At 73.7% G+C, this 40,969-nt stretch carries 37 protein-coding genes (1 of these 37 only partly in view); 15 read left to right on the top strand and 22 right to left on the bottom strand.

Features of this window, described 5'->3' with window-relative positions:
* From ACGF1Z_RS16565 to ACGF1Z_RS16545, 5 genes are all read right to left on the bottom strand, one after another.
* The coding region (locus ACGF1Z_RS16565; RefSeq protein ID WP_393004478.1) for a FlgD immunoglobulin-like domain containing protein at window positions 1–2,453 on the bottom strand (2,453 nt) is incomplete at its 3' end.
* A 138-nt stretch (window positions 2,454–2,591) separates the two neighbouring features.
* Window positions 2,592–3,755, bottom strand: a complete 1,164-nt coding sequence (locus ACGF1Z_RS16560; RefSeq protein WP_393005623.1) for a mannosyltransferase family protein — start codon at window positions 3,753–3,755, stop codon at window positions 2,592–2,594.
* A 287-nt stretch (window positions 3,756–4,042) separates the two neighbouring features.
* A complete protein-coding gene (locus ACGF1Z_RS16555) occupies window positions 4,043–5,695 on the bottom strand; it encodes a phospho-sugar mutase (RefSeq protein ID WP_393004476.1) in 1,653 nt (550 codons plus the stop codon).
* A 446-nt stretch (window positions 5,696–6,141) separates the two neighbouring features.
* The gene (locus ACGF1Z_RS16550) at window positions 6,142–6,945 is read right to left on the bottom strand and encodes a purine-nucleoside phosphorylase (RefSeq protein WP_393004474.1); all 804 of its coding nucleotides are present in this window, start codon (window positions 6,943–6,945) and stop codon (window positions 6,142–6,144) included.
* A gap of 173 nt (window positions 6,946–7,118) precedes the next feature.
* On the bottom strand, window positions 7,119–7,556 hold the full coding sequence (locus ACGF1Z_RS16545) for a gamma-glutamylcyclotransferase (RefSeq protein WP_365337899.1): 438 nt from the start codon (window positions 7,554–7,556) through the stop codon (window positions 7,119–7,121).
* 239 nt (window positions 7,557–7,795) lie between these two features.
* Here ACGF1Z_RS16545 and ACGF1Z_RS16540 point away from each other — a divergent pair, with 239 nt between their 5' ends.
* Together ACGF1Z_RS16540 and ACGF1Z_RS16535 are read left to right on the top strand one after the other, a co-directional pair.
* Entirely contained in the window at window positions 7,796–9,235 is a 1,440-nt protein-coding gene (locus ACGF1Z_RS16540; protein WP_393004472.1) for an NAD(P)H-quinone dehydrogenase, read from the top strand.
* A 236-nt stretch (window positions 9,236–9,471) separates the two neighbouring features.
* Entirely contained in the window at window positions 9,472–10,401 is a 930-nt protein-coding gene (locus ACGF1Z_RS16535; protein WP_393005622.1) for a DeoR/GlpR family DNA-binding transcription regulator, read from the top strand.
* Window positions 10,402–10,474: 73 nt separating this feature from the next.
* Here ACGF1Z_RS16535 and ACGF1Z_RS16530 read toward each other — a convergent pair whose 3' ends face one another.
* Both ACGF1Z_RS16530 and ACGF1Z_RS16525 read right to left on the bottom strand, forming a co-directional pair.
* Entirely contained in the window at window positions 10,475–11,020 is a 546-nt protein-coding gene (locus ACGF1Z_RS16530) for a TetR/AcrR family transcriptional regulator (RefSeq protein WP_393004470.1), read from the bottom strand.
* 100 nt (window positions 11,021–11,120) lie between these two features.
* Window positions 11,121–12,893 carry an acetyl/propionyl/methylcrotonyl-CoA carboxylase subunit alpha gene (locus tag ACGF1Z_RS16525; RefSeq protein WP_393004468.1) on the bottom strand — a complete coding sequence of 591 codons (1,773 nt, stop codon included), beginning with the start codon at window positions 12,891–12,893 and terminating at the stop codon, window positions 11,121–11,123.
* A 384-nt stretch (window positions 12,894–13,277) separates the two neighbouring features.
* Here ACGF1Z_RS16525 and ACGF1Z_RS16520 point away from each other — a divergent pair, with 384 nt between their 5' ends.
* Window positions 13,278–13,703: a hypothetical protein gene (locus ACGF1Z_RS16520; RefSeq protein WP_393004466.1), complete on the top strand. Its 426-nt coding sequence runs from the start codon at window positions 13,278–13,280 to the stop codon at window positions 13,701–13,703.
* 43 nt (window positions 13,704–13,746) lie between these two features.
* Here the strand turns inward: ACGF1Z_RS16520 and ACGF1Z_RS16515 are convergent, their stop codons facing one another.
* From ACGF1Z_RS16515 to ACGF1Z_RS16485, 7 genes are all read right to left on the bottom strand, one after another.
* Window positions 13,747–14,352, bottom strand: coding sequence for a nucleoside triphosphate pyrophosphatase (locus ACGF1Z_RS16515; protein WP_393004464.1), 606 nt, complete (start codon window positions 14,350–14,352; stop codon window positions 13,747–13,749).
* A gap of 39 nt (window positions 14,353–14,391) precedes the next feature.
* A complete protein-coding gene (gene mmpB / locus ACGF1Z_RS16510; RefSeq protein ID WP_376637983.1) occupies window positions 14,392–14,520 on the bottom strand; it encodes a morphogenic membrane protein MmpB in 129 nt (42 codons plus the stop codon).
* 71 nt (window positions 14,521–14,591) lie between these two features.
* Window positions 14,592–14,921, bottom strand: coding sequence for a TetR-like C-terminal domain-containing protein (locus ACGF1Z_RS16505; RefSeq protein WP_393004462.1), 330 nt, complete (start codon window positions 14,919–14,921; stop codon window positions 14,592–14,594).
* Complete coding sequence (locus ACGF1Z_RS16500; RefSeq protein ID WP_393004460.1) at window positions 14,876–19,423, bottom strand: caspase family protein; 4,548 nt, start codon at window positions 19,421–19,423, stop codon at window positions 14,876–14,878. The genes ACGF1Z_RS16505 and ACGF1Z_RS16500 overlap by 46 nt, the downstream gene beginning before the upstream one ends.
* A 3-nt stretch (window positions 19,424–19,426) precedes the next feature.
* A complete protein-coding gene (locus tag ACGF1Z_RS16495; RefSeq protein ID WP_393004458.1) occupies window positions 19,427–19,918 on the bottom strand; it encodes a hypothetical protein in 492 nt (163 codons plus the stop codon).
* A 231-nt stretch (window positions 19,919–20,149) separates the two neighbouring features.
* Window positions 20,150–20,362, bottom strand: a complete 213-nt coding sequence (locus tag ACGF1Z_RS16490; protein ID WP_393004456.1) for an acyl-CoA carboxylase subunit epsilon — start codon at window positions 20,360–20,362, stop codon at window positions 20,150–20,152.
* 20 nt (window positions 20,363–20,382) lie between these two features.
* Complete coding sequence (locus ACGF1Z_RS16485; protein WP_393004454.1) at window positions 20,383–21,987, bottom strand: acyl-CoA carboxylase subunit beta; 1,605 nt, start codon at window positions 21,985–21,987, stop codon at window positions 20,383–20,385.
* A 134-nt stretch (window positions 21,988–22,121) separates the two neighbouring features.
* Here ACGF1Z_RS16485 and ACGF1Z_RS16480 point away from each other — a divergent pair, with 134 nt between their 5' ends.
* The 6 genes from ACGF1Z_RS16480 to hutH all read left to right on the top strand — a co-directional run bounded on the left by ACGF1Z_RS16480 (window position 22,122) and on the right by hutH (window position 29,298).
* Complete coding sequence (locus ACGF1Z_RS16480) at window positions 22,122–22,973, top strand: biotin--[acetyl-CoA-carboxylase] ligase (RefSeq protein ID WP_393004451.1); 852 nt, start codon at window positions 22,122–22,124, stop codon at window positions 22,971–22,973.
* Between the two features lie 172 nt (window positions 22,974–23,145).
* Entirely contained in the window at window positions 23,146–24,297 is a 1,152-nt protein-coding gene (locus tag ACGF1Z_RS16475; protein ID WP_393004449.1) for an adenylate/guanylate cyclase domain-containing protein, read from the top strand.
* Window positions 24,298–24,543: 246 nt separating this feature from the next.
* A complete protein-coding gene (locus tag ACGF1Z_RS16470) occupies window positions 24,544–25,338 on the top strand; it encodes an enoyl-CoA hydratase/isomerase family protein (RefSeq protein WP_393004447.1) in 795 nt (264 codons plus the stop codon).
* A gap of 97 nt (window positions 25,339–25,435) precedes the next feature.
* Window positions 25,436–26,551, top strand: coding sequence for a diguanylate cyclase domain-containing protein (locus tag ACGF1Z_RS16465; protein WP_393004445.1), 1,116 nt, complete (start codon window positions 25,436–25,438; stop codon window positions 26,549–26,551).
* 267 nt (window positions 26,552–26,818) lie between these two features.
* Complete coding sequence (locus ACGF1Z_RS16460; protein ID WP_393004443.1) at window positions 26,819–27,715, top strand: NmrA family NAD(P)-binding protein; 897 nt, start codon at window positions 26,819–26,821, stop codon at window positions 27,713–27,715.
* 41 nt (window positions 27,716–27,756) lie between these two features.
* Window positions 27,757–29,298: a histidine ammonia-lyase gene (hutH, locus tag ACGF1Z_RS16455; protein ID WP_393005620.1), complete on the top strand. Its 1,542-nt coding sequence runs from the start codon at window positions 27,757–27,759 to the stop codon at window positions 29,296–29,298.
* A 64-nt stretch (window positions 29,299–29,362) separates the two neighbouring features.
* On the opposite strand, the gene ACGF1Z_RS16450 is transcribed toward hutH, so the two are convergent.
* Complete coding sequence (locus ACGF1Z_RS16450; protein ID WP_393004441.1) at window positions 29,363–29,632, bottom strand: hypothetical protein; 270 nt, start codon at window positions 29,630–29,632, stop codon at window positions 29,363–29,365.
* 263 nt (window positions 29,633–29,895) lie between these two features.
* On the opposite strand from ACGF1Z_RS16450, the gene ACGF1Z_RS16445 reads away from it, so the two are divergent.
* Window positions 29,896–30,240 (top strand): hypothetical protein, encoded by a 345-nt coding sequence (locus ACGF1Z_RS16445; protein WP_393004439.1) that lies wholly within the window; start codon window positions 29,896–29,898, stop codon window positions 30,238–30,240.
* Between the two features lie 196 nt (window positions 30,241–30,436).
* Window positions 30,437–31,699 carry an Ig-like domain-containing protein gene (locus ACGF1Z_RS16440; protein ID WP_393004437.1) on the top strand — a complete coding sequence of 421 codons (1,263 nt, stop codon included), beginning with the start codon at window positions 30,437–30,439 and terminating at the stop codon, window positions 31,697–31,699.
* A gap of 204 nt (window positions 31,700–31,903) precedes the next feature.
* On the opposite strand, the gene ACGF1Z_RS16435 is transcribed toward ACGF1Z_RS16440, so the two are convergent.
* Window positions 31,904–32,770: a helix-turn-helix transcriptional regulator gene (locus ACGF1Z_RS16435; RefSeq protein ID WP_393004435.1), complete on the bottom strand. Its 867-nt coding sequence runs from the start codon at window positions 32,768–32,770 to the stop codon at window positions 31,904–31,906.
* A gap of 129 nt (window positions 32,771–32,899) precedes the next feature.
* Here ACGF1Z_RS16435 and ACGF1Z_RS16430 point away from each other — a divergent pair, with 129 nt between their 5' ends.
* Complete coding sequence (locus tag ACGF1Z_RS16430; protein WP_393004433.1) at window positions 32,900–33,943, top strand: NAD(P)-dependent alcohol dehydrogenase; 1,044 nt, start codon at window positions 32,900–32,902, stop codon at window positions 33,941–33,943.
* Window positions 33,944–34,043: 100 nt separating this feature from the next.
* Entirely contained in the window at window positions 34,044–34,391 is a 348-nt protein-coding gene (locus ACGF1Z_RS16425) for a DUF1330 domain-containing protein (protein WP_393004431.1), read from the top strand.
* 78 nt (window positions 34,392–34,469) lie between these two features.
* Here ACGF1Z_RS16425 and ACGF1Z_RS16420 read toward each other — a convergent pair whose 3' ends face one another.
* From ACGF1Z_RS16420 to ACGF1Z_RS16410, 3 genes are all read right to left on the bottom strand, one after another.
* Complete coding sequence (locus ACGF1Z_RS16420) at window positions 34,470–35,411, bottom strand: RNA polymerase sigma-70 factor (RefSeq protein WP_393004429.1); 942 nt, start codon at window positions 35,409–35,411, stop codon at window positions 34,470–34,472.
* Between the two features lie 243 nt (window positions 35,412–35,654).
* Window positions 35,655–36,314 carry a peptide-methionine (S)-S-oxide reductase MsrA gene (gene msrA / locus ACGF1Z_RS16415; RefSeq protein WP_393004427.1) on the bottom strand — a complete coding sequence of 220 codons (660 nt, stop codon included), beginning with the start codon at window positions 36,312–36,314 and terminating at the stop codon, window positions 35,655–35,657.
* 61 nt (window positions 36,315–36,375) lie between these two features.
* Window positions 36,376–37,482 carry a hypothetical protein gene (locus tag ACGF1Z_RS16410; RefSeq protein ID WP_393004425.1) on the bottom strand — a complete coding sequence of 369 codons (1,107 nt, stop codon included), beginning with the start codon at window positions 37,480–37,482 and terminating at the stop codon, window positions 36,376–36,378.
* 83 nt (window positions 37,483–37,565) lie between these two features.
* On the opposite strand from ACGF1Z_RS16410, the gene ACGF1Z_RS16405 reads away from it, so the two are divergent.
* On the top strand, window positions 37,566–38,720 hold the full coding sequence (locus ACGF1Z_RS16405; protein WP_393004423.1) for a cystathionine gamma-synthase: 1,155 nt from the start codon (window positions 37,566–37,568) through the stop codon (window positions 38,718–38,720).
* Window positions 38,721–38,802: 82 nt separating this feature from the next.
* Here ACGF1Z_RS16405 and ACGF1Z_RS16400 read toward each other — a convergent pair whose 3' ends face one another.
* From ACGF1Z_RS16400 to ACGF1Z_RS16390, 3 genes are read right to left on the bottom strand one after another with little or no spacing between them, the layout of a single operon-like run.
* Window positions 38,803–39,054: a hypothetical protein gene (locus tag ACGF1Z_RS16400; RefSeq protein WP_393004421.1), complete on the bottom strand. Its 252-nt coding sequence runs from the start codon at window positions 39,052–39,054 to the stop codon at window positions 38,803–38,805.
* Window positions 39,051–39,497, bottom strand: coding sequence for a sigma factor-like helix-turn-helix DNA-binding protein (locus tag ACGF1Z_RS16395; RefSeq protein WP_393004419.1), 447 nt, complete (start codon window positions 39,495–39,497; stop codon window positions 39,051–39,053). The genes ACGF1Z_RS16400 and ACGF1Z_RS16395 overlap by 4 nt, the downstream gene beginning before the upstream one ends.
* 57 nt (window positions 39,498–39,554) lie before the next feature.
* Window positions 39,555–40,067, bottom strand: a complete 513-nt coding sequence (locus ACGF1Z_RS16390) for a MarR family winged helix-turn-helix transcriptional regulator (RefSeq protein ID WP_393004417.1) — start codon at window positions 40,065–40,067, stop codon at window positions 39,555–39,557.
* 180 nt (window positions 40,068–40,247) lie between these two features.
* Here ACGF1Z_RS16390 and ilvA point away from each other — a divergent pair, with 180 nt between their 5' ends.
* Window positions 40,248–40,969, top strand: partial view of a threonine ammonia-lyase gene (ilvA, locus tag ACGF1Z_RS16385; protein WP_393004415.1) — the 5' portion only. Its footprint extends 514 nt past the window's final position; only the first 722 of its 1,236 coding nucleotides appear in the window; it begins with the start codon at window positions 40,248–40,250; its stop codon lies beyond the right edge, outside the window.

Raw genomic sequence — 40,969 nt, 5'->3', positions numbered from 1 at the left:
GCGGTGACGTTGAGGACGACCGCGGTCACGCCCTCGGCGGGGACGCCGCCCCTGCCCGCCACCGTCAGGGAGACGGTCCGGTCGGCGCCGATCTTCGCCTTGGGGACGCCGGTGCCGGAGCGGGTGTCCATCAGGCGGGTCGGGGTGAGGGGCTCGTACCGCCCGGTGGCGAGCGTGGACTGCCCGCGCACGAGGGCCACGTCGCCGGTCCGGGTGAGCGCCGGGCCCACCCCGTCCGCCGGGGCGGCCGTCAGGGTCCAGTCGTACAGCCCGTCCGGCAGCGCGTTCCCCGCCGCGTCCTTCCCGTCCCAGTCCGGCTGCACGAGCCCGCGGGCCTCGCCGCCGTCGAGGGAGCGCACCACCGTGCCCGCGCTGTCCCGCACGTCGATCCGCCAGGAGGCGGCGGGCTTGCTCAGCCACCACTTCGCGGCCCACACCGGCTTCGCCGCCCTGCGGTCCACGGTGGTGGTCTCCTCGGCGTCCAGGAGACGCAGCGGCGAGGCGGCGACTCCGGTCGGCACGACGTGGATGTTCTGGTCCGCGTCCACCAGGGCCACGTGGCCGCCGAAGCGGTCGACGGTCCAGCCGTAGTCCGGCCGGGAGTCGGCCACCGTGCCGACCGCGCGGGTCGCGCCGCCGCCGCGCAGCGGGGTGACGGAGACCGTCCCGCCCTTCTCGTGGGCGACGTAGCCGTCGCCGAGCAGTGCGGCGGTGTGCGCGGGCAGGGAGATGTCCGCGAGGGTGCCGAGGTCCTTCACGCCGGAGCCGGCCGCGCACTTCCAGTACGCGAAGGAGCCCACGACCTGGAGGCCGGTGAGGTCGCAGCCGGCCAGCTTCACCGTGCGCGTCGCCGTGCCGGTGCGCACGTCGATCGCGTCCACGGTGCCGGTGGCGGTCGACTCGGCCCAGAGGGTGGCGCCGTCCAGTGCGGTCTGCCGGCTGCCGAGGTCGCGGCGGAACACGACCTTGTCCGTGTCGAGGTCGTAGACCTCGTTCGCGGCGGGCGTACTCGTGTTCGGGGCGGTCCGGTACGCCGTCCAGCGGCCCGAGACCGGGTAGCCGCTGGACCAGGCGGGCTCGGCCCGGGTCCAGTGGTTGCTGTCCATGTCCTGGCCGTCGGCGATCCAGTGCAGGTTGCCGGGATACGCGGAGAAGACCAGCCGCCCGTCGCCGCTGGGGGTCACGGGAGAGCAGACCGTGCGGCAGTGGCCCGGGGTCGGGCTCTCGTGCTCGTATCCGCGGTCGGTCGTGGGGCCTGCGGCGAGCTCGCCGCTCAGGGTGAGCCTGCGGCTGGTCACCCGGCCGTAGAGGTCGTCGAGGCCGGAGTGTTCGACCGCGTGCAGCTCGCCCTGGGCGACGGCGAGCCGCCGGGTCTGGGCGACTCTGTCGGGGGCGTCGTACACCTCGGTGAGGACCGGCGCCGCACCGTCCTCGGGGAGGCGGACGGTGTGGACCGCGGGCCTGCCGTCCGCGCCCGTGATCGTGGCGAGGGCGCCGCCGTCCGGGGTGGGGACGACCTCGGCCGCGTCGAAGGCCGGCCGGGGAGCGCCGCCCGCGAGCGGGTACAGCGTGTACGGGGCGTCGCCGTCCTGGCTCTTCGACCGCGTCAGGAAGTCCTGGCCCACCAGGGCCGCGCCGTCCACGGGGGCCTCGGGCAGCGGGATCTGCGCCACGGGTGCGGAGAGCTCGCCGGCCAGGTCCCAGACGCTCAGCCGCTTGCTCCCGGCGTCCCAGGTGAAGGCCCGCGTCCCGTTGGCGAAGGGGGCGTAGCCGGTGATGTCGTGCGGGATCGCGGTGGGCCGGAGCGCCGCGTCGGCCAGGCGGACCCAGCCGAGGCGGGTCGTGCCGTTCAGCGAGTAGGCGACGAAGAAGCCCTGCCCGTTGCCCTGCCGACCGCGATGCTCCGAGACCGTCGAGATCCAGGCCGTGCCCGCCGGGGCGAGCACCTTGACGTCCTTCTGCACGCCGTTCTCGACCGACAGGATGTGGACGGCCCTGTCCTCGCCGTTGGTCACGACCCTGCCGCCCTGGACGCTCGCGAAGTACTGCCGCTGCGGGATCGTCACGGTCCGCTCGGGGCCGGTGGGCCCGTCCTGGAGGACGACCCGGTCGGCGTACTCGCGCGCGATGACGTCACCACCGCCGCCGTGCAGCGCGTACGCGCCCTCGGGGCCGAAACGGGTGGCCGGGCCGCCCGCGTACGGCACCCAGGCGAAGCCGCGGGAGTCCTCGTGCAGGAAGCCCGTGGCGCCGGCGAAGCGCAGCCTGCCGGGGCTCGGCGAATGCTCCGGCGCGATCGTCAGCGGCGCCTGCGCCGTGGGTGCCTCCGCCGCGACCGCCGTCCCCCCGGACAGCGGTGCGAGCGTGGCGACGGCCGTGGCCACGGCGAGCGCGGTCGCCGTCAGCCGCCTGCCGCCGATTCTCCGGACCCCTGCTGATCGTGTGTCACGCACGTGTCCCCCTCGACGTCACTCTTGGTTCACGCGTCAACCTCCCGAGGTTAGAACCCGCCGCTCCCGCCGGACATCCGGCCGATCGTCACAACCTCGTCCCTGTTCGGCACGGTTCTGTGACAGGGCCCCCGGAGGGCCTCACGGCGGCCCCGGCCACACCAGCAGCATGTAGCCGCCCAGCCATGCCGAGGACAGCGCCGCGCCGGCCAGCACCACGGCCGCGGCCGGGACCCGCGCGCGGGCCACGGCCAGGGCCACGGGGAGCAGCAGCGGGAAGCCCGGTACGAGGAATCGGGCACGCGGGAAGTACACGCCGCCGCTGCCCAGGACGACCAGCAGCAGCACCCCGGTGAAGACCAGGAGCGGCAGCGGCTGACGGTCCGCCACGGACAGCACGTACAGCACCGCGAAGAGGACCAGCACGGCCGAGACCGCCACCAGGAACAGCTGCGGACGGCGGGAGTAGACCAGGAGGTCGCGCAGGACGCGCAGGGTGGCCGCGCCGCCGTCCCATTCGTTCTCCCAGGTCCGCTGGACGGCGAAGTAGCCGTCCCAGCGGCCGAGCCGCAGCCCCACCCAGCCCACGAAGCCGAGCCAGCCCACCGGGGCCGCGACGGCCGCGGCGAGGGCGCCGCGCTCGCCGCGGCGGGCCGCGAGCAGCGCCGCCGCCGACACGGCCGCGGCGACCGCGATCCCCGTCGGCCGGGTCAGCCCGGCGGCCACGGCGAGGCCCGCCGCCCACGCCCAGCGGCCGCTCAGGACCGCGTACAGTGCTCCGGCGGCGAGCGCCGTGAACAGCGACTCCGTGTAGCCCATCCACTGCACGACCGCCGCCGGCGACGCGCCCCACAGCACCGCGAGGACCGTGCCCGTGCGCCGCCCGTGCAGCCGGTCGCCCACGGCGAAGACCCCCAGGGCGGCGACCAGCGAACAGAGCCCGGCCAGGACCAGGGCGACCGAGGCGCGGGAGCCCGGGGTGACGGCCGCGACGGCCTTGATCATGGCCGGGTACAGCGGGAAGAACGCCAGGTTGTTGTGGTTGGTACGGGTGCCGAGCTCGTGGTCGTAACCGTGGTCGGCGATCCCCAGGTACCAGCCCGAGTCCCACGAGGTGGCGATCGTCGGCCACACCCCGTGGCCCTTGAGGTGCGCCCAGCGGGCCAGCACGAGCAGCCCGAGCAGCCGGACGAGCAGATAGCCGAGGAGGGCGGGTGCGGCCCGCCGGAGCAGCCCGGGATCCGGCCGGGGAGCGGACCTGCGCGCGGCGGGGACGGAGGGACGCGGGATGAGCACCGGCGACACGGGGGACACGGGGGACACCGTGGCCCGGCGCGCCCGGGGCCGGAGGGCGCGTTACGGCGCCTGCCGTAGCGAATTCACCCGGACGGGAAGGCCGGAGGGCCCGTACGGAAACGATGCCGTACGGGCCCTCCGGCCGCTTCGCCGGCCCGGGGCGGGGCCCGCTGGGCCGGGCGATGCGGGTGCTGCGGTGCTGCGGTGCTCCAGCGCTGTGGTGCTGAGGCGCTCCGGTGGTCCGATGGCGGTGCGCCGGTGCGCCCGCGGTCCGGCGCCCGGAGCTCCGCTGCGGGTCAGAGACCGGCGGCCGCCGCCAGGTCCTTCTTGATCGCGTCGAGGACCCGGGCGCCCGTCGCGCGGGCCGTCGCCAGCTCGCTCGCGTCGGCGACCGGGACCACGACCTCCAGGTAGCACTTGAGCTTCGGCTCGGTGCCGCTCGGACGGACGATCACGCGGGCCTTGTAGTCGCCCTCCAGGTGGTAGCGCAGCCCGTCGGTCGGGGGCAGCGACTCCGTGCCCTTCGTCAGGTCCTCCGCCGAGACGACCGTCAGCCCGGCGAGCCGGACCGGCGGGCGCTCGCGCAGGGCCGCCATCGCGTTCGCAATGACGCCCAGGTCCTCCACCCGCACCGACAGCTGGTCCGTGGCGTGCAGGCCGTGGGCCACCGCGAGGTCGTCCAGCAGGTCGCTCAGGGTGCGGTCCTGCTCCTTGAGCACCGAGGCCAGCTCGGCGACGAGCAGCGCCGCCGTGATGCCGTCCTTGTCGCGGACGCCCTCGGGGTCGACGCAGTAGCCGAGCGCCTCCTCGTAGCCGTAGCGCAGGCCCTCGACGCGGGCGATCCACTTGAAGCCGGTGAGGGTCTCCTCGTGGCCGACCCCGGCCGCCTCGGCGATGCGGCCGAGCAGCGAGGACGACACGATCGACTCGGCGAACACGCCCCGGGCACCCTTGTGCACCAGGTGCGCGGCGAGCAGCGCGCCCACCTCGTCGCCGCGGAGCATCCGCCAGCCGCCGTCGGCGGAGGCGTCCGGGACGGCGACGGCGCAGCGGTCGGCGTCCGGGTCGTTGGCGATCACGATGTCGGGGTCCACGGCACGGGCCGCCTCGAAGGCGAGGTCCATGGCGCCGGGCTCCTCCGGATTGGGGAACGCGACGGTCGGGAACGCCGGGTCGGGGTCCGCCTGCTCGGCGACGAGCGCCGGGGGCGGGAAGCCGTGCCGGGCGAAGGCGGCCGTCAGGACCTCCTTGCCGACGCCGTGCATGGCCGTGTAGACGGTCCGGACGGTGCGGGGGGAGCCGGGGGACAGGACGGCGTCGGTACGGGCCAGATAGGCCTCCAGGACCTCGTCGCCCAGCACCTCCCAGCCGCTCTCCGGGCGCGGCACGTCCGTCAGGGCGCGCACGGCGTCGATCTCGGCGGCGATCTCCGCGTCGGCGGGCGGGACGATCTGCGAGCCGTCGCCCAGGTAGACCTTGTAGCCGTTGTCGCGCGGCGGGTTGTGGCTCGCGGTCACCTCGACGCCGGCGACGGCGCCCAGATGCCTTATGGCGTACGCCAGGACGGGCGTCGGCAGCGGGCGGGGCAGCAGCGCGGCGCGCAGACCGGCGCCGACCATCACGGCGGCCGTGTCGCGGGCGAAGTCCGTGGACTTGTAGCGGGCGTCGTAGCCGATGACGACGAGGCCGTCCGACCGCCCCTTCGCCTTCAGGTACGCGGCGAGGCCGGCGGCGGCGCGGATGACCACGGAGCGGTTCATGCGCATGGGGCCTGCCCCCAGCTCGCCGCGGAGCCCGGCGGTGCCGAACTGCAGCGTGCCGGCGAAACGGGCGGCGAGCTCGTCGGTGGCCCCGCGGTCGAGGAGCGCGCCGAGCTCCTCACGGGTCTCCGGGTCGGGGTCCTCGGCGAGCCACGCCTGGGCCCGGGCGAGGAGGTCGTCCTGCGTCACGGTGGTGTGCCTTTCGGAGTGTGTGCGGGCGGAGCGTCAGCGTGCGGGCGTTTCGGGCGGGGCTGTTCTTCTCCCCGGCCCGCCCCGTCCCGTAACCGGGGGCTCCGCTCCCGGACCCCGGTCGCCGGGGACGTCCCGGCCGCCGCTCCCGGCGGGGGCCCGTCCCTTCGCGGGCCGCGGGCCGCGGGCCGCGCGTCGCGGGCCCCGGGTCGCGCTCCGCCGGCCGCGCCCGCCCCCGGGCCGCGCCGGGGAGCCGCGGCCCGTCCGGGACGGCGCCGTGGCCGCGTGGACCTGTCCGCCCGTGGTCTGCGGGGCCGGGCCCCCGAAGGGTCCCGGCCCGCCCGTCACCGGGCGCCGCCGGGGGCGTGCGTCTCCGTTCGCGGGCGGACGGAGACGCCCAGGGGCGGGGCGGGAGGAGGTGCCGCGCCGCGGTCGGCCCGGGAGGGTCAGATGCAGTCGAGGACGCGGGTCAGGAGTTCGCCCATGCGCGCCGCCGAGTCACGGCCCGCCTGGAGGACCTCCTCGTGGTTCAGCGGCTCGCCCGACAGGCCCGCCGCCAGGTTCGTCACCAGGGAGATGCCCAGGACCTCCGCGCCGGCCTCGCGGGCCGCGATGGCCTCCAGGACGGTGGACATGCCGACCAGGTCGCCGCCCATGACCCGGACCATGTTGATCTCGGCCGGGGTCTCGTAGTGCGGGCCGGGGAACTGGACGTACACGCCCTCCTCCAGCGTCTCGTCGACCTCCTTGCACAGCGCGCGCAGCCGCGGCGAGTACAGGTCGGTGAGGTCCACGAAGTTCGCGCCGACGATCGGCGAGGCGCCCGTCAGGTTGAGGTGGTCGCTGATGAGGACCGGCTGGCCGGGGCGCATGCCCTCGCGGAGGCCGCCGCAGCCGTTGGTCAGGACGATCGTCTTGCAGCCCGCGGCGACGGCGGTGCGGACGCCGTGCGCGACGGCGGCGACGCCACGGCCCTCGTAGTAGTGGGTGCGGCCGAGGAAGACCAGGGCGCGCTTCTCGCCGATCTTGTACGAGCGGATCTTGCCGCCGTGGCCCTCGACGGCCGGCGGCGGGAAGCCGGGCAGGTCGGTGACGGGGAACTCGGCCTCGGGCGCGCCGAGCGCGTCCACGGCGGGGGCCCAGCCGGAGCCCATGACCAGGGCGACGTCGTGGTTGTCGACTCCGGTCAGCTCGCGAAGGCGCGCGGCGGCGGCCTCGGCGGCCTCGTACGGGGTGGCAGTAGCGTTCACTGACTCTCTCGCCTCGGGGAGGGGGGTCCGAGGGGAGCCCCGGACGGATTTGATACGCGAAGCAGCCTAGCCCGAGAATCCCTACGCGCGTAGATGACGTCGCGCACGGACCTGCGATCGTTGTCTTGTCGTTTCCGACGAAGGGACCGGCGGACCGTTCCCCGTCGGCTCCGTCAGCAGGGGCGTTTGCGCAGTTCCATCACGTAGTCGTGCGGCGCGCCCGCCGACTCGGCGGCGTCGGCGACCTCACCCAGATAGCGGGCGGACGGCAGACCGCCCTCGTACGCGTTGAGCACGTACACCCAGGCCGGCTCCTCGCCGTCGAGCGTGTGCACCCGGACCCGCATCCGGCGGTAGATGTCGAGGCCGACACCCTCCCAGCGGTCCATGGAGTCCTCGTCCATGGGCGCGATGTCGTACAGCGCGACGAAGACCTGGGAACGCGGCGCCTCCACGATGGTGGCCAGCGCTCCCTCCCACCCCATCTGCTCCCCGCCGAAGGTCAGCCGCCAGCCGTTCAGCCAGCCGGTGCCGCGCAACGGGGAGTGCGGTGCGCGGCGCGTCATGAGCCGCGCGTCGAGGTTGCCGGCGTACGCGGCGTAGAGCGACATGGGGTCGAGGGTACGGGAGGGGGCGGGGTGGTCGGCGAAGTGCGTGGTGGGCGGCCTCCGGGCCGGATTCCGGCGGTGCCCGCGGGGCGCACCGACCCGCCGGTGAGGCCCCGGCGCGTGGCCCGGCCGCGCGTACGGGAGAATGGAGCACGCACTTGAAGCGTGCGGGACAATGGCGTACGCACTGCAGCCCAGCGGGGGACCCCCCGGCAGAACGAGAGCGCGAGGCGTAGATCCCAGTGACCCGGATCGTGATCATCGGCGGCGGACCCGGCGGATACGAGGCGGCCCTGGTGGGCGCCCAACTCGGCGCGGAGGTGACCGTCGTCGACTGCGACGGTCTCGGCGGCGCGTCCGTCCTGACCGACTGCGTCCCCTCCAAGACCCTGATCGCCACCGCCGAGGTGATGACCACCTTCGACTCCTCCTACGAGGAGCTGGGCATCATCGTCGCGGACGACACCCCGCACCTCGAGCAGGCGGCCCGCGTCGTCGGGGTGGACCTGGGCAAGGTCAACCGCCGTGTGAAGCGGCTCGCCCTCGCCCAGTCGCACGACATCACCGCCTCCGTCACCCGGGCGGGCGCCCGCGTCCTGCGCGGCCGCGGCCGGCTCGACGGGCGCCAGGCGATGGACGGCTCCCGTCAGGTGATCGTCACCGCCGCCGACGGCAGCGAGGAGACGCTGACCGCCGACGCCGTGCTGATCGCGACCGGCGGCCACCCGCGCGAGCTGCCCGACGCCAAGCCGGACGGCGAGCGGATCCTCAACTGGACCCAGGTCTACGACCTCAAGGAGCTCCCCGAGGAGCTCATCGTGGTCGGTTCCGGTGTCACCGGCGCCGAGTTCGCCGGCGCCTACCAGGCGCTCGGCTCCCGGGTCACCCTCGTGTCCAGCCGCGACCGTGTGCTGCCCGGCGAGGACCCGGACGCCGCCGCCGTGCTCGAGGACGTCTTCCGGCGGCGCGGCATGAACGTCATGGCCCGCTCCCGCGCCGAGTCCGCCAAACGGGTCGGCGACCGCGTCGAGGTCGCCCTCTCCGACGGCCGCGTCATCTCCGGCACCCACTGCCTCATGGCCGTCGGCGCGATCCCGAACACGGCCGGGATGGGCCTGGAGGAGGCCGGCGTCCGCCTGAAGGACTCCGGTCACATCTGGACCGACAAGGTCTCCCGCACCTCCGCCCCCGGCGTGTACGCCGCCGGAGACGTCACCGGCGTCTTCGCGCTCGCGTCCGTCGCCGCGATGCAGGGCAGGATCGCGATGTACCACTTCCTGGGCGACGCCGTGGCGCCGCTCAACCTGAAGACCGTGTCGTCGAACGTCTTCACCGACCCCGAGATCGCCACGGTCGGCTACACCCAGGCCGACGTCGACGCCGGCAAGATCGACGCCCGTGTCGTCAAGCTGCCGCTGCTGCGCAACCCCCGCGCCAAGATGCAGGGCATCCGGGACGGTTTCGTCAAGATCTTCTGCCGCCCGGGCACCGGGATCGTCGTCGGCGGCTGTGTCGTCGCCCCGCGCGCGAGCGAGCTGATCCACCCGATCTCGATCGCGGTCGACAACAATCTGACGGTCGAACAGATCGCAAATGCTTTCACCGTGTACCCCTCCCTGTCGGGCTCGATCGCGGAAGTGGCACGGCAGTTGCACACCCGAAAGGCCGCCGGCGAGGCCTGAGCCCTCCGGTCGTCACCGACCGGCCACCGCCCCCGCCTGCGGGAACGGTTCATCGACTCGGACAACCCCCGGCAAGCCGGGGCATAGAGCGATCAACGGCGGGGTTCCCTATACCACTTGGGAGCCCCGCCTGTGCGCATCTTCTGCAATTCGGCGCATACTGCTGAAAAGTATCGGCCGGTCACGTTACTGTCAGTTTCGTGTTCGCTGCAGAACGTCGCCAGTTGATCCTCGAAATGGTGCGCGCCAATGGAGCCGTGTCGCTCCGCGAGCTCGCCCGCGTCGTCCAGACCTCAGAAGTGACCGTACGGAGGGACGTACGGGCCCTGGAGGCAGAAGGACTCCTCGACCGCCGGCACGGCGGTGCGGTACTGCCGGGCGGGTTCACCCGGGAATCCGGCTTCCCGCAGAAATCCCATCTCGCGACCGCCGAGAAGACGGCCATCGCCGACGTCGCCGCGAGCCTCGTCGAAGAGGGCGAGGCCATCGTCGTCGGCGCGGGTACCACCACGCAGGAGCTGGCCCGCCGGCTCGCCCGGGTGCCCGGGCTCACGGTCGTCACCAACTCGCTGCTCGTCGCCCAGGCCCTCGCCCACGCCAACCGGGTCGAGGTCGTCATGACCGGCGGCACCCTGCGCGGCTCCAACTACGCTCTGGTGGGCAGCGGGGCCGAGCAGTCCCTCCAGGGCCTGCGGGTCTCCCGCGCCTTCCTCTCCGGCAGTGGTCTGACCGCGGAGCGCGGCCTGTCCACGTCCAACATGCTCTCCGCGAGCGTGGACCGGGCGCTGGTGCAGGCGGCGGCGGAGGTCGTGGTCCTCGCCGACCACACCAAGCTCGGCACCGACACCATGTTCCAGACGGTGCCCACGGACGTCATCACCCGCCTGGTGACGGACGAGCCGCCCGCTCACGACGAGCGCGCCGCCACGGAGCTCCAGGCCCTGGCCGACCAGGGTGTGCAGATCGCGGTGGCCGGCACGGGCGCCGGTGGACACGGGGGCGAGCAGCACCCCCCGGGCGGCCGCCCGCGCCGTGACCTTCCGCTGCCGGGACAGCGCGGCCGGATGCCGGGCGGGCAGTTCCGCGGCGGCCCGGGCAGCGCCCTCACGAGCGAGGTCCTCGCCCCCGAACGCGCGGCCCGCGTCGCGGACCTGCGGCGCCGCTGAGCCGGAGCCGAGAGCGGCGGCGTCGCGTCCGGAGCCGGAGGGGAGCCGGCATCGGACCCGCAGGGAACGGTCCTCAGGCGCGCAGGCCCCGCACCGTCAGGTCCAGCAGCCGGTCGGCCAACTCCGGCTCCTCCGGGGAGCGTTCGGCGGCCAGGGCGATGGCGTTGGTGAGCTTCATCAGGTCGGTGATCGACACGTCGGCGCGGACCCGCCCGGCCTCCTGGGCGCGGCCGAGGAGACGCAGGCCGGCCGCCCGCAGCGGCTCGCTGCACTCGGCGAGCGCCGAACTCCGCCCGTACGAGACGGACATGAGCGCCACGGACAGCCCCCGGTACTCGCCGGCGTGGGCGATCAGCGTGCGCAGCCACGCGACGAGCGCGGCGCACGGGTCGGAGGCCCCGGAGAGTTCCGTCGAGCGGTCGAGGAGGGCGGCGAGCGCTTCCTGGAAGACGGCGCCGAGCAGGGCCTCACGGCTGGGGAAGTGCCGGTAGAGGGTGCCGATGCCGACCCCGGCGCGGCGCGCGATGTCCTCCAGGGAGGCGTCCGTGCCGTGCGCGGCGAAGACGGCGCGGGCCTCGGCGAGCAGTCGCTCGTGGTTGCGGCGCGCGTCGGCGCGCATACGGCGTCCTCCCTCGTGCGGTGTCCCCTGCGGCGAAGGGCCCGCAGGCGGTGACGCCGACGGGCCCTTCGTACCGTACCCCGGTGCTCCGGGGCCGGGTTCAGTCCTTGATCTCGCAGATCGCGGCGCCGGAGGTGAGGGAGGCGCCGACCTCGGCGGTGAGGCCCTTGACGGTGCCGGAGCGGTGGGCGTTGAGGGGCTGCTCCATCTTCATGGCTTCCAGGACGACGATGAGGTCGCCCTCCTTGACCTCCTGGCCCTCCTCGACGGCGACCTTGACGATGGTGCCCTGCATCGGGGAGGCGAGGGTGTCGCCGGAGGCGGTCGGGCCCGACTTCTTGGCGGCGCGGCGCTTCGGCTTGGCGCCGGCGGCGAGGCCGGTGCGGGCCAGGGTCATGCCCAGGGACGAGGGCAGGGAGACTTCCAGACGCTTGCCGCCGACCTCGACCACGATGGTCTCGCGGCCGGTCTCGTCCTCGTCGGCCTCGGCGCCGGCGGGGGCGAAGGGCTTGATCTCGTTGACGAACTCGGTCTCGATCCAGCGGGTGTGGACCGTGAACGGGTCGGTGCTGCCGGTCAGCTCGGGGGCGAACGCCGGGTCCTTGACCACCACGCGGTGGAAGGGGATGGCGGTGGCCATGCCCTCGACCTGGAACTCCTCCAGGGCGCGGGCGGCGCGCTGGAGGGCCTGCTCGCGGGTGGCGCCGGTGACGATCAGCTTGGCGAGCAGGGAGTCCCAGGCGGGACCGATGACGCTGCCGGCCTCGACGCCGGCGTCCAGGCGCACGCCCGGGCCGGAGGGGGCCTGGAACGTGGTGACGGTGCCGGGGGCCGGGAGGAAGTTGCGGCCGGGGTCCTCGCCGTTGATGCGGAACTCGAAGGAGTGACCGCGCAGTTCGGGGTCGCCGTAGCCGAGTTCCTCGCCGTCGGCGATGCGGAACATCTCGCGCACCAGGTCGATGCCGGCGACCTCCTCGGTGACCGGGTGCTCCACCTGGAGGCGGGTGTTGACCTCCAGGAAGGAGATGGTGCCGTCCTGGCCGACGAGGAACTCGCAGGTGCCGGCGCCCTCGTAGGCGGCTTCCTTGAGGATGGCCTTGGAGGCCCGGTACAGCTCCGCGACCTGCTCCTCGGAGAGGAAGGGGGCCGGGGCCTCCTCGACCAGCTTCTGGTGGCGGCGCTGCAGGGAGCAGTCACGGGTGGAGACGACGACCACGTTGCCGTGCTTGTCGGCCAGGCACTGGGTCTCGACGTGCCGGGGGCGGTCGAGGTAGCGCTCGACGAAGCACTCGCCGCGGCCGAAGGCGGCGACGGCCTCGCGGACGGCGGAGTCGTAGAGCTCGGGGACCTCTTCGAGGGTGCGGGCGACCTTCAGGCCGCGGCCGCCGCCGCCGAAGGCGGCCTTGATGGCGATCGGCAGGCCGTGCTGCTCGGCGAAGGCGACGACCTCGTCGGCGCCGGAGACCGGGTCGGGGGTGCCGGCCACGAGCGGCGCGCCGGCACGCTGGGCGATGTGCCGGGCGGCGACCTTGTCACCCAGGTCCCGGATGGCCTGCGGCGGCGGGCCGATCCAGGTCAGACCGGCGTCCAGCACCGCCTGCGCGAACTCGGCGTTCTCGGAAAGGAAGCCGTAGCCCGGGTGGATGGCGTCGGCCCCGGAGTCCTTGGCGGCCTGGAGCACCTTGGCCATGTCCAGATAGCTGGTGGCCGGGGTGTCACCGCCCAGGGCGAACGCCTCGTCGGCCGCGCGGACGTGCAGAGCGTCCCGGTCCGGATCGGCGTAGACGGCTACGCTGGCGATCCCGGCGTCCCGGCAGGCCCGGGCGACGCGGACAGCGATTTCGCCACGGTTGGCGATGAGCACCTTGCGCACGATGGCTCCCTCCTTGAAACAAGCTGAGTTTAGGGACTACCGACACGGCCTTTCGACCCGTCCCCAGTGGTGAGCTTGCCCACACGGAGCGTGATTCGAGGCTTGCTCGGGCCGTGAAATCCCTTGTCGCACCACGGTACGCAGGGATTCTTTACGGCACAGTAGCTCCGAGGTGTGGCGCAGGTCTCTGTTCGCGCGGCCAGTCGCCAAACGGGTTTCTTTGTGGAGTCCCTACGAATGGCTCAATGATTCTTTGCCCGCACGCCGCCGACCTGTGCCGCTTCTCCTTCCCGTCCCGAACCCTTGTCCAGGGATTTACCGGCCAGTAGCCTTCGGATTGTCGTACGTACCGGTGGTAACAGCCGTACCCAGGGGGTGGCCGAGGTGGCCCGAAGACCGATAGCACTCGCGACGGCCGTGGTGCTCTTCCTCGAAGCGCCCGGCATCGTCGCGATCAACGCGGTCATGGCCCGGTTCGTGAAGGCGCAGTCGATGTCCCTCGACGGGCTCGATCCCGACGCCATGTACACCGGCACCTGGGCCCTCGGGCTCGCCTCCGGCGCCCTGCTGCTCCTGTGCGGCCTGGTCCCGCTCGTCGCGGCGATCCGCGACCGCCGCCCGGGCCGCGCCGGACGGGCGCTGCTGATCGGCTGCGCGGTGGTCCACGGCATCCTCGGCGCGGTGACGGTCGGCCTGCTCGGCTGGGGCGCCTTCGCGTTCATGATGGTGGTCCTCGGGCTGATCGTGCTCACCCTCGTGGCGTACGGGGAGACCCGGGCCGACGCCCCGGAGGCGCCGGCCGCGGCCTGAGGCCGGGACGCCGGGGGTGCCGGCCGCGGCCTCGACCCGGAGCTCAGGCCCAGAGGTCGGTGATCGAGACCCCGAGCTTGCCGAGCAGGGTGCGCAGCAGGGGCAGCGACAGTCCGATGACGTTGCCCGGGTCGCCGTCGATGCCCTCGATGAAGGGGGCCGAGCGTCCGTCCAGGGTGAACGCGCCCGCCACGTGGAGCGGTTCGCCGCTGGCGACGTAGGCGGCGATCTCGGCGTCGGTCGGCTCGCCGAAGCGCACCACGGTCGACGCGGTGGCCGACTCGTAGCGCTTGGCCGCCGTGTCGTAGACGCAGTGGCCCGTCTGGAGGACCCCGACGCGGCCGCGCATCGCCTTCCAGCGGGCCGTGGCCTCCTCGGCGTCCGCGGGCTTGCCGAGGGCCTGCTTGTCCAGCTCCAGGACCGAGTCGCAGCCGATGACCAGCGCGCCGAAGGCCTCCGGCCGGGCGGCGACGTGGGCGGCCTTGGCCTCGGCGAGGGCGAGGGCCAGCTCGGCGGGGGTCGGGGCGTGCATCTTGTCCTCGTCGACGCCGCTCACGATGACCTCCGGGGCGAGGCCGGCCTGTCGGAGCAGTCCGAGCCGGGCGGGGGAGGCGGAGGCGAGCACGACACGGCGGCGATCAGCAGTCATGGGGGCAGCGTATCGACCCCGGCCCCGGTCCTCAGCCCGTCAGCGTGCGCCGACGACGAACATCAGGACCACCATGGCCACCGCGAGCACGACGCCCGCGCGCCGCACCATCGCCTGCATGTCGCGCAGTTCCTCGGGCGGCTCGTTCTCGGGGTCGGACCACAGCATGGTTCCGATGCTGGACGGCGGACCGGGGTGAGCGCCTGAGTACGGGTACTCAGGCACCCCGTGCGGAGGGACTATTCCGTGCCCGGGCTCCCCGTGAAGGCACCCGCCCGCGCCGCCGCCAGGGCAGCCGTGACGGCGCGCTCCGCGTCCGCCTCCGTCAGCTCCTCCCGGCTGATCGCGAAGCGGTAGTAGAGCGGCGCCGAGACCGCCCGCAGGAGTTCGAGCGGGTCGGTGCCGGCCGGCACCTCGCCGCGGGCCGCCGCCCGGGTGACCGCGGGGGCCCATTCGGTCAGCCGGGTGCGGTAGTCGTCCTCGCCGCGTCCCTCGCCTCGGCGCTGTTCCTGCGGAGGGGACCTCAGCAGGACGGGCGGTAGCCGAGCTGCGGGAACAGGGCCTTCCACTGGTCGTGCTCGACGCCGAGCGGATGGGTCGCGCACATCCGTTCGTACACCTTGTCGGTGTCGCGGTCGAGGAGGTAGGTGACCTGCGGTCCGTCGTGGAGGCTCCCCTCCGGCACCGCGAGCACGTACGGCACCCCCTTGGGCAGCAGGACGACGGTCCTGACGTCGTCCAGGGTGGCGACCGCGGGCATGCGCCAGCCGCCGTCCGGGGCGACGTCCCAGATGCGGTACGGGGAGCCGGTCAGCACCCGGCCGCCGTCCGGGTCCCGTTCGACCTCGGTGATCTCGCGGTCGAAGCGCATCGTGCGCACGGGGGTCCCCGGGTGACGGACGTCGAAGAGCCGCACGGTGCCGTCCTCGAGCATCGTGGCGATCAGGTTCCCGCCGACCGGGTGGTAGCCGCCCGGGGCCGCCGGGAGCCTGCCGGCGGCCTTCGGGTGCCGGATGTCCGCCATGTCCCACAGCCTGGCGTTCCGATCGGGGCCGTCGACGAGCAGCATCCGCAGGGAGGGCACGTAGAGCGCCCGGCTGAGGGCCGCGTCCCGCATCGGTTCGGGGACCCGGAAGGGCCGTGCCGGGTCTCCGAGGTCCCACAGGCGCAGGTTCAGGCCCCGGCTCCTGCCGTCGCCCTCCACGGTGGCGAGGCCGCGCGGGCCCATGAAGAACATGCTCTCGTCCTCGATCGACGGCGTCACCGCGATCACGGCACGGCGCACCGGCCGGCGGGGGTCGCGGATGTCCCAGACGGCCGCCGTGGGCTCCCGGGACGAGCCGATCACGAGGAGCTCGCCGTCCGGGGACACGGCGGTCCGTACGTCGGCCGCCCGCACGTGCATCTCGGCGCCGGGCACGGGCGGTCCGACCCCGCCGAGGTCCCATATCCGGAACACGTGTTCCCCGGTGGCCTCCGTCCAGCGGTGTGCGAGCAGCATCGGGCGGTCGCGGCCGGGGAGGAAGAACCGGGCCTCCCACCCGCGGGGCAGGGTGAACCGCACCCGGGGCGGTCGCCCCTTCTCCGTGTCCGCCGTGCTCAGGTCCCAGACGCGGACCACGCCGCCCAGGAACGACACGGCGCTCTCGTCGGTGAGGACGAGCCGGCCGTCGCCGCTGTGCGGCAGCGTCCCCGGCGTTCCGCGGGTCGGGGTGCCCTGCAGGGCCGGGGCGAGGGCGCGGTCGGGCCACAGCCGTACGTTGCCGCCCACGTCGCCCGTCGCGAGGTACCCGCCGTCGGGGCTGTAGGCCACCGTCTGGGCGGCTTCTCCGCTCGGCACGCTGCCGCGTTCGGCGAGGGAGGACAGCAGCTCGTCCGGGCCGTCGCCCTCGTCGACCGCCCGCACCAGGGCCCCGCCCGGGCTGCCGGCCTTCGCGGCGGCGAGCATCCCGCCGTCGGGGCGGAAGCTCAGGGACGGCAGGTTGCTGCCGTAGCCCCACGAGGCCTGGTAGGAGTCCTTCGCCGGGACCCGGGCGAGTCGCCGCCCCTGCCCGGCGACCGTCCACCACGCCATCGCGCCCTCCCCGCCGGTCGCCACCAGCAGGTCGCGCCCCGGATGGAACGCCACCGCCATCACGGACGTGGTGGTGGCGGTGGTCAGCAGGGTGGTGCGGGCCGGATCGCGGACGTCCCAGAGGCGCACCTCGGCGGGCCGGGCCCGCCCGCCGTCCCGGCTCACGCCGTTGCCCGTGGCCAGGAAGCGCCCGTCGTGGTTGAACGTCACCGCCATGAGGTCGGTGGGGGCGACGGTCCGGTCGAGGAGCGGGCGCGGCAGGGACGGCGCGGACACGTCCCACAGCCGCAGTCGCCCGTCCTCGCCGCCCGCCGCGAGCGTCCGTCCGTCCGGGCTGAAGGCCAGGCTGTACGACTGCGCGGCGGCGAGCCGCTGCTCCCCGGCCTTCCTCGGGTGCGCGGCGTCGGTCACGTCGTACAGCGTCAGGGCGTCCCTGCTCAGCGCGGCGAGCAGCGGGGCGTTCGGGTGGAAGGCGATCGGTGCCGTTCCGTGCAGGCGGAGCTCGGCGCGCCGGACGGGCACGTTCGGCAGGGAGAGGTCCCACAGCCGGATCCGGCCCGTGCGCCGGCTGACGGCCAGGATCTTCCCGCCCGGGCCGTAGGCCAGGTTGACGACGGGCTGGCGCACGTCACCCGGAAGGTCCACCTGGGCCCGGGACAGGTACGAGGCGTAGAGGCTGGAGCGGGTCTCGCTGGTCTCGGCGGTACGGTACGCGGCGAGGCTGAGCCGCAGCGCGGTCTGCGGATCGCGCTCGCGCATGGTGTCGGCCTGCGCGGCCAGCTGGTTGGCCACGGCGACGGTCTCGCGGGCCTCGGCGTCCCGCTGGGCGCCGCGGGCGACGACGGCGAGGGTGCCGGCCAGGACCGCGAGGACGGCCACGACGGCCACGGCGGCGGTGCGGACCCGGCGCGAGAGGAGCTCGGCCCGCGCGCTCGCCCGGAGGAAGTCCCGTTCCACGGGCCGCAAGGGCGCCGGGGGCGCGGCGAGCTCGCCGGACGACGGCTCCTGCAGGACGGACCGGGCGGCCGCCAGCTGGTCCCCGCGGTAGAGCCCGCTGTTCGGGCGCCCGGCCTCGTGCCAGCTGTCCGCCGCGTCGCCGACCCGGCGCCGTACGAGCAGGCGGACCCGGTCGTCGCGGATCCAGTCCCGCAGCCGTGGCCATCCGGACAGCAGCGAGTCGTGGCACAGCTGCGCCTCGCCCCGGTCGAGGACGACGAGCCGGGCGTCGGCGAGCCGGTCGAGCAGTTCCCGGTCCGCGTCCCCCGCGGCCTCCGGGACGGGGACGCGGCGGCGCACCGCACGCCCCTCCGCGTCCACCAGGGTGACCATGCGCAGCAGCAGGACCCGCAGCCGCTCGCGCCCGGCAGGGTCGAGGGCGTCGTGGATCTCGTCGGCGACGCGGGCCACGGAGCGCCGGATCCCGCCCGAGGACGCGTATCCGGTGAAGGTGAGCAGGGTGCCGCGGCGCCTGGTCCACGTCTGCTGCAGGGCGTGGGCCAGAAAGGGCAGCGCGACGGCCTCGCCGTCCCCGGCGGTCTCCCGGCGCAGCTCGTGCAGCAGGTGGGCGGCCAGGCCGTCCTCCAGGCGCAGTCCGGCGTGCTCGGCCGGCCGTTCGATCGCGGCGCGCAGCTCCTCGTCGGACATCGCCGGCACGGTGAACTGGCCCGCCTGCACGATCCGGGCGAGGCGCGGGTCGCGCAGGCACAGGGCGTAGAAGTCGGCCCGCAGTCCGAGCACCATGCGCGGGGCCGTCGCCGGATCCGCGCCGGCCACGGCGCGGACGAACAGCTCGCGCTCCTCGGGGTCGTCGCAGTCGGCGAAGAGCTCCTCCAGCTGGTCGACGACGAGGACGGCGGGCCCTCCGCCGCCGAACCGGCCTGCCCCCAGCTCCCGTTCGACCTCCGCGAACGGCCGGCCCACCGCCCGCGCCCAGTGCTCGACGAGGGTCCGGAACGGCCGGGAGCCCGGCCCCGGCACCAGCAGCACCGAGCCCGCCCCGCGCTCCTCCAGGCCCGCCACCAGACCGGCCCGCAGCAGGGACGACTTGCCGGCGCCGGACGCGCCCACGAGCACCACGGGCCCCTGCCCGTGCTCGACCCGCTCCATGAGCGCACCGGCCAACTCCTCGCGGCCGAAGAAGAGATGGCGCTGCTCGGGCAGGAACGGCCGCATGCCCGGGTACGGGCACGGGCCGCCGGACGGGGCCTCCCGCGTGATGCCGTCGTCCGGGCCGGCCGGGTCGGCGGCGGGATAGCCGGCGTTGCGGGCGACGACCAGATCGCCTGCGCGGCCGACGCCGTCCGCGTACGGGCGGGCCGGGCCGCCCTGGAAGCGGCGGTCGAGGATCCGGTAGAGGTCGATGAGGGTGAGCCACTGCGGGCCGCTCGCATCGCCCTCGTCGAGGAGCCGGATCAGCTCGCCGGCGAAGAGGGTGTGGTCCTGGCCGACCGGGGCGAACGAGGCGGCGTAGTGGGTGGCCGAGGCGAGCAGGAAGCTGCCGGCGGGGCGGGCGGAGGCGTACGGGTCGCGGTGGGCGTCGCTGGGCGCGGCCTCCGCCCGGCCGGAGAAGCAGCAGTCCAGCACGACGACGGTGCGGGCGGGCGCTTCGGCGAGCAGGTTGCGGATCTCGGCGTACGGCACGGCGGTGACGGTGTCGTCGGGCGTGGCGGTGCTCGTCGTGGCCAGATAGAGCTGCCGGCGCGGACCGAGCAGCCCGTGCCCGACGAAGCAGAACAGCACCGCGCCGCCCTGTGAGCGGTCGACCGCGGCCCGCAGCGCGGCGAGCACCTCCGTCGGGCTCTCCGGGTCGATGACCTCGGTGACCCGCCCGGCCATCCCGGCCCGCTCGCGCAACAGCCGGGCCAGCTCCCGCGCGGATCGCGCGGCCCCCGGCAGACCGGCCAGCCCCGCCCCGTCCCCGGCCGTGTCCTGTCGCCCGGTCCCGACCACGACGGCATGACAGTCCGCGCCGCCGAGGTCCCCCCACTCCCGTGGCACGGCTCAGCCTTCCCGGCCGCCGGGCGTCGGGCCGGTGGCGGCGTCCGGGCCCCGGCCAGGCTCGGCGGGTCCGGATCCGGCGGGTCCGGAGGGGCCCGGCTCGCCGACCGGTCCGGGGTCCGGGTCCGGCGGACCCGGCTCGTCGAGCGCCCGGGCCACCCGCAGGGCCAGGTCGCCGGTGGTCTCCGGGGTGAGGCCCCGGACTCCCTCGGAGGTGACGACGACCTGGGTGCCGTCGGCCTTGGTGATGGTCACGGACTGGGTGCCGCGCCGGGTCTGGAGCCAGGCGACGATCGAGGCGGCGAGGGTGACGGTCAGGCCGCCCGGTTCGAGCAGGAGGGGGACGAGCTCGCCGAGGGACCCCATCGTCCCGGGTTCCGGTTCGGGCGAGGGGCCGCGACCGACCCGCTCGCGCAGACCCGGCTCGTCGCGCAGCCACTCCCGGAGGTCGAGAGCGGCGTCGCCGGAGCCGGTGACCTGAAGGGTGATTCTCACGTGACCTCCGTCGCCGCAGAGCTCCCCGAGGTTAGATCCCCGACTCCCTTGGTGCCAGGTGCCTTTCGGCCGCGTCGAGCGGGGCGGCCGGGGCGGGAAGGGCGCGGCGGGGACGGCGCGGCGGGGACGGGAGGGGGCCGGGCCGGACACGGGAGGGGCCGGGGACGAGCGAAGGCCGGGTCCCCCGCACAAGGGATCCGGCCTTCGCCGTGCGGACGTGTCCGGGCGTGCCTAGACGGGCCAGTAGGAACGCGCCCACGAGCGCGGGCCCGGGCGGTGCCGGACGCTGCGGGCGATGCGTGCCGGGTCCGACCAGCCCTCGGGCGCCGTCGGGCCGCCGCTCTCGGCGGCTGCCGCCGCCGTCGCCGCGGCCCGGGCCTGGACCACCGCCAGTGCGGCGGCCAGCTCCTCCGGTGTCGGGTTCCCTCGTACGACCTTGATCATGGTGCAGTCCCTCCCGAGGGCTAGAGCGGGATGTTGCCGTGCTTCTTCGGAGGCAGGGATTCCCGCTTCGTCCGCAGCTGACGCAGACCCTTCACGATCTGCGGGCGCGTGTCGGACGGCAGGATCACCCCGTCGATGTAACCGCGCTCGGCGGCGATGTACGGGTTGAGCAGCGTGTCCTCGTACTCCTGGATCAGCCGTGCGCGCACCGCCTCCAGGTCCTCGCCGTTCGCCTCCGCCTCGGCGATCGTCCGGCGGTGCAGGATGTTGACCGCGCCCTGCGCGCCCATGACCGCGATCTGCGCCGTCGGCCAGGCCAGGTTGAGGTCGGCGCCCAGGTGCTTGGAGCCCATGACGTCGTAGGCGCCGCCGAAGGCCTTGCGGGTGATGACCGTGATCAGCGGGACGGTCGCCTCGGCGTACGCGTAGATGAGCTTCGCGCCGCGCCGGATGATGCCCTCGTGCTCCTGGCCGACGCCCGGGAGGAAGCCGGGGACGTCGACGAAGGTCAGCACCGGGATGTTGAACGCGTCGCAGGTGCGCACGAACCGCGCCGCCTTCTCCGAGGCGTCGATGTCGAGGCAACCGGCGAACTGCATGGGCTGGTTGGCGACCACGCCGACCGGGAAGCCCTCGACGCGGCCGAAGCCGGTGAGGATGTTCGGCGCGAACAGGGCCTGGGTCTCCAGGAATTCACCGTCGTCGAGGACGTGCTCGATCACGGTGTGCATGTCGTACGGCTGGTTCGCGGAGTCCGGGATCACCGTGTCCAGCGCGCGGTCCTCGTCGGACGCCTCGGTCTCGGCGACCTCCGGGAAGGCCGGCGGCTCGGAGAGGTTGTTCGAAGGGAGGTAGGACAGAAGGGACTTGACGTACTCGATCGCGTCCTTCTCGTCGCCCGCCATGTGGTGGGCCACACCCGAGGTCGCGTTGTGGGTGCGGGCGCCGCCGAGCTCCTCGAAGCCGACGTCCTCGCCGGTCACCGTCTTGATGACGTCAGGACCGGTGATGAACATGTGCGAGGTCTGGTCGACCATCACCGTGAAGTCGGTGATCGCGGGCGAGTACACCGCGCCGCCCGCGCACGGGCCGACGACCAGCGAGATCTGCGGGATCACCCCGGACGCGTGGGTGTTGCGGCGGAAGATCTCGCCGTACATGCCGAGGGCGCTCACGCCCTCCTGGATGCGGGCGCCGCCGGAGTCGTTGATGCCGATGACGGGGCAGCCGGTCTTCAGGGCGAAGTCCATCACCTTGATGATCTTCTGACCGTAGACCTCGCCGAGGGCGCCGCCGAAGACGGTGAAGTCCTGCGAGAAGACCGCGACCGGACGCCCGTCGACCGTGCCGTAGCCGGTCACGACGCCGTCCCCGTACGGGCGGTTCTTCTCCAGGCCGAAGTTGGTGGACCGGTGCCGTGCCAGCTCGTCCAGTTCCACGAACGAACCTTCGTCGAGCAGCAGTGCGATCCGTTCGCGCGCGGTCAGCTTGCCCTTGGCATGCTGCTTCTCGACCGCCCGTGCGGAACCCGCGTGCGTGGCCTCGCCGATCCGGCGCTGCAGGTCCGCGATCTTGCCCGCGGTCGTGTGAATGTCGATCTCGTTGTGCTCTGCCGGCTCGGACATCGGGATGCGGCTCCCTGCCTGGTCACGGGGGGTTCGTTGACTACGAATGGGCTAGCCCTTGGCTACTGACCCGTAGCGTATCGGCGTCGATACGGTTCGGCAGTGCGGCGTTTGCCACACCTACGCTGGCTTGCATGACGTCCTCCCAAGGCTCTGCGGGACGCTGGTCGGACCTCGACCGGCCACCTCTCAACACTCCCGCGCTGCGCCACGCGCTCGTGCTCCCCGACGGACTGTGGACCTCCCTCGACGTGGTCGAGTCCACCGGCTCCACCAACTCCGACCTCGCCGCCCGCGCCGACGAACTCGCCGAAGGGGCGGTCCTCGTCGCCGAGGAGCAGCGCTCCGGACGCGGCCGCCTCGACCGCACCTGGACCGCCCCGGCCCGCTCCGGCATCTTCGTCTCCGTCCTCCTCAAGCCCGCCGTGCCCGTGCACCGCTGGGGCTGGCTGCCACTGCTCACCGGTGTCGCCGCCGCCGGCGGCCTCTCCAAGGCCGCCGGCGCCGACCTCTCCCTCAAATGGCCGAACGACCTGCTCGTGCGTGTCGCCGGCGAGGAACGCAAGACCGGCGGCATCCTCGCCGAGCGCGCCGGCGCGGACGGCGTCGTGGTCGGCCTCGGCATCAACGTCACCCTCCGCGAGGAGGAGCTCCCCGTCCCCGCGGCCGGGTCCCTGCTGCTCGCCGACGCCGTCTCCACCGACCGCGACACGCTCCTGCGGGCCGTCCTGCGCTCCCTGGAGCAGTGGTACGGCGACTGGGTGCGCGCCGACGGCGATCCGGTCGCCTCCGGCCTCCAGGAGGCCTACGCGGCCGGCTGCGCCACGCTCGGCCGCCGCGTTCGCGCGGACCTGCCGGGCGAGCGCATGCTCGAAGGGGAAGCCGTCGGGATCGACGGTGACGGACGACTCGTCGTCGAGACCGAGGGCGGTGGCACCGAGGCCGTCGCGGCCGGCGACATCGTCCACCTGCGGGCGGCGGACTGATCCGGCCGGAAGCGTCCGAACCGGTCGCCCGCCGCGTGCGCGACCGGTTCGGGCGTGAGCCAGCACACACCTGTCGTATCGTGGAGCGCGATTCGTGGAGCGCGACGCGTGAAGGCTCATCCACGCGACAGATCGGCAGGACAGTGGGCAGGGAACGGGCAGGAGGCGGCCGGTGACCGTCGACGACGCGAACAGCGGCGCCGGGGCCGAGGAACCAGCCGCGAACCCCACCTATCCCACGCCCCACCATGTCGTCGACCACACGGCCGAGCCGACCGACGACCCCCTGGCGATCCGCCTCGAACAGCTCATCCTGGGCGCCGACCGCCGCTACACCCCCTTCCAGGCCGCCCGCACCGCCGGCGTCTCCATGGAGCTCGCCTCGCGCTTCTGGCGCGCCATGGGCTTCGCCGACATCGGCCAGGCCAAGGCCCTCACCGAGGCCGACGTGCTCGCCCTGCGCCGCCTCGCCGGCCTCGTCGAGGCCGGTCTGCTCAGCGAGCCGATGGCGGTCCAGGTCGCCCGTTCCACCGGGCAGACCACCGCCCGGCTGGCCGAATGGCAGATCGACTCCTTCCTGGAGGGCCTCACCGAGCCGCCCGAGCCCGGCATGACCCGCACCGAGGTCACCTACCCCCTGGTCGAGCTGCTGCTGCCCGAGCTGGAGGAGTTCCTGATCTACGTGTGGCGCCGCCAGCTCGCCGCCGCCACCGGCCGGGTCGTGCAGGCGGCCGACGACGAGGAGATGGTCGACCGGCGCCTCGCCGTGGGCTTCGCCGACCTCGTCGGCTTCACCCGCCTCACCCGGCGCCTGGAGGAGGAGGAGCTCGGCGAACTCGTCGAGGCCTTCGAGACCACCTGCGCCGACCTCGTCGCCGCGCACGGCGGGCGTCTCATCAAGACCCTCGGCGACGAGGTCCTCTACTGCGCCGACGACGCCGGCACCGCCGCCGAGATCGGTCTGCGCCTCATCGAGACCCTCAGCCACGACGAGACCATGCCGGCCCTGCGCGTCGGCCTCTCCTTCGGCACCGTCACGACCCGGATGGGCGATGTCTTCGGCACCACCGTCAACCTGGCCAGCCGGCTCACGTCGATAGCGCCCAAGGACGCGGTCCTGGTCGACAGCGCGCTCGCCGAGGAGCTCACCAGGACCGGCGAGGCGCCCGTCTCCGAGACGAAGGCGGCCGAGGAGGCCGCCCGCGCCGAGAAGGAGGGCGGACAGCCGCCCACGTACCGCTTCGCGCTCCAGCCGATGTGGCAGCGCCCGGTCCGTGGACTCGGGGTCGTGGAGCCCTGGCTGCTGAGCCGCCGCCCCACCTAGGGAGCCCTTCGGATCAGGCCGTCTCGCGGTGTCCGGCCCGCGCCTCTGCCGCGTCGCCGTCCGGCGCGGGGAATCCGCGGCTCCCTCCTCCGCCGTGCGGCTGCCCCGCACCGGACGCCGCTCCCCGGCCCGGCCTGATCCGAAAGACCGGCCCAGGGCCGGTCCGCCGGGCGGGGCAAGCCCTAGGATCTCCGGTGAACAGCCGTTAACACCCGTTAACAGGCGTCGACCGGGAGGGCCCTCAGCATGTCCGAGCAGCGTTTTGGTGAGTTCGTGGTGGTCCGCAAGGAGGGGGCGGGGCATGTCGCCGAGCTGGTCCTCGACCGGCCCAAGGCGATGAACGCGGTCTCCTCGGAGATGGCCCGTTCCCTCGGCGCCGCCTGCGACGCGCTCGCCGCCGACCCCTCCGTGCGGGTCACGGTGCTGACCTCCTCCCACGACCGCGCCTTCTGCGTCGGCGCGGACCTCAAGGAGCGCAACTCCTTCACCGACGCCGAGCTGGTCCGGCAGCGCCCGGTCGCCCGCGCCGCGTACACCGGCGTCCTGGAGCTGCCCATGCCGACCGTCGCCGCGGTGCACGGCTTCGCTCTCGGCGGCGGCTTCGAGCTGGCCCTGGCCTGCGACGTCATCGTGGCCGACGCGACCGCCGTGGTCGGGCTGCCGGAGGTCTCCGTGGGCGTGATCCCCGGCGGCGGCGGTACGCAGCTGCTGCCGCGCCGCGTGGGCGCCGCGCGGGCCGCCGAGCTGGTCTTCACGGCCCGCCGGGTGGAGGCCGCCGAGGCCCGCGAGCTCGGCCTGGTCGACCTCCTGGCGGACGACGCCCGGACGGGCGCCCTGGAGCTGGCCGGCCGGATCGCCGTCAACTCGCCGGTCGGCCTGCGCGCCGCCAAGAAGGCCATGCGGCTCGGCCAGGGCCTGGACCTGAGGGCGGGTCTGGAGGTGGAGGACGCGGCCTGGCGTTCGGTGGCCTTCTCGGGCGACCGCGCGGAGGGTGTGGCGGCGTTCAACGAGAAGCGGAAGCCGGAGTGGCCGGGGGAGTGACGGAACGCCGCGCCCGAATGATCCGGATTCTCACTATATGTAACTTTCCGTGACGTCCCGAAAGGGAAAACTGATCAAACCTCCCTAAGCTGGAGGAATGGGTGAGGACGTGCGGTTGCGGGCCGTGGTGGCGCTGGCGCAGGGGATGGCGGCGGCGCACACCCCGCGCGAGTTCTGGCGGGCCGCGGCGCTGGGGGCCTGTGAGGCGCTCGGCGGCAGCTTCGCGGCACTCTCCGTCTGGCAGCGGGACCACGGCCGGCTCAAGGTCCTGGTGAACGCCGGGCAGCGGGCGGCGGGGGAGGAGGAGTTCCCGGACTCGGAGACCTACCCGGTCCATCAGTTCCCCGAGATCACCGAGTTCCTGCACGAGCAGTGGGCGGGCGGGGGCGAGCCCGACGCATGGGTGGAGACCGCCGACGACCGGGTCCCGACCGGGCGTGTCACCGGTCTGCGGCGGCGCGGCCGCGGCTGCTGCGTGGTCGCGCCGATCGTGCTGCACGGGCGGGCCTGGGGCGAGCTCTACGTCGCCAGGCCCGCCGGGGCGGCACCGTTCGGCCGGGCCGACTCCGACTTCGCCACCGTGCTCGCGGCGGTCGTCGCGGCGGGCATCGCCCAGGCCGAGCGCCTGGAGGAGGTCCGCAAGCTCGCCTTCACCGACCCGCTCACCGGCCTCGCCAACCGCCGCGCCGTCGACACCCGGCTCGACCAGGCGATCGAGCGCTACCGGGTCGACGGCTCCGTGGTGAGCCTGATGGTGTGCGACCTGAACGGCCTGAAGCGGGTCAACGACACCCACGGCCACGCGGTCGGTGACCGTTTGCTGGAACGGTTCGGCTCCGTACTGTCACGATGCGGCGCGATGCTGCCGGGCGCCCTCGCGGCCCGGCTCGGCGGTGACGAGTTCTGTCTGCTCTCGGTCGGCCCCACCTCCGACGAGGTGGTGGCGGTCGCCGAGGAGCTGTGCGTACGGGCCGCGGAGCTGGAGCTCGGCGAGGGCGTCGCCTGCGGGGTCGCCTCGACCGGCGACCCGATCGGCCCGCTGAAGTCCGCCCGCCGCCTCTTCCGGCTCGCCGACGCCGCTCAGTACCAGGCCAAGGCCGCCCGCTCGGCCAAACCCGTGGTGGCGGGCCGGGACGGCGCGGTCATCCGCCTCGCCGACGCCCCTCCCGGCGCCCGCGACCGCCGTCGCTTCCGGGACGCGCCGCCGGTGTGAGGTCCCACGGGGGGATGCCCGTGATCCCGGGGCGGCGGCGCGGGGCGGGTCCGGCGACGGGGTGCGGGTGCGGCGGTCGGCGCCGTGCGGGTCCGGCGGCGGGGCCCCGCGGCTGAGCGGGGCCGGATGAACGGGCGGGCGCGCGCCGCCCGCCCCGTTCGCGCCCTCCCGAACATTTCTCTGCGTGGCGCAGAAGAATGCGCTATTGTCTGCGTGGCGCAAAGATTGCGTCACGCAGGCATCATCTCGCCCCTCTCAGGAGTTTCCATGCTCACCGTCGCCGTCACCGGAGCCACCGGCGCCCAGGGTGGAGCCACCGCCCGCGCGCTGCTCGCCGCCGGTCACCACGTCCGCGCCCTCACCCGCGACCCCGGCGCGCCCGCCGGCCGGGCGCTGGCCGCACTCGGCGCCGACGTGCGCCGGGCCGACTTCGACGACCGCGGCTCGCTCGACGCCGCCCTCGCCGGAGCCGACGCGCTCTTCGCCGTGACCACCCCCTTCGGCACCGACACCGCCACCGAGGTCCGCCAGGGCAGGGCCCTCGTCGACGCCGCCGTGGCCGCCCGCACCGGGCACGTCGTGCTCACCTCGGCCGCCCACGCCGACCGCGGCACCGGGGTGCCGCACTACGACAGCAAGTGGGCCGTCGAGCGGCACCTGTACGCGTCCGGGCTCGACTGGACCGTCATCGGCCCCGCCGCCTTCATGGACAACTACGCCGCCGGCTGGACCCTCGACGGCCTGCGCGAGGGCTCCTTCGCCTGGCCCATGGCGGGCGACGCGCCGCTCACCCTCGTCCCCGCCGCCGACATCGGCGCCTTCGCCGCACTCGCCCTGCGGCGACGCGCGGACTTCGCCGGCCTCCGGGTCGACATCGCCTCCGACGAGCGCACGCCCGCCGAGACGGCCGCCGTCCTCGCGGCCGCAGCCGGGCGCCCCGTCGTCCACGTCGAGGTGCCGCTCGACCAGGTGCGCCGGCGCTCCGCCGACCTCGCCGCGATGTTCGCGTACTTCGCCGACCGCGGTCTCGGCGTCGACGTCGCCGGCCTGCGCCGCGCGTATCCCGAGGTCGGCTGGCACTCCCTCGCCGACTGGGCCGCCGCCCAGGACTGGGCCGGGCTGCTCGCGCAGACTGAGAAGGAGAGCCTCACTCCGGCCACCTAGTGACATGACGCTCTTCAATCCGTAGGGTGCTGAATATGGATATGCAGACTGTCGTCCTTGGGACGTCCGGCACCACCCCGCAGGACGTCATCGACGTCGCCCGCCACGGCGCGCGCGTCGAGCTGTCATCCGAGGCCGTCCAGGCGCTGGCGGCCGCCCGCGCCACCGTGGACGCGCTCGCCGCCAAGCCGGAGCCCGTCTACGGCGTCTCCACCGGCTTCGGTGCGCTCGCCACCCGGCACATCGGCCACGAGCTGCGCACCCAGCTCCAGCGCAACATCGTGCGCTCGCACGCCGCCGGCATGGGCCCGAGCGTCGAGCGCGAGGTCGTGCGCGCGCTGATGTTCCTGCGGCTCAAGACCGTGTGCTCCGGCCGTACCGGCGTCCGCCCCGAGGTCGCCCAGACCATGGCCGACCTGCTCAACGCCGGGATCACCCCCGTCGTCCACGAGTACGGCTCGCTCGGCTGCTCCGGCGACCTCGCTCCGCTCTCCCACTGCGCCCTGGCGCTCATGGGCGAGGGCGACGCCGAGGGCCCCGACGGCCAGGTCCGGCCGGCCGGCGAACTGCTCGCCGCCGCCGGCATCGAGCCCGTCGAGCTCCGCGAGAAGGAGGGCCTCGCCCTCCTCAACGGCACCGACGGCATGCTCGGCATGCTGATCATGGCGCTCGCCGACCTCGACAACCTCTACAAGTCGGCCGACGTCACCGCCGCGCTCTCCCTCGAAGCCCTCCTCGGCACCGAGAAGGTCCTGGAGCCCGAGCTGCACGCCATCCGCCCGCACCCGGGCCAGGCCGCGTCCGCCGCCAACATGCTGGCCGTCCTCAAGGGTTCCGAGCTCACCGGCCACTTCCAGAGCGGCGAGGCACCCCGCGTCCAGGACGCCTACTCGGTGCGCTGCGCCCCGCAGGTCGCCGGCGCGGGCCGCGACACCATGGCCCACGCCCGGACCGTCGCCGAGCGCGAGCTCGCCGCCGCCGTCGACAACCCGGTCGTCCTCGCCGACGGCACGGTCCGCTCCAACGGCAACTTCCACGGCGCCCCGGTCGCGTACGTCCTCGACTTCCTCGCGATCGCCGCCGCCGACCTCGGCTCCATCGCCGAGCGCCGCACCGACCGGCTCCTCGACAAGAACCGTTCGCACGGCCTCCCGCCGTTCCTCGCCGACGACGCCGGCGTCGACTCCGGCCTGATGATCGCCCAGTACACGCAGGCCGCCCTGGTCAGCGAGATGAAGCGGCTGGCCGTCCCGGCCTCCGCCGACTCCATCCCGTCCTCGGCCATGCAGGAGGACCACGTCTCCATGGGCTGGTCCGCGGCCCGCAAGCTGCGCACCGCCATCGACAACCTCAACCGGATCCTCGCCGTCGAGCTCTACGCCGCCACCCGCGGCATCGAACTCCGCCACGGCCTGAGCCCGGCGCCCGCCTCCGCCGCCGCCATCGCGGCGCTGCGCGCCGCCGGCGTCGAGGGTCCCGGGCCGGATCGTTTCCTCGCCCCCGACCTGGCCGCCGCCGACGCCTTCGTGCGCGCGGGCAAGCTGGTCGCGGCCGTCGAGCCGGTCACCGGCCCGCTGGCGTAACCCCGGCACCGCGAAGGGCCGCTCCCGGACTCCGGGGGCGGCCCTTCGCGTACGTCCGCGGCCGTCAGGAGGCCCGGCCCCCGCGGCGCATCGCCAGGGTCACGAAACCCGCGCCGACCCCGAGGAACAGCGTCCCGCCGAGCAGGTACGGCGTGGTGTCGACACCGCCGGTCTCCGCGAGCCGTCCGTCGTCCTGGGGCTCCGTCAGAATCGACGGCGATCGATCCGCTCTGCCCTGCTCGCCGGTGGCGTTCGCGGACGGCACGAACCACAGCGCGAGAAGCAGGGTCCCCGCGGTGGTGGCGGTGAGCAGCGGGCGTCGGGCGACGGACACGTGTTTCTGATCCCCCTTGCGGAAACCGCGAATTGGTAGGTGGGCAGATGCTATTGGCTTCTTCGCCGTCGTGCGAACGAGGGGGGCGCACGATGCGCGCCGGGAGGTCCTCCGCCGCGCCGTCGCCGCCCGCCCGGAGGTCTTCGCAGGTCCCGCGCGGGACCTTGCCCCGGCGCGGGACGGCAGGGGCGTCCGCGGGACGCGTCCGGGAAAGCCGAGGGTCGTGGGAAAGCCGGGGCCTCCGGGCGCTCTACGCTCCGCCCATGAGCACATCCGAGACATCACGCTATGTACGCCTTCGGGTCGATCTGGTCCTGGAGGTCGACGGGCCCGCCCCGCTCGCCGAGGCCGCCGTCGGCCGGATCGACGCCGACGAGTTCATGCCGGAGGAGGAGCGGGTGCACGCCCGCGCCGCCGTCGCCGAGGACAGCGCGGAGGCCCTGGCGTACCTCGTCGAGCCCTTCGACCTGGTCACCACCGTCCCCGGCGTCGAGATGGTGCAGGCCTCCTGGAGCACCGAGGAGATCGAGTACGACCCCGATGCGGGGGAGTGGGACCTCGAGGACGAAGATGGTGTGCGGGAAGACGACGAGGTAGAGCGCGCCTGAGCCCCACGAGCCCTCACGGGGAGGGCCCCGGGACCGTGTCGTCCCGGGGCCCTCTCCCGTTTGAGGGGAAGGACCCGGGAACCGGAAGTTCCGCCGGTGCGTGTCGATCAGTGGTGTTCCCCACATACCCCCCGGTTACGGAACCGGACGGGTTCTGATGAGTGTTTCAGTGGGAAGTGGCAGGTAATCGGCGACGATGGAGAAGCGTGTGATGACGTACGGCAAGCGTCGTAAGGGCCTGGCGGCGGCGGCCGCGGTGCTCGGCGGCGTGCTGGTGCTCTCGGCCTGCAACGACAGCGACAAGGGCGGCTCCGCCGACGCTTCGCAGCAGTCGCAGGACCAGGTCGACGAGGCAGCCGCGCAGAAGACCTCCAAGGCGCAGATCACGATCTCGCCGAAGAACGGCTCCCAGAACGCGTCGATCAACGACGGCGCGAAGGTCACCGTCACCGAGGGCAAGCTCACCGAGGTCAGCATGACCTCCGCCGAGGGTGAGGCCGTCAAGGGCGAGATATCGGCGGACGGCCTGAGCTGGAAGCCGGGCGGCCCGCTCCAGCGCGGCACGGTCTACAAGATCGCCGCGACCGCCAAGGACGCCGCGGGCCTGGAGGCGCACGAGAACTCCTCCTTCACCACCGTCTCGAAGGCCAACAGCTTCATCGGCAACTTCACGCCGGAGGACGGCTCCACGGTCGGCGTCGGCATGCCCGTCTCGGTCACCTTCAACAAGTCGATCACCGACAAGAAGGCCGTCCAGAGCGGCATCTCGGTCACCTCCAGCTCCGGCCAGGAGGTCGTGGGCCACTGGTTCAACACCCAGCGGCTCGACTTCCGTCCCGAGAAGTACTGGACCGAGGGCTCGACGGTCACCCTGAAGCTGAACCTCGACGGGGTCGAGGGCGCCAACGGCGTCTTCGGCGTCCAGAAGAAGACGGTCACCTTCAAGATCGGCCGCAACCAGGTCTCCGTCGTCGACGCGTCCACCAAGATCATGACGGTCAAGCAGGACGGCCGCACGATCAAGACCATCCCGATCTCGGCGGGCTCCCCGGACAACACCACCTACAACGGTGAGATGGTGATCTCCGAGAAGTTCAAGGAGACCCGGATGAACGGCGCCACCGTCGGCTTCACCGACTCCGACGGCAAGGGCGAGTACGACATCAAGGACGTGCCGCACGCGATGCGCCTGTCCACGTCGGGCACCTTCATCCACGGCAACTACTGGGGCTCGCGCTCCATCTTCGGCAACGTCAACACCAGCCACGGCTGTGTGGGCCTCGCCGACGTCAAGGGCGCCGGCGACCCGAACCAGCAGGCCGCGTGGTTCTACGACCACTCGATCATCGGTGACGTCGTCATCGTCAAGAACTCCAAGGACAAGACGATCGCTCCGGACAACGGCCTCAACGGCTGGAACATGAGCTGGTCGGAGTGGAAGGCCGGCTCCGCCGTCTGACCGGTCCGCACGCGGACGAACGGCCCCCACGCCCCGAGGCGTGGGGGCGGTTCGCGTCGGGGCCGCGCCGGCTGCCGGGCCGCTCCCGTGGGCGCCCCGGGACCGCCGCGAAGGGCCCGTACGCCGGCGGGGCTCTGCCCGTACCCCGGCGGGGCTACTTCCGCGCCCGTACGCCCGCGGGGCTCTGCCCGTGCGCCCGCGGGGCTACTTCCGCGCGTCCGCGGGCTCGTCCACGCCCCACTGCGCGAGCAGCCGCAGGGCGTCCGCCGCCGGCGAGTCCGGCTCCGCGTGGTAGGTCACGAGCATCAGGTCCGGGTCGTCGCCGGGCACCTTGAAGGACTCGTACGCCAGCGTCATCTCACCCACCAGCGGGTGCCGCATCCGCTTCGTGCCGTGGCCCTTGTCGGTCACCGTGTGCGCCGCCCACAGCGAGCGGAACTCCTCGCTCCTGACCGACAGTTCGCCCACCAGGGACAGCAGCTCCTGGTCGTCCGGATACATGCCGGCGTACAGCCGCAGCACGCTCACGACCTCGGTCGCCTTGCACTCCCAGTCGACGTACAGATCACGCGCGTTCGGGTCGAGGAAGACCATCCGCGCCATGTTCCGCTCCCGCGGCTCCCAGGCGGCGAAGTCGCCGAGCAGGGCGCGTGCCATCCGGTTCCAGGCCAGGATGTCGCCGCGCCGCCCCAGCACGAAGGCCGGCACCCCCTCCATGGAGTCGAGGAGGTGCACGAGGCCGGGCCGCACCTTCTGCGGGCGGGAGATCGCCGCCCGCTGCCGCTTCTTCACGGTCGGCTTCGCCAGGTGCGTCAGATGCGCCCGCTCGGTGTCGCTGAGCCGCAGCGCCCGCGCGATCGAGTCCAGGACCTCCGTGGAGACGTTCTTGCCGTTGCCCTGTTCGAGCCGCGTGTAGTACGCCACGGACACCCCGGCCAGCTGCGCGAGCTCCTCACGGCGCAGCCCCGGCACCCGGCGGTGCCGCCCGAACTCGGGCAGGCCCACGTCCTGCGGCTTCAGGCGGGCCCGCCGGGTCCGCAGGAATTCGCTGAGTTCAGCACTGAGGTCCATACCTCCCCAGTATTCCCGGTCCGGCGCGGTGGCGGACGTGCGTTCCTGACCCTGCCAGTGGTAGGCACACCGGTCGTAGGCAGAACAGTGGGCTGGGTGGCAGCGGCTCCCTCCGGCAGGCTGGGAGCCATGACCACGACCGTTTCCGCCATCGCCGCACCCGCCCCCGACGCGCCGCTGGCGCGGACCACGATCCCGCGCCGGGCCGTCGGCGAGCACGACGTCCTCATCGAGATCAAGTACGCCGGCATCTGCCACTCCGACATCCACCAGGCCCACAACGGCTGGGGCGAGGGCATCTTCCCCATGGTCCCCGGCCACGAGATCGCCGGAATCGTCACCGAGGTCGGCCCCGGCGTCACGAAGCACCGGGTCGGCGACCGCGTCGGCGTCGGCTGCTTCGTCGACTCCTGCCGCGAGTGCGACTACTGCCGGCAGGGCCTGGAGCAGTACTGCGTCACCGGCGGCACCGCCACGTACAACTCCCTCGACAAGAACGGGGAGCCGACCTACGGCGGCTACTCCACGCACATCGTCGTCGACGAGAACTACACCCTGCGCATCCCCGAGGGCATCCCGCTCGACGCCGCCGCCCCGCTGCTGTGCGCCGGCATCACCCTCTACTCGCCGCTCGCCCACTGGCAGGCCGGTCCGGGCAAGAAGGTCGCGATCGTCGGCCTCGGCGGCCTCGGCCACATGGGCGTCAAGATCGCCCACGCGCTCGGCGCCGAGGTGACCGTCCTCAGCCAGTCCCTGAAGAAGCAGGAGGACGCCCTCAGGCTGGGCGCCGACCACTACCACGCCACCAGCGACCCGGAGACCTTCGCGGCCCTCCGCGGCAGCTTCGACCTGGTGATCTCCACGGTCTCCGCCCCGCTGGACTTCGACGCCTACCTGAGCCTGGTGCGGACCGACGGCGCGCTGGTGAACGTCGGAGCCCCGGAGGAGCCGGTCAAGGTCGGCCTGTTCTCCCTCATCGGCGGCCGCAAGACGCTGGCCGGCTCGATGATCGGCGGCATCAAGGAGACCCAGGACATGCTGGACTTCTGCGCCGCGCACGGCCTGGGCGCCGAGATCGAGCTGATCACCGCCGACCAGGTCAACGAGGCCTACGCGCGGGTCGAGGCGTCCGACGTGCGCTACCGCTTCGTGATCGACGCGTCGACGATCTGACCGCGGCCGCGCCGCCGACGCCGGCGGCGAAGGCCCGGCCGGCCGGGGCATGACGTGCGGGGTAATCGACCCGTGCGGCATGCCCCGGCACGCTGTTCCCATGACCGCATACGCCATCGGAAACCTGCACCCGAAGCCCGTGCTCGACGAGGAGGTCTTCGTCTACATGGAGCGCATCCAAGGCACCCTCGACCCCTTCGGCGGCCGCTTCCTGGTCCACGGCGCCCCCGCCCGCGAGGTCCGCGAGGGCACATGGCCCGGCGCCGTCGTCGTCATCGGCTTCCCGAGCCTGGAGGACGCCCGCGCCTGGTACGACTCCGAGGCCTACCGGGCCCTGATCCCGCTGCGCACGCGGCACATGGACGGCGACGTCCTGCTGATCGACGGCGTCCCCGAGGGATACGAGGCGGCCGCCACCGCGGCGGCCCTGCGCGAGGCCGGGAGGTGACCCGTCCGTGCGGGGACGGGCGTGCCCGGCCGGGAACGACGTGCCCGGCCGGGAGGTGACGCCCCGTCGGCCGTCCGGTCAGCCGCGCGCCGCCCGGCGCGCCCGCTTCACCTCTTCGGCGATCGCCCAGCCGTCCCCCACCGGCCCCAGGTGCCCGAGCTTCTCCGGGTTGACCACGCTGTGGACCGACCGCACGTGCCCGTCGGCCATGTCGAGCGTCCAGGTGGTGAGCACCCGGCCGTCGCGGTCACGGAAGACGGCGCCCGGACCGCCGTTCACCTCGCGGGTCTCCAGGGTCACCGCGACGCTGTCGAGCACGGCGAAGTAGGAGGCCAGCAGGCGGGACACGGGGTCGGCGCCGACGACGACGCGGGCCAGCTGCGGGGCCTTGCCGCCGCCGTCCCCGACCAGCTGGGCGTCGGCGGACAACAGGGCGCGCAGTTCCCCGACCTCACCCTCCCGCAGCGCCTGGAAGAAGCGGGCCGCGAGCTCCTCCCGCTCCTCGCGGCCGGCCTCGTAGCGGGGGCGGCCCTCCTGCATGTGCTTGCGCGCCCGGACGGCGAGCTGGCGGCAGGCCGCCTCCGAACGCCCGACCGCCTCGGCGACGTCGGGGAAGCCGAACGCGAACACCTCGCGCAGCACGAACACGGCGCGCTCCAGCGGGCTGAGGCGTTCGAGCAGCAGCAGGGCGGCCGTCGAGACCGAGTCCGCCAGCTCCGCCGCGCGCTCCGGGTCCTCGTACGGATCGGAGAGCAGCGGCTCGGGCAGCCACTGCCCGACGTACTCCTCGCGCCGCACCCGCGCCGAGCGCAGCACGTCGATGGAGATCCGGGTGACGGTGGTCGAGAGGAAGGCCTTCGGGGACACCGGGCGGGTCGCGGAGGCCGCATAGCGCAGCCAGGTCTCCTGGACCGCGTCCTCGGCCTCCCCGACACTGCCGAGGATCCGGTACGCGATCGAGAACAGCAGCGGCCGCAGCTCCTGGAACTCCTCTGTCCTGTCCGTGTCGATCGCGCTCACGCCGGCTCCCCTCGCCTCGCTGCCTCCGGGCCGGTCGGTGCCTCCGCCGGCCCCTTCCCCGTGGCCTCGGTCCGGAACGGCCGGGCCCCTCCGGCACCATGATCACAGCCCGCCCGCCTCCGGGCAGCCGAATCGGGTCCGAGGGCGGGCGACCGGGCGACGGCCCGCCGGCCCCGCGTGTGTGGCGAGCGGGTCCCCACCCCGAGCGGGCCCCGGTACCGGCCGGGCGGGGCCGGCCGTGCCCTACTCCGCCTTCGCCACACCGATCGGGCACGAGACGCCCGTGCCGCCGATGCCGCAGTAGCCCGCCGGGTTCTTGTCCAGGTACTGCTGGTGGTAGCCCTCGGCCGGGTAGAAGACGCGCTCCTCGGCCGGGAGGATCTCGGTGGTGATCGTGCCGTAGCCCGAGCCGGTGAGGACCCGCTGGTAGGCCTCGCGGGAGGACTCGGCGGTGGCGGCCTGCTCGGGGGAGTGGGTGTACACGGCCGACCGGTACTGGGTGCCGACGTCGTTGCCCTGGCGGAAGCCCTGGGTGGGGTCGTGGGACTCCCAGAAGAGCTTCAGCAGACGCTCGTACGACACCTTCGACGGGTCGAAGACCACGCGGACGACCTCCGTGTGGCCGGTGAGGCCCGAGCAGACCTCCTCGTAGTGCGGATTCCGCGTGAAACCGCCCTGGTAGCCGACGAGGGTCGTGTACACGCCCTCGGTCTGCCAGAACTTGCGCTCGGCGCCCCAGAAACAGCCCAGGGCGAAGTCCGCGACCTCCAGGCCCTCCGGGTACGGACCGAGCAGCGGGGTGCCGAGGACCGTGTGGCGCTCGGGAACCGCGAACTCGGGCTCGGGGCGCCCGCGCAGGGCCTGGTCGGGAGTGGGGAGGACGGGGGTGCGGGACAGGAACATGCGGCATCTCTCCTCGACGGTCGGCTCTCGGCACAACGCTCCCCGCTCCCCGGGGATTCCCCTACCGCGGCAGCGTCGCCGGGCTGCCGCCGGCCGACTCGTAGCCGGCCACCGCGATGTTCCGGCACGCCGTGTACGCGGCCGCCGGATCCGCGTCCAGCGTCCACGGCAGCGCGCCCACGTAGCCGTCCACGCGGACGAGCAGCGCCATCGCCTCGCCCCAGCGCTCCGCCCCGATCAGGAAGGACACCAGCAGATGGCGCACGTGCGCGAGCATCGGGTCGTCGGGCCGCGCCGAGTGCACCGCGTACAGGGCGCCCGACACGGCCTTGGTGACGACGGCCGTGCGGTGGAAGTCCACGCCGACGACGATCTCCGGGCGGTTCTCGAAGACCGCGAACAGTGGCAGCGCGGCCAGCAGCGAACCGCGCGGGGCGCGGGCCGCGGCCGTCGTCGCGAAGTGGTCGGCCTCCTCGCGCGAGCCGTGCCACTTCCCGCACCAGTAGTGCAGGGCGGCCAGGTGCGCCCCCATGTGCGTCGGCGCCCGGTCGATGACCTTCGCCCACAGCAGGTCGAACTCCTCGTGCGGGACACCGAGTCCCCGCGCCACGGCCAGCTCGGAGATGTACGGCACCGGGTCGCCCGGCGCGAGGAGGGCCGCCTCCCGGCACGCCTTGCGCGCCTCCTCCAGGATGACCCGGAAGTCGTCGCTCCCGGCCGTCGAGGACCGCCACGCCTGCTGCACCAGGAACTCCGCGTACACCTGTGCGCCGCCCGCGTCCTTCGGCGCCTCGTCCCTCCACGCGCGCAGCCACGCGCCGCCCACGCCCGGCCGCTCGGCCAGCTCCAGGGACGCGGCGCCCGCGAAGGCCTGGACCCGCTGCCAGCGGGTCTCGCCCTCCGCGGCGGTGCCCTTCAGCAGTTGCGAGGCGGCCCGCCAGTCCTGGGTCGCCTGCACGACGTCGAGCACGTCGAGCAGATCCCGGTCCGGCCCCGGCAGCCGTACGTCCTGCTCCTCCTGGCGCAGGAATCCGTACGCCTCGGGGTCCGCCGCGTCGGGGGCGCCGGGGGCCACCTGCCGGATGCCGCCGCCGCGCCGGCGGAACACGAAGGGGCCCAGGACGCCGACGATCAGCCCGAGCGCGATCAGGAACCAGAGAATCTCCATGTGTCCATTGTCCAGGACACCGGCGCACACCTGCTGAGACGTGGGGCGGCGACCGGGCCCCCACGGGACTACGCTCCTGCCTCATGAGCGACCAGCACACCCACCAGAGCTTCGAGACCCGCGCCATCCACGCGGGCAACACCGCAGACCCGCTGACCGGCGCGGTCGTCCCGCCCATCTACCAGGTGTCCACCTACAAGCAGGACGGTGTGGGCGGGCTGCGCGGCGGCTACGAGTACAGCCGCAGCGCCAACCCCACGAGGACCGCGCTGGAGGAGAACCTCGCGGCCCTGGAGGGCGGCCGCCGCGGCCTCGCCTTCGCCTCCGGCCTCGCCGCCGAGGACTGCCTGCTGCGCACCCTCCTGGTCCCCGGCGACCACGTCGTCATCCCCAACGACGCCTACGGCGGCACCTTCCGCCTCTTCGCGAAGGTCGTCCAGCGCTGGGGCGTGGACTTCTCCGTCGCGGACACGTCCGACATCGAGTCGGTGCGCGGCGCGATCAACGACCGCACCAAGCTCATCTGGGTCGAGACCCCGTCGAACCCGCTGCTCGGCATCACCGACATCGAGGCCGTCGCGGGCGTCGCCCGCCAGGCCGGCGTGAAGCTGGTCGTCGACAACACCTTCGCCTCGCCCTACCTCCAGCAGCCGCTGTCGCTCGGCGCGGACGTCGTCGTGCACTCGCTCACCAAGTACATGGGCGGCCACTCCGACGTCGTCGGCGGCGCCCTGGTGACCGCCGACGCCGAGCTCGGTGAGGAACTGGCCTACCACCAGAACGCGATGGGCGCCGTCGCCGGCCCCTTCGACTCCTGGATCGTGCTGCGCGGCATCAAGACGCTCGCCGTCCGCATGGACCGGCACAGCGAGAACGCCGGCAAGATCGTCGAGATGCTGACCCAGCACCCGAAGGTCACCCAGGTCCTCTACCCGGGCCTGCCGGAGCACCCGGGCCACGAGATCGCGGCCAAGCAGATGCGTGCCTTCGGCGGCATGATCTCGTTCCGCGTGCAGGGCGGCGAGGAGGCGGCCGTCGAGGTCTGCAACCGCGCGCGGCTCTTCACCCTGGGCGAGTCCCTGGGCGGCGTCGAGTCGCTGATCGAGCACCCGGGCCGGATGACGCACGCGAGCGTCGCGGGCTCCGCCCTGGAGGTCCCGGCCGACCTGGTCCGGCTCTCCGTCGGCATCGAGAACGTCGACGACCTCCTCGCCGACCTGCGCGAGGCGCTGGGCTAGCGGGCCCGCGTGGCCGGGTCCCCCTCCCGGGGACCCGGTCCCCCCGGCCGCCGGGCTATGCCGGGCCTCCGCGGGCCCGGCCTCACCAGCCTTCGAGGGGCGGTGTCGTGCCCGCGGGCGGGACCTCCCAGGGCCGTACGACGGACGCCCAGACGACGAAGGCGGCGACCGCGAGGGCGAGCAGCGCCCAGCCGATCCGCCGCACCACCCGGTCCCGGTGCAGCAGCCGGGTGCCGCGGGCGACGGCCCGTGCGGCGAGGTCGCCGGGGACGTGCGGGCGGGCGGTGTCCATCATCCGGCGGACCTCGTCCTCCTTGTGCTCGTGGCGGTTCACGAGGCCGCTCGCAGGGCGCTCACGGAACGGGCGCAGACGGCCCGGATCCGCTCCTCCGGCAGGCCGAGCAGGGCTCCGGCCTGCTCCTCGGCCACTCCCTCGTGGAGCCGGAGCACGACGACGAGCCGTTCCTGCGGGGTGAGGGCGGAGAGGACGCCCCCGCGGCCGCGGTGGTAGCGCCAGGCGGTGCGGGCGAAGCGGGTGGCGAGGTCGGCGCGGGTCACCTCGTACGGGTCCTCGCCGCGCAGCCGGTCCCAGTGGGCGTAGGTGTGGGCGAGGGCGGCCGTCAGCAGGGCCTGGGCGAGCGGGTTGCGGTGCGTGGGCTCGGTGGTGAGCAGGGTCGCCGCATGCAGCAGCCGGCCCGACGCCCCGGCCGCGAACGCGTGGAACTCCCGGGTGCGAGCGTGGTTCTCGCCAGGGTGGCCATGATTCGACTCGCGCACCTCCTCATATGAGGACAGTGCGCGCCGCCGGTCAAGACCCGTGCCGGAGACCCCGGGTCACGACTTGGACGCGGACTCGTCCGGGACCACGGGAAGCCCCGACTGGCGTGCCGACAGGGCGGAGTTGAAGCGGGTGAGCAGGGTGCAGAAGGACTCGCGCTCGGCGGGCGTCCAGCCGTCGGTGACCTCCGCCATCAGCTGCCGGCGCGAGGCGCGGACCTCCTCCAGGCGGGCCTGGCCGCGCGGGGAGAGCTGGAGCACGACGGCCCGGCCGTCCTCGGGGTGCGAGGTGCGCTTGACCAGGCCGGTGTCGACGAGCGGGGCGACCTGGCGGGTGACCGTGGAGGAGTCGATGCCCATGCCGGCGGCGAGCGCCTTCACGCCCATCGGGCCTTCCTGGTCCAGCCGGTTGAGCAGCAGGTACGCGGCGCGGTCCATCGAGTTGCGGAGCTGCCCGGTGCCGCCGAGCCGGGTCTGCTCGGCCCGTCTCGCGAAGACGGCCACCTGGTGCTGGAGGGCGTCGAGGAGTCCGGGGTCAAGCTCAGTCGTCATGTCCTGAGATGTGGGCATGGCTGTGGTGGCTCTCTCGTGCGGTGGGCAATCGGTGGGGGACAGAGTACGCGGACCCGCCCGGGTGCGTACCGGCGCTGCGCGAACCCGGTACGAACCCGGCGGCGGCGGCCGCGCGGGCCGGGCCGCGCACCGCGCCTCCGGCGGCCGCGGCCCTTGTGAGCTGCAAGACTTGAGGTCATGAGCTTCCGTATGCCAGACCCCTTGCACCGCCTCATGCTCGACGACGTGCGCGGGGCGCAGAAGATGCTCGCGGGGGTGGCCCGGATGACGCCGATGGAGGGCAGCCGGCACCTGTCCTCGCTGGTGGGGGCCCCGGTGCACCTCAAGTGCGAGAACCTGCAGCGGACCGGCTCGTTCAAGCTGCGCGGCGCGTACGTGCGGATCGCCGGGCTGCGGCCCGAGCAGCGCGCGGCCGGGGTGGTCGCGGCGTCGGCCGGCAACCACGCGCAGGGCGTGGCGCTGGCCTCGGCCCTGCTCGGGGTGCACGCGACGGTCTTCATGCCGGTGGGCGCCCCGCTGCCGAAGGTCGCGGCGACCCGCGAGTACGGGGCGGAGGTGCGGCTGCACGGGCACGTCGTGGACGAGACCCTCGCGGCGGCCGAGGAGTACGCGCGGGAGACCGGCGCGGTGTTCATCCACCCCTTCGACCACCTGGACATCATCGCCGGGCAGGGCACCGTCGGCCTGGAGGTCCTGGAGCAGTGCCCGGAGGTGCGCACGGTCCTGGTGGGCGTCGGCGGCGGCGGCCTGCTCGCGGGGATCGGGCTCGCGGTGAAGTCGGTGCGGCCCGACGTGCGGGTGATCGGCGTGCAGGCGGAGGGCGCGGCCGCGTATCCGCCCTCGCTGGCGGCGGGGCATCCGGTGGCGATCGACTCGCCGGTGACGATGGCGGACGGGAT

Origin of the sequence: Streptomyces sp. NPDC048018, assembly GCF_043202995.1 — a bacterium.
In the GTDB taxonomy this organism is placed as follows: domain Bacteria; phylum Actinomycetota; class Actinomycetes; order Streptomycetales; family Streptomycetaceae; genus Streptomyces.
Note: the sequence above shows the minus strand (reverse complement) of the source record. Positions and strands in the feature narration are given on the sequence as shown.

Coding starts and splice junctions, on each gene's coding strand:
- ACGF1Z_RS16545 (WP_365337899.1), bottom strand. CDS start 7,556: ATGTCGCTCTACGCCGCGTACGCCGGCAACCTCGACGCGCGGCTCATG.
- ACGF1Z_RS16535 (WP_393005622.1), top strand. CDS start 9,472: ATGGTGCGCGCCAATGGAGCCGTGTCGCTCCGCGAGCTCGCCCGCGTC.
- ACGF1Z_RS16530 (WP_393004470.1), bottom strand. CDS start 11,020: ATGCGCGCCGACGCGCGCCGCAACCACGAGCGACTGCTCGCCGAGGCC.
- ACGF1Z_RS16515 (WP_393004464.1), bottom strand. CDS start 14,352: ATGACTGCTGATCGCCGCCGTGTCGTGCTCGCCTCCGCCTCCCCCGCC.
- mmpB (WP_376637983.1), bottom strand. CDS start 14,520: ATGCTGTGGTCCGACCCCGAGAACGAGCCGCCCGAGGAACTGCGCGAC.
- ACGF1Z_RS16490 (WP_393004456.1), bottom strand. CDS start 20,362: ATGATCAAGGTCGTACGAGGGAACCCGACACCGGAGGAGCTGGCCGCC.
- ACGF1Z_RS16485 (WP_393004454.1), bottom strand. CDS start 21,987: ATGTCCGAGCCGGCAGAGCACAACGAGATCGACATTCACACGACCGCG.
- ACGF1Z_RS16480 (WP_393004451.1), top strand. CDS start 22,122: ATGACGTCCTCCCAAGGCTCTGCGGGACGCTGGTCGGACCTCGACCGG.
- ACGF1Z_RS16470 (WP_393004447.1), top strand. CDS start 24,544: ATGTCCGAGCAGCGTTTTGGTGAGTTCGTGGTGGTCCGCAAGGAGGGG.
- ACGF1Z_RS16465 (WP_393004445.1), top strand. CDS start 25,436: ATGGGTGAGGACGTGCGGTTGCGGGCCGTGGTGGCGCTGGCGCAGGGG.
- ACGF1Z_RS16460 (WP_393004443.1), top strand. CDS start 26,819: ATGCTCACCGTCGCCGTCACCGGAGCCACCGGCGCCCAGGGTGGAGCC.
- hutH (WP_393005620.1), top strand. CDS start 27,757: ATGCAGACTGTCGTCCTTGGGACGTCCGGCACCACCCCGCAGGACGTC.
- ACGF1Z_RS16445 (WP_393004439.1), top strand. CDS start 29,896: ATGAGCACATCCGAGACATCACGCTATGTACGCCTTCGGGTCGATCTG.
- ACGF1Z_RS16440 (WP_393004437.1), top strand. CDS start 30,437: ATGGAGAAGCGTGTGATGACGTACGGCAAGCGTCGTAAGGGCCTGGCG.
- ACGF1Z_RS16435 (WP_393004435.1), bottom strand. CDS start 32,770: ATGGACCTCAGTGCTGAACTCAGCGAATTCCTGCGGACCCGGCGGGCC.
- ACGF1Z_RS16430 (WP_393004433.1), top strand. CDS start 32,900: ATGACCACGACCGTTTCCGCCATCGCCGCACCCGCCCCCGACGCGCCG.
- ACGF1Z_RS16425 (WP_393004431.1), top strand. CDS start 34,044: ATGACCGCATACGCCATCGGAAACCTGCACCCGAAGCCCGTGCTCGAC.
- msrA (WP_393004427.1), bottom strand. CDS start 36,314: ATGTTCCTGTCCCGCACCCCCGTCCTCCCCACTCCCGACCAGGCCCTG.
- ACGF1Z_RS16410 (WP_393004425.1), bottom strand. CDS start 37,482: ATGGAGATTCTCTGGTTCCTGATCGCGCTCGGGCTGATCGTCGGCGTC.
- ACGF1Z_RS16405 (WP_393004423.1), top strand. CDS start 37,566: ATGAGCGACCAGCACACCCACCAGAGCTTCGAGACCCGCGCCATCCAC.
- ACGF1Z_RS16390 (WP_393004417.1), bottom strand. CDS start 40,067: ATGCCCACATCTCAGGACATGACGACTGAGCTTGACCCCGGACTCCTC.